The organism is Chitinibacter sp. GC72 (assembly GCF_009760905.1).
In the GTDB taxonomy this organism is placed as follows: Bacteria; Pseudomonadota; Gammaproteobacteria; order Burkholderiales; family Chitinibacteraceae; genus Chitinibacter.
The window spans coordinates 171,482-229,152 of sequence record NZ_VIRW01000001.1; the positions used below are offsets into that span (position 1 = coordinate 171,482).

At 54.5% G+C, this 57,671-nt stretch carries 50 protein-coding genes and 2 tRNA genes (1 of these 52 cut by a window edge); 20 read left to right on the forward strand and 32 right to left on the reverse strand.

Features of this window, described 5'->3' with window-relative positions:
- The 4 genes from FLS37_RS00750 to coaD form a co-directional block, all read right to left on the reverse strand.
- Window positions 1-30, reverse strand: the 5' portion of a protein-coding gene (locus tag FLS37_RS00750; protein ID WP_157314014.1) for an exonuclease domain-containing protein. It extends 1,404 nt beyond the left edge of the window; only the first 30 of its 1,434 coding nucleotides appear in the window; it begins with the start codon at window positions 28-30; its stop codon lies beyond the left edge, outside the window.
- Between the two features lie 18 nt (window positions 31-48).
- Window positions 49-981, reverse strand: coding sequence for a class I SAM-dependent methyltransferase (locus FLS37_RS00755; RefSeq protein WP_157314015.1), 933 nt, complete (start codon window positions 979-981; stop codon window positions 49-51).
- A gap of 99 nt (window positions 982-1,080) precedes the next feature.
- Window positions 1,081-2,283, reverse strand: a complete 1,203-nt coding sequence (gene purT / locus FLS37_RS00760; RefSeq protein WP_198314431.1) for a formate-dependent phosphoribosylglycinamide formyltransferase — start codon at window positions 2,281-2,283, stop codon at window positions 1,081-1,083.
- A 32-nt stretch (window positions 2,284-2,315) separates the two neighbouring features.
- Window positions 2,316-2,816, reverse strand: a complete 501-nt coding sequence (gene coaD / locus FLS37_RS00765) for a pantetheine-phosphate adenylyltransferase (protein WP_157314186.1) — start codon at window positions 2,814-2,816, stop codon at window positions 2,316-2,318.
- A gap of 97 nt (window positions 2,817-2,913) precedes the next feature.
- On the opposite strand from coaD, the gene FLS37_RS00770 reads away from it, so the two are divergent.
- Complete coding sequence (locus FLS37_RS00770) at window positions 2,914-4,071, forward strand: ABC transporter substrate-binding protein (RefSeq protein ID WP_157314016.1); 1,158 nt, start codon at window positions 2,914-2,916, stop codon at window positions 4,069-4,071.
- 261 nt (window positions 4,072-4,332) lie between these two features.
- Here the strand turns inward: FLS37_RS00770 and dnaJ are convergent, their stop codons facing one another.
- The 3 genes from dnaJ to grpE all read right to left on the reverse strand — a co-directional run bounded on the left by dnaJ (window position 4,333) and on the right by grpE (window position 8,151).
- A complete protein-coding gene (gene dnaJ, locus FLS37_RS00775; RefSeq protein ID WP_157314017.1) occupies window positions 4,333-5,460 on the reverse strand; it encodes a molecular chaperone DnaJ in 1,128 nt (375 codons plus the stop codon).
- A 68-nt stretch (window positions 5,461-5,528) separates the two neighbouring features.
- Window positions 5,529-7,445: a molecular chaperone DnaK gene (gene dnaK / locus FLS37_RS00780; protein ID WP_157314018.1), complete on the reverse strand. Its 1,917-nt coding sequence runs from the start codon at window positions 7,443-7,445 to the stop codon at window positions 5,529-5,531.
- A 160-nt stretch (window positions 7,446-7,605) separates the two neighbouring features.
- Window positions 7,606-8,151 carry a nucleotide exchange factor GrpE gene (grpE, locus tag FLS37_RS00785; RefSeq protein ID WP_255446395.1) on the reverse strand — a complete coding sequence of 182 codons (546 nt, stop codon included), beginning with the start codon at window positions 8,149-8,151 and terminating at the stop codon, window positions 7,606-7,608.
- Between the two features lie 220 nt (window positions 8,152-8,371).
- Between grpE and aceA the strand changes: the two genes are divergently transcribed.
- Complete coding sequence (gene aceA, locus FLS37_RS00790; RefSeq protein ID WP_157314020.1) at window positions 8,372-9,652, forward strand: isocitrate lyase; 1,281 nt, start codon at window positions 8,372-8,374, stop codon at window positions 9,650-9,652.
- Window positions 9,653-9,766: 114 nt separating this feature from the next.
- Window positions 9,767-11,353 carry a malate synthase A gene (gene aceB / locus FLS37_RS00795; RefSeq protein ID WP_157314021.1) on the forward strand — a complete coding sequence of 529 codons (1,587 nt, stop codon included), beginning with the start codon at window positions 9,767-9,769 and terminating at the stop codon, window positions 11,351-11,353.
- A gap of 110 nt (window positions 11,354-11,463) precedes the next feature.
- On the opposite strand, the gene FLS37_RS00800 is transcribed toward aceB, so the two are convergent.
- Window positions 11,464-13,998: a family 20 glycosylhydrolase gene (locus tag FLS37_RS00800; protein WP_157314022.1), complete on the reverse strand. Its 2,535-nt coding sequence runs from the start codon at window positions 13,996-13,998 to the stop codon at window positions 11,464-11,466.
- Between the two features lie 220 nt (window positions 13,999-14,218).
- Between FLS37_RS00800 and FLS37_RS00805 the strand changes: the two genes are divergently transcribed.
- Together FLS37_RS00805 and purL are read left to right on the forward strand one after the other, a co-directional pair.
- Complete coding sequence (locus tag FLS37_RS00805) at window positions 14,219-15,088, forward strand: AraC family transcriptional regulator (RefSeq protein ID WP_198314432.1); 870 nt, start codon at window positions 14,219-14,221, stop codon at window positions 15,086-15,088.
- A 235-nt stretch (window positions 15,089-15,323) separates the two neighbouring features.
- Window positions 15,324-19,301 carry a phosphoribosylformylglycinamidine synthase gene (purL, locus tag FLS37_RS00810; protein WP_157314024.1) on the forward strand — a complete coding sequence of 1,326 codons (3,978 nt, stop codon included), beginning with the start codon at window positions 15,324-15,326 and terminating at the stop codon, window positions 19,299-19,301.
- 132 nt (window positions 19,302-19,433) lie between these two features.
- On the opposite strand, the gene FLS37_RS00815 is transcribed toward purL, so the two are convergent.
- Window positions 19,434-19,940 carry a hypothetical protein gene (locus FLS37_RS00815; protein ID WP_157314025.1) on the reverse strand — a complete coding sequence of 169 codons (507 nt, stop codon included), beginning with the start codon at window positions 19,938-19,940 and terminating at the stop codon, window positions 19,434-19,436.
- A gap of 181 nt (window positions 19,941-20,121) precedes the next feature.
- On the opposite strand from FLS37_RS00815, the gene FLS37_RS00820 reads away from it, so the two are divergent.
- Window positions 20,122-20,206: transfer RNA gene (locus tag FLS37_RS00820), tRNA-Leu, on the forward strand.
- A 123-nt stretch (window positions 20,207-20,329) separates the two neighbouring features.
- On the opposite strand, the gene FLS37_RS00825 is transcribed toward FLS37_RS00820, so the two are convergent.
- The 6 genes from FLS37_RS00825 to FLS37_RS00850 form a co-directional block, all read right to left on the reverse strand.
- Window positions 20,330-21,616 carry a DASH family cryptochrome gene (locus FLS37_RS00825; RefSeq protein WP_157314026.1) on the reverse strand — a complete coding sequence of 429 codons (1,287 nt, stop codon included), beginning with the start codon at window positions 21,614-21,616 and terminating at the stop codon, window positions 20,330-20,332.
- A 22-nt stretch (window positions 21,617-21,638) separates the two neighbouring features.
- A complete protein-coding gene (locus FLS37_RS00830; protein WP_198314433.1) occupies window positions 21,639-22,628 on the reverse strand; it encodes an NAD(P)/FAD-dependent oxidoreductase in 990 nt (329 codons plus the stop codon).
- A gap of 23 nt (window positions 22,629-22,651) precedes the next feature.
- On the reverse strand, window positions 22,652-24,187 hold the full coding sequence (locus tag FLS37_RS00835; RefSeq protein WP_157314027.1) for a cryptochrome/photolyase family protein: 1,536 nt from the start codon (window positions 24,185-24,187) through the stop codon (window positions 22,652-22,654).
- Window positions 24,184-24,411 (reverse strand): DUF2256 domain-containing protein, encoded by a 228-nt coding sequence (locus tag FLS37_RS17035; RefSeq protein WP_308418700.1) that lies wholly within the window; start codon window positions 24,409-24,411, stop codon window positions 24,184-24,186. The genes FLS37_RS00835 and FLS37_RS17035 overlap by 4 nt, the downstream gene beginning before the upstream one ends.
- Window positions 24,412-24,780: 369 nt before the next feature.
- Window positions 24,781-26,559, reverse strand: a complete 1,779-nt coding sequence (locus FLS37_RS00845; RefSeq protein WP_157314029.1) for a glycoside hydrolase family 18 protein — start codon at window positions 26,557-26,559, stop codon at window positions 24,781-24,783.
- 117 nt (window positions 26,560-26,676) lie between these two features.
- On the reverse strand, window positions 26,677-27,003 hold the full coding sequence (locus FLS37_RS00850) for a DUF2325 domain-containing protein (RefSeq protein WP_157314030.1): 327 nt from the start codon (window positions 27,001-27,003) through the stop codon (window positions 26,677-26,679).
- A gap of 268 nt (window positions 27,004-27,271) precedes the next feature.
- Here FLS37_RS00850 and FLS37_RS00855 point away from each other — a divergent pair, with 268 nt between their 5' ends.
- The 4 genes from FLS37_RS00855 to FLS37_RS00870 all read left to right on the forward strand — a co-directional run bounded on the left by FLS37_RS00855 (window position 27,272) and on the right by FLS37_RS00870 (window position 30,560).
- Window positions 27,272-28,465: a Re/Si-specific NAD(P)(+) transhydrogenase subunit alpha gene (locus tag FLS37_RS00855; protein WP_157314031.1), complete on the forward strand. Its 1,194-nt coding sequence runs from the start codon at window positions 27,272-27,274 to the stop codon at window positions 28,463-28,465.
- Window positions 28,453-28,824: a proton-translocating transhydrogenase family protein gene (locus tag FLS37_RS00860; RefSeq protein ID WP_255446396.1), complete on the forward strand. Its 372-nt coding sequence runs from the start codon at window positions 28,453-28,455 to the stop codon at window positions 28,822-28,824. The genes FLS37_RS00855 and FLS37_RS00860 overlap by 13 nt, the downstream gene beginning before the upstream one ends.
- On the forward strand, window positions 28,825-30,192 hold the full coding sequence (locus FLS37_RS00865) for an NAD(P)(+) transhydrogenase (Re/Si-specific) subunit beta (RefSeq protein ID WP_157314032.1): 1,368 nt from the start codon (window positions 28,825-28,827) through the stop codon (window positions 30,190-30,192).
- 173 nt (window positions 30,193-30,365) lie between these two features.
- Window positions 30,366-30,560, forward strand: coding sequence for a Lar family restriction alleviation protein (locus FLS37_RS00870; RefSeq protein ID WP_157314033.1), 195 nt, complete (start codon window positions 30,366-30,368; stop codon window positions 30,558-30,560).
- Window positions 30,561-30,631: 71 nt separating this feature from the next.
- Here FLS37_RS00870 and FLS37_RS00875 read toward each other — a convergent pair whose 3' ends face one another.
- The 5 genes from FLS37_RS00875 to panB all read right to left on the reverse strand — a co-directional run bounded on the left by FLS37_RS00875 (window position 30,632) and on the right by panB (window position 34,078).
- Window positions 30,632-31,102 carry a DUF3592 domain-containing protein gene (locus FLS37_RS00875; RefSeq protein ID WP_157314034.1) on the reverse strand — a complete coding sequence of 157 codons (471 nt, stop codon included), beginning with the start codon at window positions 31,100-31,102 and terminating at the stop codon, window positions 30,632-30,634.
- 42 nt (window positions 31,103-31,144) lie between these two features.
- Window positions 31,145-31,651: a DinB family protein gene (locus FLS37_RS00880; RefSeq protein WP_157314035.1), complete on the reverse strand. Its 507-nt coding sequence runs from the start codon at window positions 31,649-31,651 to the stop codon at window positions 31,145-31,147.
- A gap of 167 nt (window positions 31,652-31,818) precedes the next feature.
- Window positions 31,819-32,658: a pantoate--beta-alanine ligase gene (gene panC, locus FLS37_RS00885; protein WP_157314189.1), complete on the reverse strand. Its 840-nt coding sequence runs from the start codon at window positions 32,656-32,658 to the stop codon at window positions 31,819-31,821.
- A gap of 7 nt (window positions 32,659-32,665) precedes the next feature.
- On the reverse strand, window positions 32,666-33,268 hold the full coding sequence (locus tag FLS37_RS00890; RefSeq protein WP_198314434.1) for a transglutaminase family protein: 603 nt from the start codon (window positions 33,266-33,268) through the stop codon (window positions 32,666-32,668).
- Between the two features lie 15 nt (window positions 33,269-33,283).
- A complete protein-coding gene (panB, locus tag FLS37_RS00895) occupies window positions 33,284-34,078 on the reverse strand; it encodes a 3-methyl-2-oxobutanoate hydroxymethyltransferase (protein WP_157314037.1) in 795 nt (264 codons plus the stop codon).
- Here panB and FLS37_RS00900 point away from each other — a divergent pair.
- On the forward strand, window positions 34,077-34,244 hold the full coding sequence (locus tag FLS37_RS00900) for a hypothetical protein (RefSeq protein WP_157314038.1): 168 nt from the start codon (window positions 34,077-34,079) through the stop codon (window positions 34,242-34,244). The genes panB and FLS37_RS00900 overlap by 2 nt on opposite strands.
- Before the next feature lie 119 nt (window positions 34,245-34,363).
- Here the strand turns inward: FLS37_RS00900 and folK are convergent, their stop codons facing one another.
- The 3 genes from folK to FLS37_RS00915 all read right to left on the reverse strand — a co-directional run bounded on the left by folK (window position 34,364) and on the right by FLS37_RS00915 (window position 36,663).
- A complete protein-coding gene (folK, locus tag FLS37_RS00905; RefSeq protein ID WP_157314039.1) occupies window positions 34,364-34,846 on the reverse strand; it encodes a 2-amino-4-hydroxy-6-hydroxymethyldihydropteridine diphosphokinase in 483 nt (160 codons plus the stop codon).
- On the reverse strand, window positions 34,846-36,201 hold the full coding sequence (gene pcnB, locus FLS37_RS00910) for a polynucleotide adenylyltransferase PcnB (RefSeq protein ID WP_157314040.1): 1,356 nt from the start codon (window positions 36,199-36,201) through the stop codon (window positions 34,846-34,848). Before pcnB ends, folK begins: the two co-directional genes overlap by 1 nt.
- 132 nt (window positions 36,202-36,333) lie before the next feature.
- Complete coding sequence (locus tag FLS37_RS00915; RefSeq protein WP_157314041.1) at window positions 36,334-36,663, reverse strand: helix-hairpin-helix domain-containing protein; 330 nt, start codon at window positions 36,661-36,663, stop codon at window positions 36,334-36,336.
- Between the two features lie 213 nt (window positions 36,664-36,876).
- On the opposite strand from FLS37_RS00915, the gene hpnC reads away from it, so the two are divergent.
- Both hpnC and FLS37_RS00925 read left to right on the forward strand, forming a co-directional pair.
- Window positions 36,877-37,743, forward strand: coding sequence for a squalene synthase HpnC (gene hpnC / locus FLS37_RS00920; protein ID WP_157314042.1), 867 nt, complete (start codon window positions 36,877-36,879; stop codon window positions 37,741-37,743).
- Between the two features lies 1 nt (window position 37,744).
- Window positions 37,745-38,335 (forward strand): thermonuclease family protein, encoded by a 591-nt coding sequence (locus FLS37_RS00925; RefSeq protein WP_157314043.1) that lies wholly within the window; start codon window positions 37,745-37,747, stop codon window positions 38,333-38,335.
- A gap of 63 nt (window positions 38,336-38,398) precedes the next feature.
- Here FLS37_RS00925 and FLS37_RS00930 read toward each other — a convergent pair whose 3' ends face one another.
- Window positions 38,399-39,994 (reverse strand): ABC transporter ATP-binding protein, encoded by a 1,596-nt coding sequence (locus FLS37_RS00930; protein WP_157314044.1) that lies wholly within the window; start codon window positions 39,992-39,994, stop codon window positions 38,399-38,401.
- Window positions 39,995-40,024: 30 nt separating this feature from the next.
- Window positions 40,025-41,164 (reverse strand): diguanylate cyclase, encoded by a 1,140-nt coding sequence (locus tag FLS37_RS00935; RefSeq protein WP_157314045.1) that lies wholly within the window; start codon window positions 41,162-41,164, stop codon window positions 40,025-40,027.
- Between the two features lie 295 nt (window positions 41,165-41,459).
- Between FLS37_RS00935 and FLS37_RS00940 the strand changes: the two genes are divergently transcribed.
- On the forward strand, window positions 41,460-42,509 hold the full coding sequence (locus tag FLS37_RS00940; RefSeq protein WP_157314046.1) for a serine/threonine protein kinase: 1,050 nt from the start codon (window positions 41,460-41,462) through the stop codon (window positions 42,507-42,509).
- 315 nt (window positions 42,510-42,824) lie between these two features.
- Here FLS37_RS00940 and FLS37_RS00945 read toward each other — a convergent pair.
- Window positions 42,825-42,910, reverse strand: a tRNA-Tyr gene (locus tag FLS37_RS00945).
- A gap of 81 nt (window positions 42,911-42,991) precedes the next feature.
- The gene (gene phnD, locus FLS37_RS00950; RefSeq protein ID WP_157314047.1) at window positions 42,992-43,969 is read right to left on the reverse strand and encodes a phosphate/phosphite/phosphonate ABC transporter substrate-binding protein; all 978 of its coding nucleotides are present in this window, start codon (window positions 43,967-43,969) and stop codon (window positions 42,992-42,994) included.
- A gap of 86 nt (window positions 43,970-44,055) precedes the next feature.
- Between phnD and FLS37_RS00955 the strand changes: the two genes are divergently transcribed.
- The gene (locus FLS37_RS00955) at window positions 44,056-44,244 is read left to right on the forward strand and encodes a 4-oxalocrotonate tautomerase family protein (RefSeq protein ID WP_157314048.1); all 189 of its coding nucleotides are present in this window, start codon (window positions 44,056-44,058) and stop codon (window positions 44,242-44,244) included.
- Window positions 44,245-44,297: 53 nt separating this feature from the next.
- On the opposite strand, the gene FLS37_RS00960 is transcribed toward FLS37_RS00955, so the two are convergent.
- Complete coding sequence (locus FLS37_RS00960) at window positions 44,298-45,383, reverse strand: imelysin family protein (RefSeq protein ID WP_157314049.1); 1,086 nt, start codon at window positions 45,381-45,383, stop codon at window positions 44,298-44,300.
- Window positions 45,384-45,574: 191 nt separating this feature from the next.
- Between FLS37_RS00960 and FLS37_RS00965 the strand changes: the two genes are divergently transcribed.
- The 3 genes from FLS37_RS00965 to FLS37_RS00975 all read left to right on the forward strand — a co-directional run bounded on the left by FLS37_RS00965 (window position 45,575) and on the right by FLS37_RS00975 (window position 49,029).
- Window positions 45,575-45,955, forward strand: a complete 381-nt coding sequence (locus FLS37_RS00965; protein WP_157314050.1) for a hypothetical protein — start codon at window positions 45,575-45,577, stop codon at window positions 45,953-45,955.
- Window positions 45,956-46,021: 66 nt separating this feature from the next.
- The gene (locus tag FLS37_RS00970) at window positions 46,022-47,737 is read left to right on the forward strand and encodes a proline--tRNA ligase (RefSeq protein WP_157314051.1); all 1,716 of its coding nucleotides are present in this window, start codon (window positions 46,022-46,024) and stop codon (window positions 47,735-47,737) included.
- A gap of 557 nt (window positions 47,738-48,294) precedes the next feature.
- Entirely contained in the window at window positions 48,295-49,029 is a 735-nt protein-coding gene (locus FLS37_RS00975; RefSeq protein WP_157314052.1) for a carbonic anhydrase family protein, read from the forward strand.
- Between the two features lie 803 nt (window positions 49,030-49,832).
- Here FLS37_RS00975 and FLS37_RS00980 read toward each other — a convergent pair.
- The gene (locus FLS37_RS00980) at window positions 49,833-50,090 is read right to left on the reverse strand and encodes a TIGR03643 family protein (RefSeq protein WP_157314053.1); all 258 of its coding nucleotides are present in this window, start codon (window positions 50,088-50,090) and stop codon (window positions 49,833-49,835) included.
- Window positions 50,091-50,723: 633 nt separating this feature from the next.
- On the opposite strand from FLS37_RS00980, the gene FLS37_RS00985 reads away from it, so the two are divergent.
- On the forward strand, window positions 50,724-50,909 hold the full coding sequence (locus FLS37_RS00985; RefSeq protein WP_157314054.1) for a hypothetical protein: 186 nt from the start codon (window positions 50,724-50,726) through the stop codon (window positions 50,907-50,909).
- Between the two features lie 61 nt (window positions 50,910-50,970).
- Here FLS37_RS00985 and FLS37_RS00990 read toward each other — a convergent pair whose 3' ends face one another.
- Both FLS37_RS00990 and argS read right to left on the reverse strand, forming a co-directional pair.
- Window positions 50,971-52,056, reverse strand: coding sequence for a DUF4238 domain-containing protein (locus FLS37_RS00990; protein WP_157314055.1), 1,086 nt, complete (start codon window positions 52,054-52,056; stop codon window positions 50,971-50,973).
- Window positions 52,057-52,131: 75 nt separating this feature from the next.
- Window positions 52,132-54,042, reverse strand: a complete 1,911-nt coding sequence (argS, locus tag FLS37_RS00995; protein ID WP_232522461.1) for an arginine--tRNA ligase — start codon at window positions 54,040-54,042, stop codon at window positions 52,132-52,134.
- Between the two features lie 275 nt (window positions 54,043-54,317).
- On the opposite strand from argS, the gene FLS37_RS01000 reads away from it, so the two are divergent.
- Window positions 54,318-55,544, forward strand: a complete 1,227-nt coding sequence (locus FLS37_RS01000; RefSeq protein ID WP_157314056.1) for a monovalent cation:proton antiporter-2 (CPA2) family protein — start codon at window positions 54,318-54,320, stop codon at window positions 55,542-55,544.
- Between the two features lie 80 nt (window positions 55,545-55,624).
- On the opposite strand, the gene tkt is transcribed toward FLS37_RS01000, so the two are convergent.
- The gene (tkt, locus tag FLS37_RS01005) at window positions 55,625-57,625 is read right to left on the reverse strand and encodes a transketolase (RefSeq protein ID WP_157314057.1); all 2,001 of its coding nucleotides are present in this window, start codon (window positions 57,623-57,625) and stop codon (window positions 55,625-55,627) included.
- Window positions 57,626-57,671: the final 46 nt, after the last annotated feature.

Consider the following 57,671-nt stretch of genomic DNA (forward strand, 5'->3'; position numbering starts at 1 on the left):
CAGCGGTGCGGGGTAAAAAGGGTAATTCATGCGAAAACTCAGTGCTGATTATTTAGTGAAGCGAAAGCACTGATGAATGCGCTTGTTACGGAAATCTTCCGGAATCGATTGTGCGGTCAGGTTTTCGCAACGGCCGACAAACATCGGGTCCAGCTCAAAGCTGCGCAGATTATTCGAGAAATACAATACGCCGCCCGGTGCGAGCATGCTCATGCACGACTCGATCAGGTACGCATGATCGCGCTGCACATCCAGTACGCCGAGCATTTTTTTCGAGTTCGAAAAGCTTGGCGGGTCCATCACGATCAGATCGTATTTGTTCGGGCTGCACGTCGCTTCACGCAAAAACTCGAACACGTCGGCGCGCACACGCTGATGTTTGACTGGATCCATACCGTTCAAGGCAAAATTGCGCCCCGCCCATTCCAGATAAGTATTCGATAAATCAACTGTCAGCGAGCTGCTTGCGCCACCGGCTGCGGCATAAACGCTGAACGCGCCGGTGTAGCTAAATAAATTCAGGAAACGCTTGCCGGCACTTTCCATCATCACGCGTTTACGCGTATTGCGGTGATCAAGAAACAGACCGGTGTCCAGATAAGCGTCGAGGTTGACTTCAAATTTGAGGCCATTTTCTTCAACGGTAAAAAACTCGCCCGATTCTTCGTTCTTCTCATACTGCGTCAGCCCTTTCATCCGCTTGCGGATTTTCAGCGAGACGTGTTCGATGGGCAGACCAAGCACTTCAGCCGTCGCCGCGTGGATTTCGTCGATCCACGCCGAATAGTCTTCATCAGACTCCATCCAGCCGGTATCGTATTCCTGCAAATGCACACGATCACCGTAAACGTCGACAATCATCGGAAATTCAGGCACATCGCGCTCGTAAATGCGATAGCACTGCAAACCCTGACGGCGCGCCCATTTGCCCCAGTGACGGGCGTTTTTGGCGAGGCGATTGCGATAACTGGTGAGATCCATGGAATTCAACTTTTACTGGTGTAGACGTACAAAGACCGCAGTGTATCAAACCCTGCGGTCTTCTCTGTTGGCATTTAGTACAAAATAACGACTGAAGGACTAATCAGACACCACCACCGGCTGTACCAGCCCGGCAGCGAGCTTGGCCCGATCCCGCGCCACATCGGTATCACTGCCTGCGGCCAAAGCGACACCCATCCGGCGGCGTTCAAACGCTTCGGGCTTGCCAAACAGGCGCAAATCGCTGCGCGGGACGGCCAGCGCGGCGGCGACACCGTCAAATGCGATCCCCGCTTCTTCAACGCCACCATAAATCACCGCACTGGCAGCGGGTTCGCGCTGCCCCACATCGACCGGCAGGCCCAGAATTGCCCGCGCATGCAGCTCGAACTCGGAAAAATACTGGCTCATCAAGGTGACCAAGCCAGTGTCATGCGGACGAGGGCTTACTTCCGAGAACCAGACATCGTCGCCCTTCACAAACAGCTCAACACCAAACAGGCCACGGCCGCCCAAAGCGCCGGTGACTTTGCGAGCAATGTCTTGCGCACGTTCCAGTGCTTTAGGGTTCATGCGTTGCGGCTGCCAGCTCTCAACATAATCGCCTTTCACTTGCAAATGGCCGACTGGCGCGCAGAATGAAGTTTTAATATCACCATCTTCGCCCAGCGAGCGCACGGTGAGCAGTGTGATTTCGTATTCAAAATCGACAAAGCCTTCGACTATCACGCGGCCATGATCGACGCGGCTACCGGCGGCGGCGTAATTCCAAGCGGTTTCAACATCGGAGGCTGATTTGAGCAAAGATTGTCCTTTGCCGGAGGACGACATCACCGGTTTTACCAAGCATGGAAAACCGATTTCAGCCGTCGCAGCCTCTAGCTGCGCCAATGAATCAGCAAAATGGTAGCTTGAGGTGGGCAAACCCAGCTCTTCGGCAGCCAGACGGCGGATGCCTTCGCGGTTCATCGTCAATTGTGTCGCGCGTGCGGTCGGAATCACCGTGGCGAGGCCATCGGCTTCGATGCGCACAAGTTCATCAGTCGCAATCGCTTCGATTTCGGGGACAATAAAATGCGGGCGCTCGGCTTCCACCAAGGCGCGCAAAGTTTGGGCATCGCTCATATTGATGACATGGCTGCGGTGGGAGACCTGCATACCGGGCGCATGCGCGTAGCGATCAACACCGATCACTTCAACGCCCAGACGCTGCAAAGCGATAATCACTTCTTTGCCCAGCTCGCCGCAGCCGAGCAGCATCACTTTGACGGCAGATTGACTCAGTGGCGTACCAATTCTCACAACAAAATCCTTTTTGAAAAACGATAGTGTATTTATTTGGCCAGTGTTTTATAGCCATGCAGCAGACGCATAAAGACCGGATCGGGAACATACTGCTTGACCACGCCTTCCCAGCCTTGCGGGCCAACTAGACCCTTGACCATGGTTGAGCTGATTTCGGCAATTTCGCGCGGCGGCATAAGAAAGATAGTATCGATGTGTGGCGCCAGATCGGCATTGACGTAACGCATTTTGCGCTCGAATTCATAATCGGCAGCTTCGCGAATGCCGCGCAGAATAAACTGCGCGCCCTGCTCGCGTGCATAGTCAACCAAGAAGCGGTTTTGAAAAACTTCAACGCGCAGATTAGGCATCTGGCTAGTCGTTTCGCGCAGCATCGCGACGCGTTCCTCCAAGCTGAAGGTGTATTTCTTGTCAGGATTTTCACCGATGGCGACGATCATTTCGTCAAATAACTTCACACCATGCTCGATCATCCACAGATGACCTTTGGTCACTGGATCAAAACTACCTGCGTAAACGCCACGCCGCATCGCAAATTCTCCGCCAAATTCAGCCAGCACTATACCACCAGCCCACATTAATTTAAGATGAGACGCATCAATTCACATGCAAAGGGGAGAGTGCATCGTGTTAAAAAAACTCATCATCGCTGCGAGTCTCGCGCTGGCCTCACAAGCTTACGCGGATATCACCATCGGCCAATCGGTCCCCACTACAGGTATTGCCGCAGAAACCGGCAAAGCCATGGCAATGGGTGCTTCCATTTATTTCAACCAGGTCAATGGTCGTGGCGGCGTCAATGGTGAGCTGATTAATCATCTGGTCCGTGATGACGGCGGCAATCCGCAAACCACCGTTAAAAACGCCAGGGATTTTATCGAGAAAGAAAACGCGACTGCGCTGATCTCGTTTTACGGCACCGACAATATTGCCGCGCTGCTCAAATCCAAAGTGCTCGACACCAATGGCATCGCGCTGGTCGGCGCACACACGGGCGCTGATTCGCTGCGCAATAATGGCAGCCCCTATCTGTTTCACACCCGCGCCAGCTACACGGTTGAAGTTGATCGCCTGGTTAAACTGCTCAATGAAAATCTGGGCGTCACCAAATTTGGCGTCGTTGCCCAGCAGGGCGGCTATGGCGAAGCGGGAGTGGCGGCGCTGAAAGCGGCATTGGCGAAAAAACAGCTCAAGCTGGCAGGTGAAGCCTGGTACGACAATCAGACCGGCGATTCGACCAAGGCCGCCAAAGAGCTGGCGAAAATCAATCCAGAAGCAATCATTCTGGTGGCCACCACCAAACCTGCAGCCACGTTTGTACAGGAATACAAAAATAGAGGCGGCACGTCGCAGCTCTATGCACTCTCTGCGGTGCAGTTTGAAGAAGTTGCCAAGCAGATCGGTAAGAAAACCGCGCACGGTCTGGGCATTAGCCAGGTACTCCCCTACCCTTACAACACGCGCGCGCGCCTAGTACAGGAATTCCAGAACGATGTTTATGCCGAACTCGGCTCAGGGAGCTCTGGTAAAAACGAAGCGCTGGCTGCCATTGCCAAGTATCCAAGCTACGCGATGCTCGAGGGCTATGTGGCCGCGCGCCTGATAGTGGAAGGCATTAAACGCGCAGGCAAGGCCCCCACCCGCGCAGCGGTGTACAACGCACTGGGTACGCTGAGCCGCTATGATCTGGGCGGCTTTGTCATCGACTACAGCCCAAGCAAACGCAATGGCTCGAATTTCAGCGAGCTAACCATGATGTCACCAACCGGTGCGCTCACACGTTAGAGCCTGCTCACAATCTGCTGCGCTGCGGCAATACGGCGTTAAAAAACACCTTCGGAATGCTCATTTACCATGTGTAAACTCCGCTTCCTCTGTCGTTTTTGCCTCGCTCTAGCTCGCTAGCCCGTGAACACGCGCTTAGATCAGCGCCAGCCACAACAAAAAGGCCATTCGCAATGAATGGCCTTTTTATTTCACAATGCAAGCAGGGGTATTGCCCTTCAAGTCAATAGCTAATTGACCCACAGTGCAATACCCACCCAATCAAGTTGCGAAGAATTCCTTCACCTTATCCATAAAGGATTTGGCACGCGGATTGTGTTTATCCGAATCGCCCTGGCTGATCTCCTCAAACTCTTTGAGCAGCTCTTTCTGGCGGCCAGTGAGCTTCACTGGCGTTTCAACCACGACATGACACATCAAGTCGCCGGTAATCGCGCTGCGCACACCCTTGATGCCTTTGCTGCGCAAACGGAATACCTGACCGGTTTGCGTCTCGGGCGGAATGGTAATCCGTGCTTTACCCGACAGCGTTGGAATCTCGATCTCGCCACCCAGCGCGGCAATCGCAAAGCTGATTGGCATTTCGCAATGCAGATCATTGCCTTCGCGCTCGAATACCGCGTGTTTTTTGATGTGCGTGACCACATACAGATCACCCGGTGGCCCGCCATTCACGCCCGGCTCGCCTTCGCCAGACAGACGAATACGATCGCCCTCATCAACCCCGGCCGGGATCTTCACTGCCAGTGTTTTATGCGTTGAAACGCGGCCTGTGCCGGAACACTTGCGGCACGGATCGGGAATATATTTACCCGTACCGTGACACGTTGGACACGTTTGCTGGATGCTGAAAAAACCTTGCGCTACGCGCACCTGGCCATGGCCATTACATGTGTGACAAGTTTTGGCTTCCGTACCCGGTTTCGCGCCGGTTCCGTGACAACTATCGCACTCTTCATGCGATGGAATCTTGATCTGCTTTTCAACGCCGCGCGCGGCTTCTTCCAGCGTGATTTCCATGTTGTAGCGCAAATCTGCACCACGATACACATTGCTGCGCCCACCACGACCGCCACCGCCGCCGCCAAAGATGTCGCCAAAAATATCGGCAAAGTCACCAAAACCACCGCCACCAAAACCGCCACCGCCCATACCGGCCTGCTGATCAACGCCAGCGTGGCCGTATTGGTCGTAGGCCGAGCGCTTCTGGCCATCCGACAGAATCTCGTAGGCTTCTTTGGCTTCCTTGAATTTTTCTTCGGCATCTTTCGCATCCGGATTGCGGTCCGGATGGTATTTCATCGCCAGTTTGCGATACGCTTTTTTGATTTCTTCATCCGAAGCGTCGCGATTGACGCCCAGAATGTCGTAAAAATCTTTTTTTGCCATGATGCTCTTCCAGACAAAAAGGCACAGTCGCCCGCAGTGCAAGCGCTGTGCCTAGTGTTTATGCCAAATTACTTTTCTTTAACTTCGGTAAATTCAGCATCAACTACGTTGCCGTCATCCTTAGCGTCGTTGCCTGCAGCTTGCGCGCCAGCTTCTGGAGCTGCTTGCTCAGCGTACATCTTCTCAGCTACTTTGTGGCTCGCTTTCATTAGGGCTTCAGTTTTGGCTTCGATGGCTTCTTTGTCGTCGCCTTTCACTACGCCTTCAAGTTCAGCGATAGCAGCTTCGATTTCCACTTTCTCATCGGCTGTTACTTTGTCGCCCGCGTCAGTCAACATTTTCTTCACTTGGTGGATCATCGCTTCGCCTGAGTTGCGAGCAGTTACCAATTCGTGCAGTTTTTTGTCTTCTTCCGCGTTCAATTCAGCGTCGCGTACCATGGCTTCGATTTCAGCTTCAGACAAACCTGAAGAAGCTTGGATCGTGATTTTCGCTTCTTTGCCAGAGGCTTTGTCTTTCGCGCCAACGTGCAAGATACCGTTTGCGTCGATGTCGAACGTAACTTCAATTTGCGGCACGCCACGTGGTGCTGGTGGAATATCGCCCAAGTTAAACTGACCCAGCGATTTATTCGCCGACGCTTTTTCACGCTCACCTTGCAATACGTGAATCGTTACCGCGCTTTGGTTGTCATCCGCAGTTGAGAACGTTTGTGACGCTTTCGTTGGGATCGTCGTGTTTTTCTGGATCAGCTTGGTCATCACGCCGCCCAGTGTTTCGATACCCAGTGACAGCGGCGTTACGTCGAGCAGCAAGATGTCTTTACGATCGCCCCCCAATACCGAGCCTTGCAATGCCGCGCCCACGGCAACCGCTTCGTCTGGATTAACGTCACGACGTGGATCTTTACCGAAGAAATCTTTGACCGCGTCCATGACTTTAGGCATACGAGTCTGACCGCCGACCAAGATGACGTCGTCGATGTCGGAAGCTTTCAGGCCAGCATCTTTCAATGCAATTTTGCATGGCTCGATTGAACGGGCAATCAGATCTTCAACCAGTGATTCGAATTTGGCACGGGTAATTTTCAGCACCAAGTGTTTCGGACCCGTTGCGTCCATCGTCACGTAAGGCAGATTAATCTCGGTTTGCGCGCTAGACGACAATTCGATCTTCGCTTTCTCTGCCGCTTCTTTCAGGCGTTGCAGTGCCATTACGTCGTTTTTCAGATCAATACCTTGTTCTTTCTTGAATTCGGCAATGATGTAATCCATCAGACGTTGGTCAAAGTCTTCACCGCCCAAGAACGTATCGCCATTGGTAGCCAATACTTCAAACGCAGTCGAGCCATCAACGTCAGCGATGTCGATAATCGAAATATCGAAAGTACCACCGCCCAAGTCGTAAACGGCGATTTTACGGTCGCCCTTCGCAACTTTGTCCATACCGAACGCCATCGCCGCAGCCGTTGGCTCGTTGATGATACGTTTTACGTCCAGACCGGCGATACGGCCCGCGTCTTTAGTCGCTTGGCGTTGGCTATCGTTAAAGTAAGCCGGAACGGTAATCACCGCTTCGGTCACTTCTTCGCCGAGGTAGTCTTCAGCAGTTTTTTTCATTTTGCGCAGAATCTCGGCAGAGATTTGCGGTGGCGCCATTTTCTTGTCACGCACCGAAACCCATGCGTCGCCGTTGTCGGCAGAAACAATGCTAAATGGCATTGAGTCGATGTCTTTTTTCACTTCTTTATCGACAAACTTGCGGCCGATCAGGCGTTTTACCGCGTACAAGGTGTTTTTCGGGTTAGTTACCGCCTGACGTTTCGCTGGCGCGCCAACCAGAATCTCACCGTCTTCCTGGTAAGCAATAATCGATGGCGTAGTACGCGCGCCTTCAGCATTTTCGATTACTTTAGGTTGGCCATTTTCAATCACAGCCACACAGCTGTTCGTTGTACCCAAGTCAATACCAATAATTTTACCCATTTTGATTTTCCTTCATCTCTAGTGCCTGCCGCATTGATTATTCAGTGCGTTTGATGCGGCAGTATTGTTAAATAACCATGACTGCTAAGTGGGGATACCGTTTTCTTTTTCAAGAGGCTTTTTTGCGCTTTTATCGCTCAAGCCTTTGAATCGGTAGCGCTTATTTGGCTGCAGCCACCACCACCATCGCCGGGCGAATGGTGCGGCCAGACAACTCGTAACCTTTTTGCATCACCTGAACGACGGTATTGGCTTCTTCGTCACTTGGTACGGTTGAAATAGCCTGGTGTTTGTTTGGATCGAGCTTCTCGCCCATCGGGTTGATTTCACGCAATTCGAATTTTTCGAACACAGTCACCAACTGCTTGGCGGTCAAATCAACGCCCATTTTCAGGCCTTCAAAGTTGCCCGATTGATCGAGCAAGGCCATATCCATTGCGTCTTTGACTGAAATGATTTCACGCGCAAATTTTTCAACGGCAAATTTGCGGGCTTTTTCAGTCTCATCTGCTGCACGGCGGCGAGCATTTTCGGCCTCGGCGCGTACATACAGAATATCCTGACGGGCTTTTTCCAGATCAGCCAAAGCTTGAGTCAGCAGCTCATCGGTGCTTGGCGCTTGGGCTTCGCTCTCTTGTTGCTCAACGGGAGCGGCTACTTCTTCGTGCATTTCAGGCTTAACTTCTTGATTCATGATGTCCTCCAACAGCGAATGACGGGTAGATTGGGATAAGCCACATCATTTCAAGGGCTTTTCTGCTGAAAAAGCAGCAGCGCTAAGTAATTGCCCCAATATGTAGTCTTTATTTTTCAACTACAATTTATTGTGCGTTGCAATATTTGTTGCAATGCAAAATATTCCTGCTTCAATTAATACCAGCCTTTCGATTTGACCCGCCGTTTTCAAAGATCACAGGGAGCACGCCATGAGTAACGCCGCTGAACGCATTGCCGCACTTGAACACGATTGGAAAACCAACCCACGCTGGGCTGGTGTCACCCGCCCCTATTCCGCCGCCGATGTCGAACGGCTGCGTGGCAATTTACTGCAGGAATACACCATCGCCCGCCACGGCGCGAACAAGCTCTGGCAGCTAATGCATGAACAATCGTACGTGCATGCACTGGGTGCGCTCACTGGCAATCAGGCCATGCAGCAAGTCAAAGCGGGCTTGAAAGCGATTTATCTGTCTGGCTGGCAAGTGGCGGCCGACGCCAATTTAGCGGGCGAAATGTACCCCGATCAATCGCTCTACCCTGCCAACTCGGTACCACAAGTGGTGCGCCGCATTAACAATACGCTGGCACGGGCGGATCAGATCCATCATGCCGAAGGCGACGATAGCATCGACTGGTTTGCTCCCATCGTTGCTGATGCGGAAGCGGGCTTTGGCGGCGTGCTCAATGCATTCGAGCTGATGAAAGCAATGATTGAAGCAGGTGCGGCTGGCGTGCACTTTGAAGACCAGCTCGCTTCGGTTAAAAAATGCGGCCATATGGGCGGTAAAGTATTGGTGCCAACGCGCGAAGCCGTTGAAAAACTGGTTGCCGCACGACTGGCTGCCGACGTCATGGGCGTACCGACGATTATCGTGGCACGCACCGACGCTGAAGCGGCCGATTTGCTCACCAGCGACGTGGATGACAATGACAAGCCATTCTGCACTGGCGAGCGCACAGTCGAAGGCTTCTACAAGACGTATCCTGGTCTAGAGCAAGCCATCTCTCGCGGTCTGGCCTATGCCCCCTATGCCGACTTGGTGTGGTGTGAAACAGGCAAACCGGATTTGGAATACGCTCGCAAATTTGCGCAAGCCATCCACGCTAAATTCCCGGGCAAAATGTTGGCGTACAACTGCTCACCTTCGTTCAACTGGAAGAAAAATCTCGACGACGCGACGATTGCCAAATTCCAGAAAGAGCTGGGCGCGCTTGGCTATAAATTCCAGTTCATCACTTTGGCGGGTTTCCATGCTTTGAATTACGGCATGTTCAATCTGGCGCACGGCTACGCACGTGAAGGGATGACTGCGTTTGTTGAGCTACAGCAAGCGGAATTTGCAGCGGCCGATCGTGGCTTTACCGCGGTCAAACACCAACGTGAAGTGGGCACTGGTTACTTTGATCAAGTCACGCAGGTAATCCAGCAAGGTCAATCATCAACGACGGCGCTGAAAGGCTCAACCGAAGCCGAGCAATTTCACTGATCAAACTATGCAGGGGCTCAGTCTGCAGTGATGAGCCCTATTGCATTTGGTTTGCGATCCAATCAGCGCAGCCTAGCCAAGCTAGGCTGTAAGTACATACAGGGAGTACACGATATGTCGACAACATTGGCAGGTATCCGCGTCAAAGGCCATATCAGTGCCGAGTTCGGGAAGATACTCTCCCCTGATGCGCTCGCCTTTCTGGCCGAACTACACCGTTTATTCGAACCTCGCCGCCGTGAATTAATGGCAGCGCGTCTTGCCCGGCAAGCGCTGCTCGATCAAGGCGTCAAACCGGATTTTCTAGCCGCAACGGCGCATATTCGCTATGGCGAATGGAAAATCAGCCCGCTACCGGAAGATTTGCAAGATCGCCGCGTGGAAATCACCGGCCCCGTCGAGCGCAAAATGATGATCAATGCGCTCAATTCGGGCGCTAAATCGTTTATGGCCGATTTTGAAGACTCAAACACGCCCACCTGGGAAAACCAGATCGAGGGGCAAATCAATGTTTATGACGCTTATCGGCGCACGATTCGCTACACGAGCCCGGAAGGCAAAGAATACGCGCTAAATCATGAAATCGCGACGCTGCTCACCCGCCCGCGCGGCTGGCATTTGATGGAAAAGCACGTCGAAGTCGACGGCGAAATCATGTCTGGCTCGCTGTTTGATTTCGGTCTGGTCGTGTTTCACAACCTACAATATCGGCTTAGCATCGGCAGCTCATGCTACTTCTATCTGCCCAAAATGGAATCGCACCTCGAAGCGCGGCTCTGGAACGATGTGTTTACCTGGGCCGAGGCCGAATTGAAAGCGCCGCATGGCTGCATCAAGGGCACGGTACTGATCGAGACGATTCTGGCGGCGTTTGAGATGGATGAAATTCTATACGAATTGCGCGAGCATTCTGCCGGATTGAACGCTGGGCGCTGGGATTATATTTTTAGCTGCATCAAAAAATTCCGCAGCAACGACGATTTCTGTCTGGCCGATCGCGGCAAAATCACGATGACCGTGCCGTTTATGCGCGCGTATTCATTATTGCTGCTCAAAACCTGCCATCAGCGCGGCGCACCGGCGATGGGCGGCATGTCGGCGTATATTCCGGTCAAAACCGACCTTGAAGCTAATGAACGGGCGATGGCGCAAGTACGCGCCGACAAAGAGCGCGATGCAGGCGATGGCTATGATGGCGGCTGGGTCGCACACCCAGGGCTGGTACCTGTTGCTAAGGCAGCCTGGGATTCGGTTCTGGGGCAATACCCCAATCAAATCCATAAGCAACGGCTGGACGTGCAAGTTGCGGCCAGTGATTTATTAAATTTCCAGCCGGAGGCGCCCATCACCGAAGCGGGTGTACGCGGCAATATTTCGGTCGGGGTGCAATATCTGGCTTCGTGGCTGGCAGGCATGGGTTGTGTGCCGATTCATAATCTGATGGAAGACGCCGCAACCGCCGAAATCAGCCGCTCGCAAATCTGGCAGTGGATACGCTCGCACAAAGGCGTGCTTGATGATGGCCGCAAGGTGACAAGCGCGCTGTTTAGCCAATTGCTGGAAGAAGAAGTGGCTAAAATCGAACAGCAAGGCCGCTATAGCGCCACGCTCAAAGAAGCCGCCCGCTTGTTTGAGCAAATCACCACCAGTGATGAATTTGTCGAGTTTTTAACTTTGCCAGGCTATACGCGGCTAGCTTGATACCCATAATGGTATACCTCTGTAGCAATTGCTTTATTTGATCTACAGAGCAATACCCGATAAAAAAGCCTCGCAGATGCGAGGCTTTTTTGATTTCAACAAGGGTCTGATTACACCGCAACCACCCGGCTACGGCGATTATTGCTGCTAAAGGCTGCCACTTTCATCGTTGCCGTGGCTGCCACAGGGCCGGTATAGAGCGCTGAAGCTGGCGTTGGGTCAGAGCCATCGGTGGTGTAGCGAATCGCCAAGCCTGGTGCCGAAGTATTGGCGTACAGCTGGCCCGCTTCCACTTTCACGCCCGGCAACGGGATGCGGTAGCCGTAGCCGCCGAAGTCTTCCGAACGTGGGAAGCCATCGAGACGTGGCAATTCGCGTTGACCCAAGCGATTGGCGAATTCGTTCCAATCCGCGTCGATTTTGCTCTGGCGAGCGGCGGCATCAGCGATTGAAGTCCACGCTGGATCTTTCGCCCAGGCGCGTTCGGCCAGAGCGATCGTGCGTGGCATCGCCAAGTATTCGAGGCGGCCGCGGTTGCGGATGTTTTCCGCCCACAATTGGCCTTGAATCCCGATGATGTTTTTAGTGCCTTCTGGCGTCAGGCGTACTTTGCTGGCGATATTGTCTTTATCCAACGCATGGCCAAACAAATTAACCGTCGCCGTCGTGAAAATATCGAGTGGTACAAACTCAAACGCACCACGCGTTTCGATAAAGCCGCCCCAGTAGTAACCCGGCTCCAGTGGGTCTTTCGCGTAGGCCAAGTCAAAATACAGATTCGTCACGTTCGACAAGACCGTTTTATAGCCGGCGTTAGCCAACTGGTAAGCAAAGTCTTCCTGACCCCAGCCCCATACGTTATTCCACACGTACGGGCGGAAGTTGGCGTTGACGAATTCTGGATTCGGGCCGTGGGTATGTACACCGTTGACTTCTTTTTTCACCAGTGCAATTTCTTCCCAGCCGCCAAACACCAAGCCGTATTTTTTCAGCAGATCGCGGTAGCGGGCGAGGAAGTAGTTTTGCAGCTCGACGATTTGCGTCATGCCCTGCTCTTTCATAAAGGCTTGGCAAACCGGCGATTGTTCCCACGCACCGTGCGGTACTTCATCGCCGCCGGTATGCATCGTCGTAAACGGCGCGCCCGCTTCTTCAAACATGGCTTTCACATCGTGTAGCACGGTTTCGATAAAGGTGTAGCAGGATTCCTGACCAATACAGATTACATTGTCGTGCCAGAGCTGCACGGACTCATACACCGATGCGTCGTTAAAGTCGCACAACAGGTATTGCTTGGCTTCAGCCTCGCGGCCTTCGGCCATCAAACGCGTGTAGCGCACATTCATCGCCTTGATCGCGGCACGCGCATGGCCTGGCACGTCGATTTCTGGCACGACTTCGATATGGCGCGCGGTGGCGTATTTCAAGATTTCGATGAAATCAGCTTTGCTGTAATAACCACTACCCGCCTTACCCGCCACGTCGCCGCCCGAGCCAAAGCATGGCACCAGATTGTCGGTTTCGTCCGCCGTGTAACCGCGCAAGCTACCGATTTCGGTTAGTTCAGGCAGGCTAGGAATTTCCAAGCGCCAGCCTTCGTCGTCGGTGAGGTGGAAGTGGAACTGGTTCAGCTTGTATAGCGACATGCATTCAAGCAGGCGCAGAATCGTTTCTTTGCTGGTGAAGTTACGGCCCACATCGAGGTGCATGCCGCGGTAGGCAAAACGTGGCGCATCCACAACTTTACACGCGCCAACGGCGAGTTCTGCTTGCGGGTTCAGGAAGGCCGCCACTGGCAATAATTGACGTAAACTTTGAATGCCGTTGCACACGCCCGCAGCGCTCGCGCCGGTAATTACGATGCCTTGTGGCGTTACGTCGAGCTGGTAAGCCTCGTTAGGCGCCAAAGTATCGCTAACGTTCACCGCGCTAATTTGCAGTTTGATCGTTGCCGCGCCCGCTGGCGTAATCGCCGCGCGTTGCAATGTTTTGCCGCTCACATCATGCAGGCTGGCTTGCAGCAAAGCCGCTTCATTGGCCAGATCAGCCGAATGCACGATATAGGTATTTTTATTGATTACAAACTCGCCCGCTGCGGCAGTGTAGCTCAGCGGGGTTGGCGTGATTTTGCTCAGGCTATCGGCTGGCAACAGAGTCAGAGCGGCATTATCGGCATAGGTTTGTGCAGCATTGCTCAGCGCGACCTGATCGGCAGCATTGCGATTGCGCTGCGCTGGCGTGGCAAACTCGGCAATTTCCGGGTCGCCAATCACTTCCATCTGCGCATTCGGCGTGCCCACGTCGTAAACAATATAGAAACCCAGCGGCGCGTCGGTTTCGCTAATCACCCAGAACAGGCCTTCGTAATCGAAAGTGCGGGTTTCACCCGGCTGCAATGCGCCGAATTCAGCTTTGGGCTCAAGGCTCCAGAAGTCGCCATTGACGTGCGTGACCAGCACATTGCCCGATACGGTTTCAGGCTTGATTTTGCGACAGGTATTGAAATAGATGGCCCAGCCTGATGCTGGCAGGGGCTGATCGGATAGATTGGTCAGCGTCAAAGCAGCGAGAAAGTTATCGCCGTTATGAGCGTTGGTTTTATTGGCCCATGTTAATTTTAAATGCGCACCTGCTGGCTTGTTCATTCTTGCTTTCTCCCTTCGGTTAATCAATCGGGGCCGTCTTCCCCATCCAGCACAGTGTAGAAGTGCCAAAGCCGTAATGCCAAGCACTGCTTACGGGCTGTCGCCAGGATGGTCGCCCCTCGCCGCTGATTGCCATTTATACCGCCAAGCCACCACAAAACATCCATCATTAGCCCAAAAAAGAATAGAATTAGCCCAAATCATTAAACAGGGCATCAAGATGCTGATACGGGAATGGATCGGTAACTCGCAAGGCCACGCCTGGCGGCTTAATCATCATCTGGCCGAATCGCTGCCGTTCAATTTTCATTTCCATCCCGAGTACGAGCTGACACTTACACTGGGCGGCACAGGCCAGCGGCATATCGGCAGCGATCTGGAAGGCTTTGCTCAATGCGATCTGGCGCTGGTTGCGCCCAATCAGCCGCACAGCTGGCAAGCACCTGCGCGCGCCGATGGCGGGCAGATCGAGCTGCAGGTGGTGCTGTTCCGGCTCGATTGGCTGGTTTCGCTGGCGGAAAATGGCATGCCTGAGCTACGGCATTTGTGCCAATGGCTGGCGCAAATCCGGCAGGGCGTGGTGTTTAGCCCCGACTGCACCCGCATTATTGCGCCCCGATTGGCGCAGCTGCATGAATTCTCCGGGCTGAAACGGCTAACGGCCTTGCTCGATATTCTGGCCGAGCTGGAAAACGATCAGGCTGCGCGTTTTATCAATGGCGAGCTAACGCAGCTAGACCCGGATCGCCGCTTGATCAGGGCCATGACACATTTACAAAACCACTATTTGCAGGCCGTCACGCTGGACGAGCTGGCCCAGGTTGCCGCCTGCAGTGTGACCACCCTGAAAAGACTGTTTGCCCAGCAAATGAAATCGAGCTTTAGTCAGGAGCTTTCGCGCTTGCGTATCGCCCATGCCAGCAATCTGCTCCTGACCACGGATCGCGGCATAGACTGGATCGCCAGCCAAAGCGGCTACCCCTGTTTAAGTCATTTTTATCAGCAGTTTAGCGAGCGGCTGGGCCAAACGCCCAGCGCCTTCCGGCGACAGGCCAAAGCGCACTCGACGCAAGGACAATACAGGGTATAGCCCGTAACAGTATATGCAAAAATGCCTGCAGCCATATACCCCAAGCACGTCAGTAATACTGCATAGCACAAGCCATTCTGGCTGTTTTCAGGGCAAGGAACAAGAAGCCGCGCGACAGATGACAGGGTCTGCAAGAGAGTGATTTTGCAGTGGAAATCACGCTTTCTTTCTCCTAGAAGTAGCCATTTTTCGGTATGATTACGTACTTTTTGCCAAATTTCTGGGTTCTATAGACATGGCCAACGTGCTCCAACTACGCGGCGGTACCGCGCTTTCACCGTTCCGGATTGAAAAATTAGCAACTGCGCTCGCCGCGCAAGGTCTGACTGTCAACCTTTATGCCGAATACTGGCATTTCATCGAATTGAACGCCGATTTGTCCGCAGACGATCAGGCCGTCCTTGAGCGCATTTTGAGCTATGGCGAGCCAGCCAATCCGGCACAAGCCGCTGGCACACCGATTCTGGTCTTGCCCCGTTTGGGCACCATTTCACCGTGGTCTTCCAAAGCGACCGACATCGCGCTGCACTGTGGTCTAGACGGCAAAGTCGCGCGTATCGAGCGCGGCATGGCCATTTACGCGAGCAAAGCCGCCGGCTCAGCGCTCTCTACCGCAGAAAAAAATACGCTGTTGCCGCTGATTCACGATCGCATGACCGAGCAAGTCTTCGAAGGCTTGGCGGCGGGCAATGAGCTGTTCCGTCATTTTGAGCCAACTGAACTGAAAACCGTTGACATCTTGGGCGGCGGTCAAGCGGCGCTGGAACAAGCGAATACCGAATACGGTCTGGCGCTCTCCAGCGATGAAATTGAATACTTGGTAGAAAATTTCAACAAATTGGGCCGTAACCCAAGCGACGTTGAATTGACAATGTTCGCTCAGGCGAATTCCGAGCATTGCCGCCATAAAATCTTTAACGCCAACTTCATCATCGACGGCCAAGCGCAAGACTACAGCTTGTTTGGCATGATTCGCGAAACGCATAAAGCGTCACCAGAAGGCACTGTGGTTGCTTACTCGGATAATTCTTCGGTGATCGAAGGCGCAGAAATCGAGCGTTTCTTCCCAGCCAGCAACGGCGCGGAATACACATTCGAAAAACAAAAAACCCACATTCTGATGAAAGTGGAAACGCACAATCACCCAACCGCTATTTCTCCATTCCCCGGCGCAGCCACGGGCTCGGGCGGCGAGATTCGTGACGAAGGCGCAACGGGTCGCGGCTCGAAACCGAAAGCCGGTTTGTGTGGTTTCACCGTATCCAATCTGAATTTGCCAGGCTACGTACAAGACTGGGAAAGCCCGGAATACGGCAAGCCAGACCGCATTGCTTCGGCGCTCGACATCATGATCGAAGGCCCAATTGGCGCGGCGGCATTCAATAATGAATTTGGTCGTCCTAATCTGGCTGGCTATTTCCGTACGTTCGAGCTGGATGTGAACGGCGAGCGCCGTGGCTACCACAAGCCGATCATGATTGCCGGTGGTTTGGGCAATATCAGTGCTGATCATGTCACTAAAAACGGCTTGCCTGATGGCTCATTGTTGATTCAACTCGGCGGCCCGGGCATGTTGATCGGCATGGGCGGCGGCGCAGCGTCATCGATGGACACTGGCGCGAATGCGGCTGATCTGGATTTTGATTCGGTACAACGCGGCAATCCGGAAATGGAACGCCGTTGTCAGGAAGTGATCGACCGCTGCTGGCAGCTGGGCGACAAAAACCCAATTCAATCGATTCACGACGTCGGCGCAGGCGGTATTTCGAATGCCTTCCCAGAGCTGGTGAACGACGCAGGCATGGGTGCGGTGTTTAACTTGCGTAAAGTAAACATCGAAGAGCGCGGCATGGCGCCAAAAGAAATCTGGTCAAATGAATCGCAAGAGCGCTACGTGCTCGGCATTCATCCGAATGACTTGCTGACTTTTGAAGCGATTTGCGAGCGCGAGCGTTGCCCATTTGCGGTTATCGGCCACACGACCGACGAGCGCCATCTGACGGTAGAAGATCCTCACTTTGGCAATAAGCCAGTGGATATGCCGATGGACGTGCTGCTGGGCAAACCGCCAAAAATGACGCGCGACGTCACTCGCATCAAACCAGAACTCAAAGTATTCGATTCATCGGCACTCGATTTGAAAGAATCGCTGTATAAAGTACTGCAATTGCCATCGGTGGCCGATAAATCATTCCTGATCAATATTGGCGATCGTACCGTTGGCGGCTACACCGCTCGCGATCAGATGGTTGGCCCATGGCAGATTCCGGTGGCCGACGTTGCAGTTACCACCATGGGGTATAACACCGTATGCGGCGAAGCAATGGCGATGGGTGAACGTACCCCCCTTGCCTTGATCAACGCAGCAGCATCGGGCCGGATGGCCGTCGGTGAAGCGCTGACTAACTTGGCTGCCGCACCGATTGCCAAACTGGGCGACGTTAAACTGTCGGCCAACTGGATGGCGCCAGCCGGCCACCCGGGCGAAGACGCTAATCTGTACGACACGGTCAAAGCTGTCGGCCTCGAATTGTGCCGCGAACTGGGTGTATCGATTCCGGTCGGCAAGGACTCGCTGTCGATGAAAACAGTCTGGGACGACGCAGGCGAGAAGAAAGCCGTTGTTGCCCCTCTGTCACTGATTATTTCCGGCTTTGCACCAGTGAGCGACGTACGCAAAACGCTGACCCCTCAATTGGTGACGGGTGTTGAGACCGACTTGCTGCTGATCGACTTGGGCACCGGCAAATGCCGTCTGGGGGGCTCGGCGCTGGCGCAAGTCAATGCCGAAATCGGCAACTGGGCACCGGATGTAGTCAGCGTTGATCACCTCAAAGCCTTCTTTGCGACTGTACAAAAACTGAATCTTGAAGGCAAATTGCTGGCTTATCACGACCGCTCGGATGGCGGCCTGATTGCCACCGTCACCGAGATGATGTTCGCCAGCCATTGCGGTGTAACCTTGGAAATTGACGAGCTGTGTATTGATCGTCGTGTACGCCAGCGCCAGCAACATGAAATCACGCCAGAAGACGTAGCACGCGCCGAAAATGGCCGCGTGATGGGCGTATTGTTCAATGAAGAGCTGGGCGCGGTACTGCAAGTCCGCCGCAGCGACACCGCTGCCGTAATCGCTGCATTTATGCATGCGCAATTGGCTGGTGAATTGCACGTCATCGGCACGACCAATATTGATGACAAGCTGAAAATCAAAAAACGCAACCGCATGTTGCTGGATGAGCCACGTGTTAGCCTGCAACAAGCGTGGAGCAAAACCAGCTGGCAAATCCAGCGCCTGCGCGACAATCCAGAATGTGCCGATGCTGAATACGCGCGCATTGCCGACAAGAATGACAAGGGCTTGTTTGCCAAATTGACATTCAATCCATCGGATGACATCGCTGCGCCGTTCATCGCCAAAGGCGTGAAGCCTCGCGTTGCCGTATTGCGCGAGCAAGGTGTGAACGGCCATATCGAGATGGGCGCTGCGTTCAACCGCGCTGGTTTTGCCGCAGTTGACGTCCACATGAGCGACGTGATCGCTGGCCGCATCAACCTGGCTGACTTTATGGGTCTGGCCGCTTGCGGTGGTTTCTCGTACGGCGACGTATTGGGCGCGGGTGAAGGCTGGGCGAAATCGATCCTGTTCAACGCGGCTGCACGCGCGCAGTTTGAAGCCTTCTTCAACCGCGCCGATACCTTCGGCCTGGGCGTGTGTAACGGTTGCCAGATGATGGCGAACTTGTCAGGCATCATCCCTGGTGCCGAGCACTGGCCAAAATTCACCCGCAATCAGAGCGAGCAGTTTGAAGCACGCTTTGTGACGGTGGAAGTACCACAATCACCATCGCTGTTCTTCAACGGTATGGCGGGCAGTCAGATGCCAGTGGTCGTGAGCCACGGTGAAGGTTTTGCCAACTTCAGCCGTCCAGGCGATGTGAGCCAGTCCCAGCAAGGTGATATCAACAAAGTGCTGGTTGCCCTGCGCTACGTCGATAGCCACGGCAAGCCAACGCAGCAATATCCGCTGAACCCGAACGGCAGCCCACAAGCCATTGCCGGCGTAACCACGCCAGACGGTCGCTTTAGCATCATGATGCCGCACCCAGAGCGCGTATTCCGCACGGTACAGAACAGCTGGCACCCAAGTGATTGGGAAGAAGATGGCGCATGGATGCGTATGTTCCGTAATGCCAGAGTCTTCCTTGGCTAGAGAGCAATACCCCCTAGTAAATCAAAAAGCCCCATCCGATGATGGGGCTTTTTTATCGCCGCTGACAAATTTGCTGGCGAAGCAATTTGTCAGCGGCAGCTCAACTTTACCTGCTGCGGGCAGCAGGTAGATTTAGACCTGCTCTTCGGCAATATGCAGCTCGATTTCAACGTTTTCAGCCGAATACTGAATCTGTGCCAGCAATACCGCATCAACGCGGTTGGCAAAACGGCGCAGCGGGATAGAACGCTCTAGCGCAGGACCCATTTCCGAGCGGAATTCTTTCACATACTGCAGCGCGCCAACGTGATCGCTTTCCAGCTCATCTTCGTGATCGCTCACAATGCTTTTCACCTTTTTGCGGATTTCTTTGAGCTCTTTAAACAGCTCGCTCGATACTTCGCACAAATCGGCAAACTGCAAAGACACATCCACCACGCTACCGGGCACCAGAAAACTCGCCAGGGTTTTTGAGCTATTTTTCAGCAATTCAAGCTGCTGATCATCAAAAACCAACTGCAAAGGGAAATACTCTTCCGAAGCTTTTAAAGCCTGACGAATACCATCATTGCTGCGCAAAGCTTCCGGCAATTTACTGCTCGCACGGGCGTTCACCACATAACGGGTTTTGGTGCTCATTACATTCTCCAAATAAAGTTGGGATAAAGTTTATAGCGAGAGTGTGACGCCGCTTTTAATATGCATCAAGTCCGATCAGATGATTCCGATTATTTTCAAACAGGGCTAGACAAGGTGGGGCGGATTCGTTAATATTCGCCTCCTCTGAATTGCATACCTCATTAGCAATTCATCGTGATGTGCGCGATTGGTGGAATTGGTAGACACGCAGCGTTGAGGTCGCTGTGCCGCAAGGCGTGCGAGTTCGAGTCTCGTGTTGCGCACCACAAAAAACATAAACCCCGAAAGTTGAAAAGCTTTGCGGGGTTTTTTGTTTTTCGATTTTTTTCGGCTTGGGTACTATCGAGAAATTCTGTGTGGGCCGCCTAAGGAAGTCCAAATCAGCGATATTACAAATCGAGCCACAGCTTGATATAGGCTTGATCCGGGTCATACATTGTCGCTTGTTTTTCGATATTGAAGCGACGGTTTGGTCTGGGGTCGGTGCCTAGTCCGGCCAGATACAGCCAGTTGCCCTGATTGCTATATACATCGTAATCAAGCAGCTGCGCTTCGAACCAGGCCGCACCTGCGCGCCAATCGCATTGCAAATCATGAATCAGATAGCTAGCAACATTTTGCCGCATGCGGTTGGATAAATAAGCGGTGGCAGACAGCTCGCGCATGGCGGCGTCGATGAATGGCTGGCCGGTTTCGGCCTGACACCAGCGCACGAATCGCTCAGGGTGATGCGGCTGCGGCAAGCGCCCTTTCAGGCCGCCAGCGCGATAAAGCTGAGCACCAAAGCGCCAATGCAGCAGGCGGAAATAATCGCGCCACAGTAATTCAAACCAGATCCAGTAGGTGCCGTCATTGGCACCTACTCGCGCTTCGTGCGCTCGCAAGGCCTGCGCAATTTGCCGGGCCGAGATCGCCCCCGTAGCCAGCCACGGCGAAAACTTGCACGAATAATCAGTGCCGATCAAGCCATTGCGCGTTTGCTTGTACTGATCGGCCAAACCGCAGGCAAAGTAGCGCTGCAGATGCGCTAGCCCACTGCTTGCCCCGCCGCGCCAGGCTGCGCTGGCATACGGAAAAGCACTGCGAAAATCGGCAAAGGGCTCGCCATACAGCGTCGGCCAATCGATTGCGGGATAATCATAAATTTGCGCTGGTGCGGGCGGCAATGCGCTAGGCGCGACCAAGGGCGCGGGTAGCGCCATCCCTGCCGCCTCCACTTGCTGGCGAAAGGCGGTAAAAATCAGCGGCAATTGTTCGGGCGCGAATGGCAAGCTGGCAGGATCCAGCATGCTCGATTGCCACACGGTATGCAGTGGGCAATTTTGCACGCGCAATGCCTGACATTGCGCGATTTCTTCAGGTGCCAAAATTGCTTCGCAATAAATCGCTTGGGCGGCCAAAGACTGCATGAGCGCGGGCAATACCTGCTCGGGCTTGCCGTGGAGAATCAGCAGCTGTTGCCCCAGCTGCTGGCATTGCGCGGCCAGATCTTGCAGGGTATCGGCCAAAAATGCTTTTCTGTGCTGGCCTACGCGAGCAAACCCCCACACCGTATCTTCTTCGACTGGCCAGCAATACACCAAAGCCAGCTGATCCGCTTGCGCACAGGCTTGCTGCAGCGCCGGATTATCAGCCAGCCGCAGATCATTCCGAAACCAGTAAATGGCAGTCCGCATCTTTTTACCCCGTTGGATCGATTCACTGCGCGGCGCTGGCCAGCAATGCTTCGGCCGCAGCCAGCCCGGATAAATACGCGCCCTCAACGCGCCCCCCTTCCAGCCAGTCGCCCGCCAGCATCAGGCCGGATGTCGCCTGCTGCGGCGCTGGCTGCTCGCAGCTTCCGCGTGCATAGCGCCAGCGATGCGCAGCGACGTAGGTGAATTCGGCTGTGGGCAGCTCCCAGCATTGCAGCAAACGGCTGAACTCTGCACTGAGCAATTGGCTGACAGCTTCAGCTGATTGCTCTAGCTGCGCCTGCGACCACTCGGGGGTAGCATGGAGTACCCAGTGCTCCCCAGCGCGGCCCGCTTTACTGCTATCGTGCGCAATCCAGCCCAGCGGCCCGCTATTGATAAACGCCCCAGCAAAAGGCAGTTGAATCGCTTGCGCGCAACTCACCATCACCGCCCAGCAAGGCTGCATCTGTGCCTGCGCAGCCAGCGGGCGGGCAGGATGAGCCGTTGGAATCAGCTTGGCGGCTTGCGGTGCGGGGATCGCCAGCACCACTTGCGTAGCCAGCCAACATTGATCAGCCGCCCTCACCTGCCAGCCCTGCGCGTGCGCCTGCAGTGCATCGACTTCGATATTGGGCAAGACCTGCAGTTGCGCGGCCATCTGCCGCAAAGGCGAGTTCATCGCAGGCATACCGACAAAACGCTGCTGCGGCGAGCTTTCACGCAGCGTTTGCCCATCCCAGGCATACACCGGTGTAGTCCAGGCGCTGACCACCCTGGCTCGTAGCCAATGTGCCACTTGGCGACGAAAAGCGGCTGAGCGCGCAGTGAAATATTGTGCACCATGATCCCACTGCGCCACATCAGTGCGCCGGGTGGCCATCCGCCCGCCAATTCCGCGTGATTTATCCAGCACCAGCACTCGCCTGCCCGCGGCCTGTAGCCGCTGCGCCGCACTGAGGCCAGCCATCCCCGCGCCGATCACAATCACATCCCATTTTGCATCTGCCTGCACGCGTAACCCTTTTTTACTAATGCTCACAATTGATCAATTTGCTGTAAATACTGCTCGGCCTGCTGCAAAGTGGCTTGCTGCTCCTCGGGCGGCATCTTGCGCCAGGTTTGGTAAGTCATTCCCGAGCGAGGATTATTTTGCAAGCGCGGCGCATGGCGCTGATGAAAATGCCAGTACAGGCTATTGAATGGGCATGCGCCCTCGCCATGGCGTAGCTTGGGCTGATAGTGGCAGCCCTTGCAATAATCACTCATTTTGCTGATATAGCTGGCCGATCCGGCATACGGTTTACTACCGAGCAAGCCGCCATCGGCATACTGGCTCATCCCGCGGGTATTGGGCATTTCAACCCACTCAAAAGCATCAACATAAATCCCCAGATACCAGGCATCGACCTGATCAGGATCTATCCCGGCCAGCAGCGCAAAATTGCCCGTGACCATCAGCCGCTGAATATGGTGGGCATAGCCCAAAGCCAAAGACTGATCAATTGCGTGTTTAAGGCAATTCATCCGCGTCTGACCATCCCAATACCAGCGTGGCAAGTTGCGCTGATGCTCCAGCACATTGAGCTGCGCATAGCCGGGCATGCGCGCCCAATACACCCCGCGGACAAATTCACGCCAGCCCAAGATCTGCCGCACAAACCCTTCCACCGTCGAGAGCGAAACGCGCCCGGCGGCAAATTCATCCAGTGCGGCATGGATCACCTCTAAGGGGTGCAGCAATTTCAGATTGAGCGCAAACGAAATACCGGCATGAAACAGCGTGGGCGAGGCGGTACTCATCGCATCCTGATACGCGCCAAAATGCGGCAAGGCCTGCGCCACAAACGCCGCCAGCGTTGCTTTGGCCTCGCTACGGCTGATTGGCCAGCCAAAGTTCGCCGCCTGTGGCTCGCCGATGGTTTTAACCCCGGCCGCCTCGATGTCCTGCCACACGGCACTTAAATCTTTGGGATGCGCCAGCCAGGCCGGTGCAGGCGGCTGGCCAGACCAGCGTTTGCGGTTATCCTGATCAAAATTCCACTGCCCACCCAGCGGCTGGCCGTGCTCATCGAGCAAAATTTGATACTGCTTGCGCAGCGCACGGTAAAAAAACTCCATGCGTGGGATCTTGGTCGCAAATTGCTGGCTGATCGCGGCGCGATCAACTAGAAAATGCTCGCTATCGACGACCTTAACCGCAATGCCCAGCTTATCCTGCGCCGCTTGAAGCATCGCCTCCACGCGAAACTCATCGGCCTGCTGCCGCTCCAGCTGCGTGATCTGCTCACTGGCAACCAGCTGGCGCAAGTTCTGCATGAAATCCTGCTGATTATCGGCGTCACCAATTTTGAAATACCGCACCCGACAGCCCGCTTGCCGCAAAGCCTGCGCAAAACCGCGCATCGCCGCAAAAATGCCTAGCACTTTTTGCGCATGATGCCAGGCGTAATCAGTTTCGCTGCGCAGCTCCATCAGCACATACAGCACATCGCTACGGCCGCGCTCAGCAGGCGAAAACCAGCTATGCCGGATATTGAGCTGATCGCCCAATAGCAATCTGAGCGTACTCATTCCACACTCCTGCGCTTGGCGCACCGAACGCTGCAGTACTTCACCGCCTCCCAGTTCTTTTCCCACTTCTTGCGCCAGGCAAAAGCACGCAAACATACCGGGCAGATCTTTTGCGGCAAATTGAGTTTATGATGCGCCATAGCGTTTTTAATCCACAGGGGTATATAACCAGAACCCAATATTTCAAATAGTCTTGAGGCAATACATGGGTATGTATCTGTCATCTATTTCGAGAATCGAGCTGTGATGAAGCGCATCGAAACGCCCAAGTACAACACCGTATCAACGCTGCTGCACGTCATCAAAGCACAAAGATACCACTTGGTAGGAAAAAACACCAATCGGTAAATTTAATACAATACTTCCAATACTTTATTTATTTGGGGATTTGAATCAGATTGATCTGGGCGTTCTATAGGAAAACCCGATGATAAAACTCGATAAATCTTGCGCCGGACTGGTGGGGGATGTCTGAACGATCCGTTTCTGCATACAAAAAACTCGGGCAGCGCGATGGCTGCCCGAGTTTTTATGGAAAGTGCCGATCAATGCACGTCACCCGAATAATTCCCGGGCAGCATGGCATGTGTGGCTTACTTTTTGATCATGCCTTTATAAATCGTATCGACCAATTCGGCATCAGGGGTGTCTTGCGATAATTCCCAAGCCATAATACCGCCCAGCTTTTTCTTTTTGGCAAATTCGATTTTTTCTTTCAGCAATTGCATGTCATCATAGACCCAGACGTCTTTGTCATTGACTTTCCAAACTGCTCGCGTTTTTTCATCGCGGTGAATTGTGCCTGGCAGAGTTTTCAGATAAGAATAAGGTGCAACACCGGTTTCCAGCGGCCCTTTGGCTTTGGCGATCACAGGTTGGTAAAGACCGTTATTTTGCATGCTACTCACTGTCCAACCATAGCCATAGAATGGCACGCCCAAGACGATTTTGTTGGCAGGCACACCGCGACCCAGATAATCATCAACCGTGCTATCCACCGCCACACGATCTTTTGCGCCACCGATCAATGTTGCATGATGTCCTGTAGTAGACGACCAAGGCCCGGTGAAATCGTAGGTCATCAGATTGATCCAGTTCAACGATGTCACAATCTTTTCCAGCTCGATTTTTTCTGATTTGCTCGTTGCAGCAGGGGCAGCAATCGTGAGCAACAGACCGGGCTTGACTGCATCAATCTGCTTGCGAAATTCAGCCAGTAGTGCCGTGAAATTCTGTGTGTCTTCTGGCCGGACGATGTTGCCATCGTTGCCTGCCGAAGCCGGGTATTCCCAGTCAATATCAAAGCCATCAAATACGCCAGCGGCTAGGCCCGGAACGATTTTTCCAGTTTGGTCAGGTACATCCCCCTTGAGGTAGGCATCAACGCAAGATTTAACGAACGCAGCGCGATTTGCAGGCAGAGCCGCATCGGAGAAATGCTTAGACCAATTCCAGCCACCAAGACTGATCACTACTTTTAGCTTGGGGTATTTTTTCTTAAGCTGTTTGAGTTGATTCCAGTGGCCAAACAGCCCCTTGTCACCTTTATCTTCCTGACCATCGAGTGTGTAGGCGGCATCAATCGGATTCCAGTAATCATCCCCCGCTGCACCTACGCCCTCCTGATCCACCCCGACTACACATCGATTATCTTTGACGTTGCCAAAGGCGTACTCAAGCACGGTGATCTTGTCAGCAGCGCCGCTTGTATCGAGATTTTTTACATAAAACTGAGTTGAATGCTTGGCCCAAGCGGGGAAATACATCACCGACTGAGGCGATGCAGGCCCTGGTGCACCACCCAGAATGGGCGTAACGGCAGGCGTTTTGGCTTCTTCAGGTTTGCCCGCTTCCAGACTAATCAGTTTCAGGTTATCAATGTAGGCGTCTTTACCCTGACCTGCTGCTGAGTCCCACTGCTCCCATTTGATATGAAAATCAAAGCGGGCACGAAAATCGAGTTCGTAATGCTCCCACTTGTTTGTGTCTTTCAAGCGATCAGGAAAACCACTGGCCGTGCTGGCGATCCAGTATTCCTTGCGGCCCGGGGTGGCCTCGTCAATGCCCAATGTACCGCCACAATTTCTTTTGCAGGTGCCTAGATAATCAAAAACAATTTTGTACTTGCCAGCCGGGAATTTTTGCTTGGTAAAAATATCACCAATATTCACTGGCTTATTAAAGCGCGCGGCTTTATTTTCCGGGTTGAGTGGGTCTTGTTCGATTGATGTGAACATCGGGGAATCAGCTTCGCCGCCCAGCCCAACCCATTGGCTCAAATCTTTATCAAAGTTGTCTTCAAATACCACGGTTTGCGCCTGTGCAAAAGCAGAAGCCAGCAACATGGGCATTAGTAGTTTTTTCATCATCATTTCCCCTCCAAGGTAACTTTTACGCTGCTCAAAGGTTAATGGATGACCGAAAATTAGACGAGTTTTAATCTCGAAGTGTCAGATTTGTAGCACCCTTTTTCCTGACTACACAGAGGCTTATTTGCACTTCTTGCGCTTTGGGCATTCGGTGCAGTCGCGGACTTCATTGAGCTTTTCCAGACTTTGGCTCAAGGCACAGACCGAGCGGCGGCAGGCGACGAAGCGCACGTTCTCTTCATTGGCCAGATCGCGATACGCCTTCATCACGTTGTGGCTCAGAAAATCGGTGAACAGAATCAGCAAATCTGCGCCATTCAAGCTGGGTGGTTTGCGCTGATGAGCCACATTGCGCCCGCTGACGTGTTTTTGCACGGCAATGCCGTGCTGCGCCAGCACTTGCGGAATATTGCCCAGCACATCGGCTCCGACTAGGTATGCGTTCATTCTGATCACCTTGTAAGTTTTAAATAAGATGAGAATGATTATCATGCAAATGCGAATTATTATCAATAGCATTGTATGAAGATTTGATGTCGAACAAATTTATGCACCAAAAGCAGCGCCAATCCCTCAGGTATTTCCCTGACTTGTTTTGCATCAAACAGCCCCGCGCCCGCTTCGGGCTAAATAAAGCCCGCTGTACAGGGCATTTGTCCACATGCCTACCAGCTCCTACCCGCTTATTTCGCCAGCCTAAAAGGATAAGAAAACGATGCAGATCGTGGTGCCAAAAGAAACGCTGCCGGGGGAAACCCGCGTGGCCGCTTCGCCCGATACGGTAAAAAAACTGGTGCAACAAGGCCATCAGGTGCTGGTTGAACACCATGCGGGCCTTGCCGCCACATGGTCTGACGAGCATTACCTAGCGGCAGGCGCCGAGATTGCAGCAGATACTACCCAGCTGTATCGCCATGTAGCGCTTATCCTGAAAGTCAACCAGCCCAATACCCATGAAATCGCACTATTCCCATCGCGTTCGGTATTGGTGGCGCACATGCATATCCATCGCTTTGAGTCGCTGGCGCAATTAGCACAAAAGCACATTGATACTTATGCACTTGAACTCATTCCGCGCATTACCCGCGGCCAAAGCATGGATATTTTATCCAGCCAAGCCAATATCGCGGGCTACCGCGCGGTGCTGCTCGCCACACACTATTTCCCGCGCTTTATGCCGATGTTCATGACCGCCGCCGGCTCGGTGAAACCCGCGCGCGTGCTGATACTGGGCGCTGGCGTTGCGGGCTTGCAGGCGATTGCCACCGCGAAACGCCTTGGCGCGATTGTGGAGGTATTCGACGTGCGCCCCGCCACGCGCGAGCAAGTGGAATCGCTGGGTGCGAAATTTATTGAAGTTGAGCTCAATGCCGAAGAGCGCGCTGCGTTTGAGCACACCGGCGGCTACGCCAAAGAAATGTCGGACGACTATAAAGCGCGGCAAAGCGCCTTGATCGCGCAGCAAGCAGCCAGCGCCGACATCATCATCACCACCGCGCTGATTCCGGGCAAAGCAGCGCCTGTCTTGATCACACCTGAAACCGTCGCGGCGATGAAACCCGGCTCGGTGATTATCGACTTGGCAGTCGCTGCGGGTGGCAATTGCCCGCTGTCGCGTAGCGACGAAGTCGTGAAATCCGACAATGGCGTCATCATCGTTGGCCACGCCAATTTGCCCGCGCTGGTCGCCACCGATGCCTCGGCGATGTTCGCGCGCAATGTGCTGACCTTCTTGGGCTTGCTGCTCAATAAAGACGGCCAATACACGCCGCAACTCGACGATGAAATTATCAAAGCGACGCTTGTTACGCATGCTGGCAGTGTGTATTTCTCTGCAGATCAGGTAAATAAAGCCGCAACAGCACATACCCCCACCCAAAACCTTGAGGAATCTCCATGTCAAGCCTAGCACTGGCAGCCTCTAACGCAGCGCATCTTCCGCTCAGTGCGGTGCACGACGCTGCGGCCACCGATCCCTTTATCGCCAGCCTGACGATTTTCGTGCTGGCGATTTTTGTCGGTTACCACGTCGTTTGGAACGTCACGCCCGCACTGCACACGCCGTTAATGGCGGTGACGAATGCGATTTCCGGCATTATCGTCGTCGGCGCGATGCTGCAAGTGGTCGATATCAACGCGCAGCAAATTACGCTGACCAGCGTACTCGGTGCAATCGCGATTTTCCTTGCCAGCATCAATATTTTTGGTGGTTTTTTGGTCACGCAGCGCATGCTCGATATGTTTAAAAACAAAAAAGGGGCGAAGTAAATGGCTAATCTCACTGCCCTACTCTATTTAGTCGCTGCGGTGCTGTTTATCCTGTCGCTGCGCGGCCTGTCGTCGCCAAAAACCGCCCTGCGCGGCAATCTGTACGGCATGGTCGGCATGGCGATTGCGGTGTTGACGACGTTTTTTGTCGCCAACAAACCCGTCGTTTGGCTGATCGTCGCGTCGATGGCGGCTGGTGCTGTGGTTGGCGCGTATAAAGCGCGCACGGTGGCGATGACGGCGATGCCGGAATTGGTTGCCGCAATGCACTCGCTGGTTGGTTTGTCGGCGGTATTGATTGCCGTCGCGGCGGTTTTCCACACCGGCGTCACGCACACGGGCGCGCAGCAAATCGAGCTGTTTATCGGCGCGTTTATCGGCGCGATTACCTTTACCGCCTCGGTCGTCGCCTACGGCAAGCTGTCGGGCAAGTTTGGCGCACGCGCGATTAACTTTAACGGCCAGCATCTGCTGAATTTAATTTTGGCGATTGCCATGGTCGGCTTGGGCTTTGCCTTTTACGCCACCGGCAGCGAAGCGGCGTTTTTAATGATGCTGGCGATTGCCTTGGCGCTGGGCGTGCTGCTGATTATTCCAATTGGCGGCGCGGATATGCCCGTGGTGGTGTCGATGCTGAACTCGTATTCGGGTTGGGCGGCGGCGGGCATTGGCTTTACGCTGAATAACCCAGTGCTGATTATCGCGGGCGCTTGCGTCGGCGCGTCGGGCGCAATTTTGTCGTACATCATGTGTAAAGCGATGAACCGCTCGATTGTATCCGTCTTGCTCGGCGGCTTTGGCGCCGAAGTTGCGGCGGGCGGCGCGGCAGGTAGCGGCAAGAAAAACTACCGATCAGGCTCGGCGGACGACGCGGCCTTCCTGATGGAAAACGCTGAAAAAGTCATCATCATCCCGGGTTATGGTCTGGCCGTATCGCGCGCACAGCATGCGTTGCAAGAGCTGACCGATTTACTGACCGAGCGCGGCGTGGATGTGCGTTACGCCATTCACCCGGTGGCGGGCCGCATGCCGGGGCATATGAATGTGCTGCTCGCCGAAGCCGAAGTGCCGTACGAACGCGTCGTTGAGATGGAAGAAATTAATAGCGAGTTTTCTAGCGCGGATGTTGTTTTAGTAATCGGCGCGAACGACGTGGTTAACCCCGCCGCGAAGAACGACCCGAATAGCTCGATCTATGGCATGCCGATTTTGGACGCGTACAAAGCCCGCACCGTGATGGTGGTCAAACGCTCAATGAGCGCGGGCTACGCGGGTCTGGATAATGATCTGTTCTACATGGACAAAACCATGATGGTGTTTGGCGACGCGAAAAAAGTCGTCGAGGAAATGCTGCAAGCCGTGCATTAAATAATAAGAAAAGTTCGCTCAGGGAACTTTGGCCGCTGATTGCCTGGCAGTAGATTTGCTGAGCACATCAGCGGTTTTTATTGCTCACGGATAAATCAGGTGAATTAAGCGCTGAAATTTCAGCGCCAACGCGCTATCCTTAGCAGCCTGATTGTGTAGCGAAAGGCCAAAGAATGAGCGACCAAGCACCCGTAGTAAGCCCCCAACTCTGCCCCAAATGTGGCGCACCGGCTGAACAGCATAAAGCCGGTTCAAACCGTTTTTGGGTGCAATGCAGCAAACTAGGTAAAAATGGCAATTGCAGCGCCATTAGCCAGCAAGGCAGCAATAAAAAAGAAGCCATCGCCAACTGGAATAAACTCAAATAAACCCAGGGAGGTATTGCTCTGCAGCCATAATACAGCAAGCTCTGCATGGCAATACCCTGCCCGATATTTGCTTAACGCACCCGGTGCAAGCAGCCCCTTAACCCCACCAGCAGTAGCAAAGCCCCCAGCAGGCCAGCGGGTGCCCAAGGCATCCAGTCCAGTAGATTGCCGCGCCGGATCATGGCTTGTTGCGGCTGGTATGGATCGTAGAGCACCGCCACATCACTGGGTACACCGCCGGCGTATTCGCGGCTATTCCAGTCGGTAAATTCAATCAGCTGCGTATCCAGCCGAAACTGCACCACCGCTTTAAACCAAGGCGCATTGCTGGAGCGAACGGGCGCCACAGCCTCATAACGCACAATCTGCCCGCTGATCGATTGCCCGCCCAGCAGCAAAGTAGCGCGCTCGAAGCCGGTGTGATACGCCAGCAGCAGCAATAACACGCCCAGCCCCAGCTGCAGATACACCCCTACACGGGTATATGCCCGGCCAAAACGCAGAATCTGATCGCTGCTGTTATCCCTGCGGTGCTCTGCCATATTGCCTCCAGCTGGTATCCAGTGACTGGGGTTTTCAATCGCTCAGGTGGCGTTGAGCATCGGCAACATCGGGATATCGGTCACCCCGACATCCAGCCCGAACTGCTTGAGCAAGGTACCCACCTGCCCACGGTGATGCGTCTGATGGTTAAACAGATGCTGCACCTGCACCCAGCGCGGGATGGTCTGGGTAAAACCATACATTTTGCTGGTCCAGGTCACCGGCTCGTTGAGCCAATCTGCGCTTAAAGTTGCAGCCCACTCAATTAGTCGCGCATCCAGCGCGATGCGTGCCGCGTGCAGATCGGCAAAGTGCCCATACAGCAGCTCTCCCGCCGGGCTGGCAGGCAAAGCCTCGCCCGTAAAGCGCGACAGCCAGACCAGATCTCCCCACAGAATATGATCCAGCGTTGCCTGCACCGAGCCAAAAAAAGCCCCGCGATCAGCCATCAACTGTGCAGTACTCAATTGCCCGGCAGCGGCATACACCTGCTGGTTTTGCCACTGGTTATACGCCGCCATCAGTTGCGGCATGGAGCCTTGAAACATCGCGTGTCCTTATAATTCGGGAACGATTATCCAATCAGTGCAGCAGCAATCAAGCTGGCTAGTGAAGCTAGCCAAGCAGTGCAACCCATTTCACACGCCAGCGATTCAAAGAAGGTATATGGCTAAAGAGCAGTCAATAATTAGTCTACAGCCATATACCCCATCAATCACAAAATCACTTCGATATTGTCAATCAAGCGTGTGGTGCCAATGCGGGCGGCGATCAGGATCACCAGATGCTTGTCGGTGCTAGCGGCGGGTTTGAGTGTGAGTGCGTTACGGGTTTCGACGTAATCAACTTCCAGCCAGCCGCGCACGCGCAAATCGGTGACGGTTTCAATCGCCAGTCTGGAATAATCACGCTCGCCGTTTTCGATGGCTGTTTTCATCCGGCTCAAATGATAAAACAGGCGCGGCGCCTCGGCGCGCTGCGATTCATTTAAAAAGCCATTGCGCGATGACAGCGCCAGGCCATCGCTCGCACGGCCGGTGTCCACCGGCACGATGCGAATCGGGATATTTAGATCGGCGACCATGCCTTGAATCACCGCCAGCTGCTGGTAGTCTTTTTTACCAAAACAGGCCACATCGGCTTCAACGATATTGAATAATTTGGTGACCACCGTGGCCACACCACGGAAATGCCCGGGGCGGAAGGCGCCGCAGAGTTCTTCAGCGATCGCTGGCGGATTAACCTGATATTGCTGAATCACATTCGGATACAGCTCTTTTTCATCAGGCGCGAAAATCACATCCACCCCGCCGTGCGCGGCAATGATGTCGGCATCGCTTTGCAAGGTGCGCGGATAGCGATCAAAGTCTTCGCCTTGACCAAATTGCAGGCGATTGACAAAGATACTGACCACGGTATGTGCCGCTTGCTGTTTTGCCGCCTCAATCAGCGACATATGCCCCGCGTGCAGATTGCCCATGGTCGGCACAAACGCCACGGTGCCCACGGTTTTGCGCCATTCGCGCAACTCGGAGATGGTATGGATAATTTTCATCATCAGCTCAGCGTAAAGAGGTTAAATCAGGAGGCAAAAGATCAATTGGCGCCGCCCGCCAGTGGCTGACGCTGCGGCAATCGCTTAGCGCGGATAAGAGCGCTGGCCAGGGCTCGGCATAGATGCCCGCATACAGGCATTCGCCCGGATATTGCACGGGGTAGGCCAAAGTGGGTTGCGGCGGCTGAAATTGGGCATGGATGCCGGGTTTCGAATTGCCGCGCGCATCACAGAGATACCAGCCAAACTCCGGCAGATACACGGCATTCAGCCCGTGCAGGCAATAAATCGGCGCTGGGCCGTCCACCGTGAGCCGCTGGTAAACAAAACCGCAGGGAATGGCATTGGCGCGCAAGAGTGCGGCCAGCAAGTGGCTTTTGGCAAAGCAAAAGCCGGTTCCTGCCGCCAGCGTTTGCGAAGCACTGACAGGAACTTCTTCGCGGGCAAAATCAATGCAATGCTCGATGTGATCACGCACCCAGTTAAAACACTGCGCTGCAATGGCCTGAGCATCCGCAGAGCCCGCCTGTTCACGCAGGCGTCTGGCCAGATCCGCAATGGCCGGATTGGCAAAATCAATGGCATCGCTGGCGCGCAGGTACGCGTCCATCGGGGATATCTGCATTTAAAACGAATGTTCTTCGGTCGGGAAAGTCAGCGCTTTCACCGATTTGACGTAGGCCTCAACCGCAGCCTGAATGCTGCTCACGCCGCCACTCATGAAGTTTTTGACAAAGCGGGCTTTTTTGCCCGGATACACGCCCAGCATATCGTGCAGCACCAGCACCTGACCATCGACTTGCACGCCAGCACCGATACCGATGGTGGGCACATGCAAGGATTCGGTGACTTCAGCGGCGACACTGGCGGGCACCATTTCCATCAACACCATCGCCGCACCGGCGGCTTGCAGCGCCAGCGCATCGCGCTTGAGGATTTCGGCTTCGGTCTCGGTTTTACCCTGCACCTTGTAGCCGCCGTACACATGCACCGATTGCGGCTGCAAGCCGATGTGCGCGCACACCGGAATACCGCGCTGCACCAGAAAATCAACGGTATCGACCATCACCGCGCCGCCTTCGATTTTGACCATTTCCGCACCCGCCGCCATCAGCCGTGCCGCATTTTCATAGGCCTGAACATGCGAAGCCTGATAGCTGGCAAATGGCAGATCAGCCAGCACCAGCGCTTTTTGCGTGCCGCGCACCACCGCTTTGGTGTGGTAGACCATATCGTCCACAGTCACTGGCAGCGTCGTGCCGTGGCCCTGAATCACATTGCCGAGCGAATCGCCAACCAGCAGGATATCCACACCGGCTTCGTCCAACAGCGTGGCAAAACTGGCGTCATAACAGGTCAGCATGGCGATTTTGGCGCCATCCTGTTTCATTTTTCTCAGAGTCGAAAGTGTCGTTTTCATGATGGGTAATCAAGCCGTCGTTAAAATGCGCACTCGTGGTGCAATGCAAAAATCAAACCTTGGTGTGATGCTAAAGCACTGGATCGTTAAAATCGACTGTTTTAATCATAAAATGGCAATATTGCGCGATTTGTCAGCTGCGGCAAACCAAGCTCCTGCTCGGTAGGTGGACAAAAGGGCTCAGGCAAGGCGCTAAGCTCAAGGCAGTACCCAGATACGGCATAAGTAGTACGACTAGGCGAAATAACGCTGCATGAGCACTTTTGGTTTAGCACTAAGCGCTAATCATCCCTCAAGGCGATAGAGTTCCTGATCGATCACATCGGCAATAAACTGCGTTGCCGCGCCATGACCCGGAATATGAATGTCGGGGGCTATCTCCAGCAAAGGCAATAACACAAAGGCGCGCTGATGCATACGTGGATGGGGTATTTGCAACTGGGGCAGATTGATCAGCTCATCGCCGTAGAGCACCACGTCCAGATCCAGCGTGCGTGGCGCATTTTTAAAGCTGCGCTCACGCCCTTGCTGCAATTCCAGCGCGAGCAAAGCGGCCAGTAGATCGGGCGCAGACAGCTCGGTTTTCACCGCGCAGACGGCATTTACAAAGTCCGGCTGATCGGCGTAACCGACTGGCGCGCTGGCATAAAAAGCCGAGCTGGCCAGCAGCTGGGTGTGCGGCAATGCCGCAATCAGGCGCAGCGCGTCGCGCAGCTGCGCGCTTGGGTCGCCCAGATTGGCACCCAAGGCGATATAGGCAATGGTCATTATTCGCTTTTCGCTGCTGCGGGCTTGGCGGTGGCCGGTTTGCGGGTGCGCGAGCGTTTGCGGCGTTTGGCTTTTTCCACCTCGCCGCCCTTGCCTGCGGCAATGGCTTCGCTGATCAGCACTTCGCGCGTGCTGTCATCGCTGGCCTGGAACTGGGTCCACCAATCGGCCAGCTCTTTTTCCACCAGGCCACATTCGGCACGCAAAAGCAGAAAATCATACGCCGCGCGAAAACGCGGCTGCTCGATCAGGCGGAAGGGTTTTTGCCCTGCGCGCAGCTCAAAGCGCGGCTGCAGCAGCCAGATTTCCTTCATCGCCGCACTGTAACGATTGGGAATCGCCAGCCGTTTGGTGACTTTGGCTTCTACTTCGTTCATCGCCTCAACCAGCGCAGGCACTTTGTGCTCGCCTGCGGCGATTTTCTTCTGCCATACCGCTTCTACTTCATGCCACAACAAGGCCGCAAACAGGAAACCGGCCGAAACGGGCTTATCGTCGGCCAAGCGCTGATCGGTATTGAGCAGCGCCTGCTTCAGAAACGTCGTGGTTTCTTTCTGGCTCATCAATTTATCAAGCAGCGGAAATAGCGGGCGATGCAGGCCGTAAACGCGCAAGGCTTGCAGGCAATCCCAGGCCTTGCCCGAGAGCAAGAGCTTCATCATTTCATCAAACAGCCGCGCCGACGGGATGTTTTCCAGCAAAGCGGCGTGTTCCTTGATCGGCTTGGCGGTATCGGCGGCAATCTGCAAACCCAGCTTGGCCGACAGGCGCGTGGCGCGCAGCATGCGCACCGGGTCTTCGTGGTAGCGCTTGACCGGGTCACCAATCATCACCAGTTGCAGCTTTTCCAGATCTTCAGCGCCATGATGAAAATCGATAATTTCATCACTATTGGGGTCGTAATACAGCGCATTAACGGTGAAGTCGCGGCGCGATGCGTCTTCTTCCAGCGTGCCATACACATTATCGCGGATGATGCGCCCGCTGGCGTCAGTGGGGGAATCAGCGCTGCCACGGAAAGTGGTCACCTCGATGATTTCTTCCCCACCCCGATCATAAAACGGCACATGCACAATGCGAAAGCGCCGGCCAATAATGCGCGAGCGGTGGAACACATGGCGCACCTGCTCGGGCGTGGCGCTGGTGGCCACATCAAAATCCTTGGGTGATTTGCCTAGCAGCAAATCGCGCACCGCACCGCCCACGATATAGGCTTCATAGCCTGCGTCCTGCAGCCGGTCACACACTTTGAGCGCACCCGAATGCAGTTGATCACGACGAATGCCATAGTGTTTGGCGTGCAAAATACGCTTGCCGGGGCGACGCAATACTTTGCCTATCAGTTTACGAATCATGGGTATTTATCGGTATAAACGATGCGAAACCGTGCATTATACAAGCGCAATGTGGCGGCGTATCGTTTTCGCGGCAGAAAGCACGCAGAAAAAAACCCCGGGCACGCCGGGGTGGACTGAAGTCGGGCTGGATTATTTTTTGGCGGCAACGCTGGCTGCAGGTTTACTCGCTTTCGGTGCTTTGGCAGCGGCAGGCGCAGCCACTTTGCCGCCCACACTGATCTCGCTCTTGATTTTGGCAAAAGTACCTTCCTTGATGCCGGGCACTTTCATAATGTCTTCGGCAGTTTTAAACGCACCGTTTTTGCTGCGATAGTCGATAATATCCTTGGCTTTTTCCGGGCCAATGCCTTTGAGCGACTCCAGCTGCTGCTGGTTGGCAGTGTTAATATCCACCACAGCCCAGGCGGACGCCATCAAGGCAAAGCTGGCTAGTACGGTAATGAGCAGTTTTTTCAACATCGTTTTCCCCTTGATTGATTTGGTAAGTGACTGAACAAAAATTTTCGCACCCAGCGGTGAAGCCGAAGATAGTACAAGTCGTACAACAGGGCGAGCCAACGAAGGGCAGGAATTTTTGCCTAATTACTTCAGTACGTAATGATTTACGTCTGCCCACTATAGCAGCCAAGTATGAATTCACCAGACTTAGTCAGTTTAAATTAAGGTATTGTCATGATCACACCAGGACAAACGGTCCAGCATTATGAAAACTTTCCGGTCGGCTCCTTCCTGCTGCCCCGCGTGTTTCGCCAGCCGATTGCCGTGGTGTATCACATCGCCCGCTACGCCGATGATCTGGCCGATGAGGGTGATGCCAGCGCCGCCGAGCGCATCGCTGCCCTGAATGAATGCAGCGCCGAGCTCGCGCGCATCGCCGCGGGCCAGACCCCGCTGACGCCGCGTTTTCAAGCGCTGGTGCCGGTGGCCGCCCGCTATCAGACTCCGCTCTCGCTGTTTGAAGATCTGTTTTCGGCTTTCCGGCAGGATGTGGTGAAAACCCGTTATCAGGATTTTGGCGAAGTCATCGACTACTGCCGCCGCTCGGCCAATCCGGTGGGGCGGATTTTGCTGCATATTTTTGGCTTTTCCGACGCCAGAATGCTGGCGCAGTCCGATGGCATCTGCACTGCCTTGCAATTGGTCAACTTCTGGCAGGATGTGGCGATTGATCTGGACAAAGACCGCATTTATCTGCCGCAGGACGAGCTAAACAAATTCGGCGTCAGTGAAGAGATGCTATTTGCCCGGCAACACAACACCGCTTTTACCCGCCTGATGGCATATCAGTGCGAGCGAGCGCGCAAAATGCTGCGCGCCGGCTCACCATTGGGGCGCGCGCTGCCGGGACGGATCGGGCTGGAGATTCGCTGCATTGTCCTGGCAGCCGACCGGGTACTGAGCAAATTGAAAGCGGTTAATTACGACGTGTATACTGCGCGCCCCAGCCTACAGACACTCGATTGGCCCGTAATTCTGTATCAGGCCATCAAGGCAGGCTGGTTTACGGCGCCAGCCCAGACCACAGGATGTTCGCACTAAAATGAAAATCTCCCAGACCCAGCAACGCGCATTAATCCGTCTTTTTACCGCCAGCAACTGGAAGCAGCGCCTTGGCGCACTGCTGATTGTGCTGATCGGCGCCTGGGCCTGCGTACAGCAGGAAGCCGTCACGCCGGGCAAGCTCAGCGCCGGTAGTGTGATAGAAGGCAAAGTGGTGGGCGTGGCCGATGGCGACACGGTCACGGTACTTGATCAGGACAATCGTCAATACAAGCTGCGTCTGGCCTATATCGACTCGCCGGAAAAAGCCATGCCCTTCGGTCAGGCGGCCAAAAAATCTCTGTCCGATCTGGTTTACGGCAGCCAGATCAGCGCCGCGATCGACGATGTAGACCGCTATGGCCGTGGCGTAGCCCGCATCAGCAAAAATGAGCAGGACATCAATTTGCAGCAGGTCAAAGCCGGTATGGCCTGGCACTACACGCATTACACCAAAACCCAAAGCCGCAGCGACTACGCCCAATATCAGGCCGCACAAGAAGCCGCCCGCAGCGGGCAAATTGGCCTGTGGCAAGACCAAAACCCCACCCCGCCCTGGGATTGGCGCAAAGCCAACCGCAACAATAAATAGGGGTATATGGCTATAGCTTAATATTCAAGATAGCTGCAGCCATATACTAAGACACGTATAAAGTTAATACATCGCACTGAGCAATTGCCGGGTGTAGTCGCTGCGTGGCTGGGTGAAGAGCGGCTCGACGTCGGCTTCTTCCTGCACGATCCCGGCCTTGAGCACCAGCACGCGGTGCGCCAGCGCGCGAACTACCGCCATATCATGGCTGACCAGTACATAGCTCAGACCATGCTGGCGTTGCAAATCGGCCAGCAATTGCAGCACCTGCAATTGCACGGTGGCATCCAGCGCCGAGGTGGGTTCGTCCAGAATCAGAATGCGCGGTTTTAAAATCAGCGCGCGGGCAATGGCGATGCGCTGGCGCTGGCCGCCGGAAAATTCGTGCGGATAACGCGACATCAATGCCGGATCAAGGCCAACTTCCTGCAAGACCTGCGCCACCCGCTCGGCGCGCTCGGCCGCTGTAGCGGCGGGCTCGTGAACCAGCAGCGCTTCGGCCACAATCTCGCCCACATTCATGCGTGGCGACAGGGCGGCGAACGGGTCCTGAAACACCATCTGGATATCGCGCCGCGCCAATCTCAGGGCTGCGCCGCGCAAGGCGCTAAAATCACGCCCGGCCACGGTCAGCGTGCCGCCACCCCGCCCCGCTTGCAATAAACGCAGCAAAGACAGCGCCAAAGTGGTTTTACCGCTGCCCGATTCGCCGACAATCGCCAGCGTTTCGCCGGCCTGCAAGGTCAAATCCAGCGGCGCCAGAATGGTTTGCCAGTGTTGCCGCCAAAACTGCCAGACTGGGGCATCCTGCCGATAGGCGTGACTCAATTGACGCGCGCTCAGGCAGGGCTCGGCCTGGGATGGAGGAGCTGGCGGAACTGGCATGGCAATCCGCTGCGGACGTGCCGCGAGCAATTGCTGCGTATACGGGTGGCTAGGCGCGGCAAATAGCTCGGCCACTGGCGCGGTTTCCACCACTCGCCCGTGCTGCATCACCGCCACCCGGTCGGCAAAGCGGCGCACCAGATTCAGATCGTGCGAAATCAGCAATACCGCCATGCCGCGTTCGCGCTGAATATCGGCTAGCAGCGTCAGAATCTGCGCCTGTACGGTGACATCCAGCGCGGTTGTGGGCTCGTCGGCGATCAGCAATTCGGGCTCGCCCGCCAGCGCCATCGCAATCATCACCCGCTGGCGTTGCCCGCCCGATAGCTGATGCGGATAGCGCCGCAATTTCTGCTCGGCATCACTAATACCCGTACGGTGTAATAGCTCCAATACCCGCTGGCGCTGCTCTTTGGGGCTATACCCCCCATGCAGGTGCAATACTTCGGCAATTTGCTGGCCAATGGTTTGCAGCGGATTAAGCGCCGTCATCGGCTCCTGAAAAATCATGGCGATCCGCCGCCCGCGAATGGTGCGCAATTGCGCCGGGCTCGCATCCAGCAGCGAAACACCGTCAAAAACCACGCGCCCGCTGGCGCAGACATCGCTATCGAGGCGCAGGATGGCGCGCGCCAGCACGCTTTTGCCTGAGCCCGATTCGCCCACCAGCGCCAGCTTTTCGCCCGCGTTCAGGCTTAATGCCAGCTCGCTCACCACCGCGCTGGCCTGAGCGCCAAAGCGTAAACTCAGTTGTTCGATCTGCAATAAGCTCATTGATTTTCCCGGGGCAAATTATTACGGCGTTTATTGCGCAAAGTCGGCGATTACATAGCGGTTGCGCCCGCCACTTTTGGCCTGATACATCGCATCATCAGCGGCCTGTAGCCAGCTGGCTGGCGAGCGCAATTCGGGCAGCCACGGCGCAATGCCTACGCTGCCGCCCAAAGGCAAGCGCTGCTCCTGATACCACACCGGCTCGGCGAGGCGCGCCAGTATTTTGTCGGCCACCACGCGGATTTGCTCGGGGCCAGTCAGGCCACGCACCAGAATCACAAATTCGTCGCCACCAAGCCGGCAGACCAGATCACCACGGCGCACCAGCGCCTTAAAGCGCTGGGCGATTTCGATCAGCAGCGCATCGCCTGCCGCGTGGCCGTATTCGTCGTTGACCGTTTTGAAAAAATCCAGATCAATCAGAAACACCACGCTGTGAATGGCTTCGGTATGCGGATTTTTCAGCAATCGGCGCAGCTGGTTGATCAGGCACAAGCGATTAGCCAGCCCGGTGAGCGGATCTTCCAGCGCCAGCTTGCGCATTTTCTGGTTGCGCTCCGCCATTTTCTCGGTGTTTTCAACGACGCGCTGGCGCATGGCGCGCAAGCGCCGCTGGCTGCGCAGCGCACGCAGCAGCTTGTAAACGCCCAAAGTACTGATCAATAGCAGCACCAGCAAAGCGCCCACACTGGCCAGCACATCGGCAGTGACAACCAGCAGCGAAGCGAGCGCAAAATTATACAAAATGGCCAGCACATACGCGCGCAGCGGCAGGCACGCCAGCAATAGCAGCACCGGCTGCAGCAAAAATGGCAACACAAGCACAGAAGGGACAGACGAGAAGTTCAGCGCCCACACCCCCACCAGCGCAGGCGGTAGCAGCGTTGCACAGTAATTGAACAGCACCGCCAGCGGCTGGCTACCGTGAGGCAAGCGATGAGCAAAAAACACAAACAATACTGCCAGCGGCAAGGGCAAGCCAAAGCTCAGCCAGGCCGGAGCAGCGACCAGTGCCAATAGCGCGCAGGCCAGCAGCGACAATGCGCCCAGCACCAACGCCAGATGGCTTTGCTGCCTACGGCGATCCTGCAGCTCAGAATGACGCTGCAGGCCCAGCTCGGGCAGCGGCGAGACCGATAATTCCGTAGCGGGTTCAGACGATTGCATCATGGAAATACCCTTCTGGCTCAGGACAAAGACGGGTCAAGCGATCAGTAGCGATCCAGCAGTTTTAACGCAAGACCTGCGCCGCAGAGCAGCAAGGCGCGGCCATCGAGCGTGAGCAATTTTACCTTTAGCTCATCCAGATTATCGGCCATCCCGCCCCCGTGGCGCAAAGCCTTGCACCGAATTGGGGCTTTTTTACCCGCGCGTGGGCGAACACGATGATTTTTCTGCCGAATTAGCAATGGTCAAAGCGGCGGCTTTGCCGTATGGTCTGGCGATTACCTGACCGACCACGACCATGACCAGCCCAGCAACTACCCCGCCCTACGCCGAACTCAATCCCGACCTGATTCTAAACGCCATTGAAGGGCTGGGCCTGCGTACATCCGGCCACCTGCTGGCGCTCAATAGCTATGAAAACCGCGTCTACCAGATCGGCCTAGAAGAAGACAATCCGTGGGGTCGCTATATCGTTGCCAAATTCTATCGCCCTGAGCGCTGGAGCAATGCGCAGATTCTGGAAGAACACGCATTCAGCGCCGAGCTAGCTGGGTATGAGATTCCAGTCGTTGCGCCTCTTGAGCTACAGGGCAATACCCTGCATATTGCTCACCATAAAGAACAAGATATGCAGCAAGGCTTTCGCTTTGCCATTTTTCCGCGCCGGGGCGGCCGCTCGCCCGAGCTGGATCAGCGCGAAACGCGCGAGTGGATAGGCCGTTTTCTGGGGCGCATCCATGCGGTCGGCCAGAAACAGCCATTTACCAAGCGCCCTGCCCTGCAGCCGGATAGTTTTGGCCGTGAATCGGTGGCGTATCTGCTCGCCAGCGACTTTATCCCGCCCGATTTGCGCGCAGCGTATCAGAGCGTGACGGCTCAGGCGCTCGATGCGATTGACGCCTGCTACCAGCGAGCCGGTCGCGTAGCGACGCTGCGCCTGCACGGCGACTGCCACGCCAGCAATATTCTCTGGACCGACGCCGGACCGCATTTTGTTGACTTTGACGATGCGCGCAATGGCCCAGCAATTCAGGATTTGTGGATGTTGCTGTCGGGCGAGCGGCACGAACAGCAGGCGCAGCTTAATGATATTTTGTTTGGCTACGAAGACTTTGCCGATTTCGACCCCACCGAGCTGCATCTGCTCGAAGCTCTGCGTACGCTGCGGCTACTGCACTACAGCGCCTGGCTGGCGCGCCGCTGGCACGACCCCGCCTTCCCCGCCGCATTCCCGTGGTTTGACTCGCCGATTTACTGGCAAAACCGCATTCTGGAATTACGCGAACAAATCGCCCTGATGTCCGAAGCCCCGCTGCGCGGCAGCTCGGATAATTTTGGCAATTGCTAGGCCAGTCATGGAGGTCGGATGAACACCTTGCAAGGTGCATCATCCCACTGGCCGCGTGTTATTTCGTCGGATAAGGCTGCGCCGTACCGAGGTGTCTTGCAGGAAAGCCCCCACAACTGACACTAGGACAATCGAGCGCAGCGAGGCTCCCTCTAAAGGAGAGGGCGGGGGGTGTGGGTATAGAACATCAGCGTCGAGAATAACCAACTCAAGCCCTAGGGCTCAGCTCCGCCGAGACCTGCAATCGTCAAACAAACATAAACCCGACGCAAACGAAAAAGCCCCAGTCTTTCGACTGGGGCTTTTTCTTCATACTGGTGGGGGGAGAAGGATTCGAACCTTCGAAGGCTGAGCCGCCGGATTTACAGTCCGGACCCGTTGACCGCTGGGGTAATCCCCCCTCAAGGCTGCGCATGTTACGGGATGCGCTTTTGTGCGTCAAGCCCCCGTCGCATTTTTTTATAAAAAATTTTCGCACTCCTTTATTTGGCGCCGCCCAGCAAGGCAATCAGGGCATCAAAGCGCTGATAGTAGGATTTCTCCTGCGCCACTTTGGCCTCGGCAGTGAGCTTGGTATTAAAGGTGAGCCGGAACAGATCGTGAAATAGCTGCAAATCGGTCACCTGCCGCAGGCTGCGATTATCGGCTTTCACAAATCCCGCCAGCTGATCGGCATAGTAAAGCCTTTGTTTGGCCAGCGCTGTATTGCTGCCGGTACGACCATAATTGGTAAAAAACTGACTGACGGCGGCTTTTTGCGCAGCGGGTAAATCGCTACGCATCACCAGCGGGTCAAAGGCAAAACGGGGCGACTCCCACACCACGCGCATTTGTGAAAAATCGCGCGGGAATTTTTCTTTCAGCTGCTCAAGATCAAAGGTATTGCTCACCGCCACATCCACCTGCCCTTGCGCCAGCGCGACAAACGCACCTTCGGTACCCAGCTGCAGATTCTGTTTGAAATACTGCTCAGGCAGCACATTGCGCTTGAAAAACAGATGGTAATGCGGAATCAGATATTCGGCCGTCGTTCCCGGCTTACCACCCGCGTAGCGCAATTGCTTGGGGCGATTGAGCAAATCATCGGCGTTTTTGATCGGGCTGTTTTTCTTGACCAGCATCACGCTGCGATAATCGTTGATATTGCCCGTTTGCGACAGGCGAGCAAACACTTCGCCTTTGGCGTTTTCCACCAGATCCAGCGCCAGTTTGTTGTCCACCCGCGCGATCTGGATTTGCCCTTTTTGCATACGGCGCAGCAGCTCATCGCGATCACTGAGCACCTGGCCACGCACTTTCTGCCCGGTGGCCAGCGCCAGATCATCCAGAATCGGCTGCCAGTCCTCCAGCGTCTGATCGGCATTGCGTGACACCAGCAAACCGACATTCAGATCAGCAAAAGCCGGATTTACGAGCAGTACCAGCAGCACAAAAAACAGGGGTGAAAATCGGTGTAACATCGGCAATATCCAGTCAGGCTAAATCTAAGCCTGCATCATAGTTTGCTGATGTGACCGTTTTGTTAAAACTTTGTAAGGAAAAGCAGATGCCGTATATCCATGTCCGCCTCGCAGGCGAGCTGACCCGCGAGCAAAAAAAGCAGATCGTTGAAGAAATGACCTGCACGATGGAGCGCATCGCGGGCAAGCCGCGTGAGTATGTGATTGTGAATTTTGACGAAACGCGCGAGGAAAACTGGGGCTGGGGCGGGCAATTGCTCGATGAGCTGGAATAAGGCGCCTGACCTGCGACGATCACAACATCACAAGCCAGGCGGGCAAGGTCAGACTAGCGCTTCACCTTGCCAATTTTGATGCTCATCGCGGGCGCGAGGTCTTTTTCCAGCACGTCGGCCAGCCGGTTGGCGGCAACAACGATTTGCCGCGCCTGCGCATTGCTCAGCGCCTTATCGTTTGCTGGCAAGGCAGCTTCCAGCGCCTTGAGCGCGTTATCGATCAGCGTCCAGCGCGGCTGATCTTCGCGGCTCAGCATAAAATCATCAAGCCCGATGGCGCGTGGCTCGCCGGTGAGCAAAGCGCGCAAACCTGCCACATTGGCCTTGAGCGCTGGCACCGTCGCGCCTGCGCGCTGATCAAGCCATTGCGGCTGGTGCAAGCCGACTTTATGCTCCAGATCGCGCGCGCCTTCGATCATGCGGTTGAATAATTGTGTCTGGTAGGTGCGCGGATAGCTCATATCGTAGGCGACGCCACGGCTGAGCCCCTGCCAAGCCCGGCGCAAGGTTTCGGCCTGATAGGCCACCACCTGAGTTTGCCAGACCAGATAGCTGCACGCCGCAGCCGGGCGCAAGCGCTCAATACTCTGGGTAGGTTTATCGGTGTAGAGCAGGGACTCTATGGCTTTAAAGCCAATACCCCATGCGGGCAGCTTGGTCGCTTCAAATGCAGCCTGCCCATCGACCATGTCCTTGCTGGTTTGCAATGGGATTAAGGTCAGAATCTGCGCGGGCGACTGCGCCTGGCCTTCCATCACGCGGCCGACTTCGGGCTCGGCGCTCGGGCCCAGCGGAGCAATTTCAATCGTGCGCCACGCCAGCAGCGTATTGACGTACTGCGCCTGCATCGCCGCAAAAGTACCAGTGGCGGGCGCCGCACAGAAAGCCCGGCTGGCGGTAGACAAGGCCGCGCTGGCCTGCGCCAGCTGCTGATGCGCGGGCAATAAAATATCGTTCAGCTGCGAGCGGGTAAAATCCATCGCGGAAATCCGCTTCACGGCCTCAACAGCTGAAGCGTCGGACGCGTCCGCGCCGCCATCGGCCTGTGCCGTCATTGCTACTCCAGCCGCCAGCAAGGCCACAGAAAGCGGCCCCACGGTCAATGGCTTACACACCCACTTATTCATCCACTTGCTCATTGCTATCGTCTCCATTTTTATGCGGTATTGATAACACGATGGCCGCAAAACAGGAAGCCACTTGTACGCCGCCCGTCCCGCTCTGCGACAAAAACACCGGAGAAAAGCGCGCCAGCGCCGCTTACCGGCTTGCTTTATATGCACTTTCCCGTAACATTGCCCGCCATTGAAACTGCATTTGGAATACTGCAATGGCTTTTTACTTCCGTCCGGATGATGTCCCAGAACTAGCGGGTTTAAGCAGTTGGGAACAGCGCGTACTGATGCGCGGCACTTTCCTGCGCGAGCGGGCCATTTCCACCGTGGTGTTGCTGCTGGCCGTGCTGGGCAGCGTGCAATTTGTGATCAACCCGCTGATTGAAAAGTTCCTGCCCACCGTGCGCACCGACAATATGGTTTACGCCGCCATTCTAGTGGTCTGGCTGCTGCTACTGATGAAAGCGCGCGACATTATTCTGATGAATCAGCTGCGCCCGAAATTTGCCGCCAAACGCGCCGAACAAAAAGCCGCTGAAATCGCCAAGCTTGAAGCTGAGCGCGCGGCGCAAGCTGAAAAACCGGCTGCTGAATAATCAGCGTAAATCGGCTAAAATAGCCGGCTTCATTTGAGCTAGCTCTACTTCACTGGATCACGCACTATGCGCACATCGCAATTATTCATTTCGACTTTAAAAGAAGCGCCTTCCGAGGCCGAATTACTATCGCACAAGCTGATGCTGCGCGCGGGCTTGATCAAACGTTTGGGCTCAGGTCTGTATACGTGGATGCCGCTGGGCTTGCGTATTTTGCGCAAAGTCGAAGCGGTCGTGCGCGAAGAAATGAATCGCGCGGGTGCGCAAGAATTGCTGATGCCAGCGGTGCAACCGGCTGAACTGTGGCAAGAAACCGGCCGTTGGGACGTGTTTGGCCCACAAATGCTGAAAATCACCGACCGCCACGAACGCAGCTTCTGCTTTGGCCCCACGCACGAAGAAGTCATTACCGACATCGCGCGCTCGGAAATCAAAAGCTACAAACAATTGCCGGTGAATTTCTACCAAGTACAAACCAAATTCCGCGACGAAATCCGCCCACGTTTTGGCGTAATGCGCGCGCGCGAATTTATGATGAAAGACGCGTACTCATTCCACGCGGATCTGGATTCACTGAAAGCCACTTACGACGTAATGTACGGCGCATACTCCAAGGTGTTTAGCCGTCTAGGCCTTAAATTCCGTGCTGTTGCAGCCGATACTGGCGCAATTGGCGGCGATGGCTCGCACGAATTCCACGTTCTAGCCGACGCCGGTGAAGACTTGCTCGCCTACTGCCCAACTAGCGACTACGCGGCGAACGTTGAATTAGCGGAAGCCTTCGCACCCGCCGCACCACGCGCAGCTGCGGCGCAAGCAATGACCGAAGTGGATACGCCAAAACAAACCGCGTGCGAAGACGTTGCCGCCTTGCTCGGCATCGGCATTGACAGCACAGTAAAAGCGATTGCTTTGGTCACGACGGCGGGCGAATTCGTCTTGGCGCTGCTACGTGGCGACCATAATCTGAACGAAGTGAAAATCAGCAAAGTCGCAGGCATGATGGACTTCCGCTTCGCCACTGAAGAAGAAATTCGCAGCAATCTAAACTGCCCACCCGGCTTTATCGGCCCCGTTGGTATCAATACGAATATTCGTGTGATTGCCGACCGTACCGTAGCCGCGATGAGCGACTTTGTGTGCGGCGCGAATAAACCGAAATTGCACTTGTCAGGCGTGAACTTCGGTCGCGACCTGCCAGAACCGCATGTGGTGGCCGACATCCGTAATGTCGTGAACGGCGACGTGTGCCCAGACGGCAAAGGCGGCGTGTTGGAATTGTGCCGCGGTATCGAAGTCGGCCATATTTTCCAATTGCGCACCAAGTATTCCGAAGCAATGAATTGCACGTTCCTGAACGAGCAAAACACGCTGACGCCAATGGAAATGGGCTGCTACGGCATCGGCGTATCGCGCATTGTGGGCGCCGCGATCGAGCAAAACCACGACGCGCGCGGCATTATCTGGCCAGCAGCAATGGCACCGTTTGCGGTGGCCATCGTCGCAGTGGGTTACCACAAATCGGAAGCCGTTAAAGCGGCGGCGGATCAAATGTACGCGGACTTTACCGCTGCAGGCATCGACGTCTTGCTCGATGATCGCAACGAGCGTCCAGGCTCGATGTTTGCCGACATGGAATTGATCGGCATTCCACATCGCGTGACAATTGGCGACAAAGCCTTGGCCAATGGTGAAGTTGAATACGTGGCACGCCGCGCAGGTGAAATGCAGAAAGTCGCATTTGGCGAAGCATTGGGCTTTATCAAGTCGCAGCTGGTATAAGTCGTCAATTAGACTTAGATAGGGTATTCCCCCGTAGAGCATCTTTTATGAGGCCTGCGGAGGAATACCCATTTTTTATTATTACAAGGGTGCACTAAGCGCAACGAATTGCACCATATTTTGCGCTTGCCTGCTGCCGCAGGCGATAAACCGGCATTCGAACACTGATTCACATTGCAGCTATCCCATTGCAGCTATCCAACGGAGTGGGCTGCTATGCGCCGCAGCACTGACTTCTATTGCTGTGCCAAAAGAAGATAAGCAAGAGAAGCTGCCCCCGTATCTGTGCGGATTATCCCGCGTAAAAGCCAAATCAAACGTGTGAAAACCCACAGTGTTTGCGCACCAAAATGCATGAACACCAGCAGGAGCCGTGCCAAGTGTGAGTTCGACCACACTCAGCGACCTAGCTGCTCATGTAGCGGGATTTTTGCTGTAGAAGATGTGAACTTTGTAAGCCTCAGTTTTACAAAGTGCAGGCTGCCCAGCGCTATTGAGCGTGCGGATGGCGCCAACAATACTAAAGTAATAACTTTCTGCTTAAGATGGAATTAAATATGAAACACACCCAGATTTTTAAGGCGATTGCCCTGTCGACCGTACTCGCGATCGGCAGCGTTCATGCTGCAGATGATAAAGCAGCGCCTGTTAAACCCGAGCCGTATGCACTAGGCAAAACATTGACTAAATCAGTGCAAGCCAGCATTACGCCAGCTCAGGCAATCGAAATTCTGCAAGCCGGCAATGTACGCTTTGCGAGCGGTCAGTCTTACCAGTACGATCTCAAAAAACAAATTAAACAAACCGGCCTGGGCCAGTATCCACTGGCCAGCGTCGTTGCGTGTATTGATTCACGCTCGGCACCAGAGCAGGTGTTTAACACTGGTGTCGGCGAGGTTTTCGCGGCTAGAGTCGCAGGCAATACGGTGAATGAAGATATTCTGGGCAGCTTGGAGTTTGCATCCAAAGTGGCTGGCGCACGGGCTATCGTCGTACTGGGGCATACCTCATGTGGTGCAATCAAAGGTGCGTGTGATGGCGTGAAGCTGGGCAACTTAACGGGCTTGCTGGAAAAATTTATGCCCGCTGTGAAAGCGACTAAAACCGATGGCGAGCGTAATTCGAAGAACCATGCTTTTGTTCACGATGTGACTGAAACCAATGTGGCGCAAACGATAGAAAAAATTCGCATGATGAGCCCCGTTTTGAAAGAAATGGAAGACAAAGGCGAGATCAAAATCGTGGGTGCGATGCTCGATGTATCAACCGGCAAGGTCGAGTGGTTAAAATAAATTACAGCAGCAGATGATCAAAACCCCGCGTGCGGGTAACCCCGCTCCCCCCTTCCGCGCGGGGAAGGCGTCATGAAAACTTTCCGCCAACGACGCATAAAACCCTACTTGGCTACGTGATTTATGCGGCTTCGCCGCGATGTTTGATGCGCGTTCCACCGCGCGGGCAGGTAGGGGGCTTTGGCTGCACCCCAAGCATAGCCTGCTGGCGCAGGCGGTAAACCTCGCCATGACTTTTCCAAGGGGCGCGTCTCCACCGGCAATCCCTTCTAACTTACTACGGGGTATATCAAGCAAAGCGAGAAGGAAATTGACCTACAGAGCAACACATGGGTATGTATATGCGATAGTCGTTGGTCTGACCAACTCCCCTTGCAGCAGCGCCGAGCGAGGCATGCCGTAGCTTGGCGGTTTACCGCCTTAGCGCAGGCTATGCCCTTGGGGTAAACAAGCGGCCAGGGGGATCGGCGGGCTCTGTTTTGTTAAAGCCCGCCGCCTTGCCGATTGTCCGCAGCGAGGGCATCGGCGAAGCCGACGTAGATGCCGGGGCTGCTTTGGGGTGCAGGGGTATTTGCAGAAGCAAATACCCCTTCCCGTCCGCGCGGCGGAACGCGCATTGACAACATCGCGCCAGCGGCGCACAAAACCAAATCAACGTAGGGTGTGAAAATCCCACAGGATTTGCGCACCAAAATGCAAGAACACCGAAAAAAGAGCTGTCCGCGTGCGCAAATCAAGATTTGTACACCCTACTCGGCCCCATCTGGGCTGGAGTGCCAAGCGCGCCGACACCCCAATATTGGCTAGCGGGGCTTGTACTGTCCCGGCGCATAGGCGCGGCAGATCTCGGGTGAGCGCAGCGCCAGATGTTTAGTCGCCCGCCCACTCGTGCGCGCCCGCCACAGCCGAAAACTACCGCTCTTTAATTCGGCGCGCATCAGCCGGATGAGCTGCGGTTGATTGAGGCCATACAAACGCTCAATCGCCTCAAACGGCGTACGGTCTTCCCACGCCATCTCAATAATTCGTGACACATCGCTAGGGCTGAAAGTATGCGCCATCGCAGCACCTCCACATCAAAGATGCGGCAATTTTAGCCCATGCGGCGTGGAAAACGTCAACCCGTGGCGGCAAGGCCCCAATTGCATTTTTACGATTGCATGGCCTGCTGCGCAGGCGGCAAACCGGCGGCTTCCCCGGCAATACGACGCGGAAACCCGTTGCGCGGCGCATAAATCAGGTTTTATGCAGCTGCGCCGTACAGGTAAGACTTTGCTTACATTTTTCATGATTGCATAGCCTGCTGCGCAGGCGATAAACCGGCGGTTTCGCCCGCCGGACGAGTTAGGGGTGGGTCTTGCCCCACCCCTAACAACCCCTGCGCGCCCGATCGCCGCGAAACCCCGCTTGAAAAAGCCACGGCGAGGCGCCGCTACAACTCGCGTTGCGCTAACGTCGCAACGCTCAAACACGACGCGGCTTAAAACCTCGCCATGACTTTTTCAAACGGCGCTGCTCCACGGGCAATCCGTTCTAATTAAAAGCAAGGGTATATCAACCAAAAGCAATCTGGCATTTAACTTCAGAGCAATACAAAGGCAGGTATATGTCGCGATGACTGGTCTAGGGCTTGAACTCCCCTGCATCAGCGCCGAGCGAGGAACAAGCGGCAAGGGGTTTCGGCGGGCTCTGTTTTGTTAAAGCCCGCCGCCTTGCCGATTGTCCGCAGCGAGGGCATCGGCGAAGCCGACGCGGATGCCGGGGGCTGCTTTGGGGTGCAGGGGTATTTGCAGAAGCAAATACCCCTGCCCGTCAGCGCGGCGGAACGCGCATTGAAAACATCGCGCCAACGGCGCATAAAACAAAACCGCCAGAATTAATCCAGCGGTTTATTTGTCGCGGTAAACGTTGGGCTACGCAAGCTTGGCTCAACCTACGGTGCTACTGCTTTAAAATTTGTAATGCTTGGGCAGTATCCGAATTACGCACCTCAAAATGTGACGCTAGTTTTTTGGATTTTTTTATTATTTTAAAAAAACTGGGGAGAGTTTGTAATTTAAGCTGCTTCGTATAAACCATGTGAGTTGTCTTTACATCCCCATTTTTCATATTCTCTCGGCCAAGATGGCTACTTAATCTAGTGTAAATTTTCCCTTCGCCACATTTCTGACAAAGATCAATTATCGTTGATTTCATTTTATTCGCACTGAATGCAACAAATGATCTTGCGGATAGAATTTGCAATTTATTCAACCATTCAACATCATTTATAGAAATTAAACTTGAAGAGTCGGAATTCTTAAGGCCATACTTATAAACCTTGGGATCATAAGCGCAAAGATATAGACTACTTGACAACGGGACAAACAACTGAACTCCTCTAGCTAAGATGCTAGAAACTCTAGGGTCCTCAAGATTACGGTAAAGCCAGTTATAACGAACAACAGGATGATCTGAAATTATGAACTCTTGCTCAGTTTCATTACAAAGTATATGAAATCTTAAATCTTTCATTGCAACTGAATCGATAATCCCATTTAAAGTTCGTGCTACAACAAAGGATCTCATTGAATCTTTATCTGATGGAGTCACTCTCCACTCATTAATATCCCCTAAGTCCAAATCATTAAAATGCGAAAAATCGGCAAGAATTTGACCAAAACTAGCATTTATATAATTCAATCCATCATCTCTAGCTTCCGCAGTTCTTGCTTCTTGGCACATAACAAAGCCCATTACCGTAGAAAAGCTACTACCATTGATTTTTGAAAAGTCACCTTTTCTAACAGAATCAATAACACCAGCAGCAGGACCTTCAACTTCACGAGAAAGAAAGCTCTCTATTTCATTGTCTGTATCATAAAAATAATTCTGAGAAAAAACTTCAGCTATCGACTGATCAAACCTAACTTCCTTTTTAAAAAAATCAAAGATGCTTATTTTCTCAAAATTTGACCTATCATCACTAAAGCCTCGCAACAAAAACTGAGGGACATAATGCTGATTTTTTGTAATATTTGATGGCATATGTGATTTACTACAGATGAATAATTTTTTTTAAATAAAAAAGCGACCCTTCGGTCGCTTTTTTATTTCACTCAATTACATCTCTTCCAACACCGCAATACCCAACAAACTCAAGCCCGCCTTCATCGTCCGCGCGGTCAATGCCGCAATCGCCAAACGACTATCACGCACAGCGCCCTCGGCTGACAAAATCGGGCAGGCTTCGTAGAAGCGCGAGAATTGCTGCGCCAGTGCAAACAAGTAGCTGCACAATTGGTGCGGCTGGCAGGTATCCGACACAAAAGCGATCACTTCGTCGAATTGCGCCAATTGCAGCGCGAGTTGCTTCTCAGCTGGCTCGGCAATCACAATCGCTGCGCTCGAATCAAACTCACCCACCTTGCGGAATACCGATGCGACGCGCGTGTAGCTGTATTGCAGGTAGGGTGCAGTATTGCCCTCAAATGAAAGCATCGCCTTCCAGTTGAAGATGTAATCGCTGGTGCGGTTTTTCGACAGATCGGCGTATTTGACTGCGCCAATGCCGACTGCTTGCGCAATACGACTACGGGTCTCGTCTGGCAAGCTAGGGTTCTTCTCGTTGACCAACTCGTATGCGCGCCGAATCGCTTCGTCGAGCAATTCAATCAGTTTTACCGTGTCGCCAGAACGAGTCTTAAATGGCTTGCCGTCTTCGCCCATCATCGTGCCGAACGCGACGTGTTCGAGCGCCATATCGGCGGGCGCGAAACCGGCTTTGCGGCTCAGGGTAAACAATTGCTGGAAATGCAGGCTTTGACGCGCGTCGACCACGTACACGACGCGTTTCAAATCCAGCGTACGGTGACGGTAGCGCACGGCGGCCAGGTCCGTCGTTGCGTACAGGTAGCCGCCGTCTTTTTTCTGGATAATCATCGCCTGCGCTTCGCCCTCCGGATTTTTGAATTCCGGCAGGAACACCACTTGCGCGCCTTGGCTTTCTTCGAGCAGGCCTGCAGCGCGCAAATCGGACACAACAACTGGTAGATCATCGTTGTATGCGGACTCACCACGAATATCTTTGCGATTCAAAGAAACATTCAGCTTTTTATATACGGCATCGCAATGTGCAAGAGATAGATTGACGAACATACGCCAAAGAACCTTTACCTCAGGATCCCCGCTTTGAAGTTTCACCACATAATCTCTAGCACGATTTGCAAATGCCTCGTCTTCGTCAAATCGCTGTTTTGATTTTCTATAGAAGCCTTCTAAATCATGAAGCTCAAGCCCGTGAAGATTATCTGACTCACTTGCTTCGAGTTTCTCAATTTCAGCTTTTAGCTCTTCAAAGCGAGTTAGCGCGTCACCCAATAGCGCCACTTGACCACGCTCATCGTGTTCGCGGCGAGAGGATAGCTTATCAATTTCTCGGTTTATTTCGGCTATTCTTTCTTCGGTTCGAACATCTTGCTGAAGGGATGACAAATCACCATTCAGTTCAGCCTCTACCAAGTAAGCGACGAGCATACCAAACTGCGTGCCCCAATCGCCGACGTGGTTGCAGCGCTGCACGTCGTGACCGGCGAATGCCAATACGCGCGCAATCGCGTCGCCGATGATGGTTGAGCGCAAATGACCGACGTGCATTTCTTTGGCCAGATTGGGCGATGAATATTCGACCATGACCTTTTGCGGCGCGGGTTTGATAATGCCGAGCGTCTCGTCGTTACGAGCCACTTCAAGGCGCTGCGCGAGGAAGGCTGGCGCGAGATGAATATTGATAAAGCCAGGACCAGCGATTTCAACTTTGTCGGCGATGCCAGCCAAATCCAAGGCGGCAACGACTTTGGTCGCCAGTTCGCGCGGATTGGTTTTCGCCGCTTTGGCTGCACCCATCACGCCATTGGCTTGAAAATCGCCAAACTCGGGTTTTCCGGAAGGCTGGATCACGGCAGGCGCGCCAGCGGCACCCGCAGCAGAGAGCGCGGCTTCGACGCGTTGCGCCAGAAGTTGAGAAATGGTCAGGTTTGCGAGGGTTGGGGTTGCAGTCGTTTGGGTCATTGAAAGCGCCTAGAGCTGAATCGGTGCGGGCCAATGCGGGCAAGCGCATCAAGCCAAAGCCGCCATTGTACCCGCTTGCGCGCCAAGCTCAAAAAACTGAGCCGCCAGCCTGTAAAGTAAATATGCCAACATCAAGCGGCGGCCTTTTATCGCGCCAAATCCGGGGTGAACGAATACAATGGGCTTGAGTCGTTCTGACGCGCGGCTTGCCCCCTTTTCAATCTTCACAAGGAGCGACGATGCATCATGACACCCCACTACTCACCACCCTGGTGCTGGGCTTGGGATTGGCCTATTTATTCGGGATGCTGGCACAGCGCTGCCGCATGCCGCCGCTGATTGGTTATCTGTTTGCCGGGATTGTGATTGGACCGTTTACACCGGGGCCGCTGGCCAATCAGGCTTTGGCTACCGAGCTGGCCGAAGTGGGCGTGATTTTGCTGATGTTTGGTGTGGGGCTGCATTTTTCGCTCAAAGACCTGATGAGCGTGAAGCGCATCGCCATTCCCGGGGCGGTGATACAGATTACGATCGCCACGCTGCTGGGCATGGCACTGGCCTGGGTGATGGGCTGGCCGTGGGGCAACGGGCTGGTATTTGGCTTGTCGCTGTCGGTAGCCAGCACGGTGGTGCTGCTCAAGGCTTTACAGAAATACGATCTGGAACAAACCGATGAGGGCCGCATTGCGATTGGCTGGCTGATTGTGGAAGATCTGGCCATGGTGCTGATTCTGGTGTTGCTGCCCGCGCTGGCGGGCTTGCTCGGCGGGCATAATCCAAATGACACTGGCGAGCAAAGTTTACTGACCTTGCTGGGTGTCACCTTGGCTAAAGTGGCTGCGTTTGTGGCCTTTATGCTGATTATTGGCCGCCGCGTGATTCCGTGGGTGCTGGAAAAAACCGTCTGGACCGGCAGCCGCGAGCTATTTCGCCTTGGCGTGTTGGCGATTGCGCTGGGCGTGGCGTATGGCGCATCGCATTTATTTGGCGTCTCGTTCGCGCTGGGGGCGTTTTTTGCGGGCATGGTGCTGGCTGAGTCGGAGTTTAGCCATCGTGCAGCTGAGGAGTCATTGCCGCTGCGTGATGCCTTTGCCGTGCTGTTTTTTGTTTCGGTCGGCATGCTGTTTGACCCGCGCATTATTCTGCAGCAGCCGCTGGCGCTACTCGGCACGGTGCTGGTCATTGTGATCGGCAAATCGCTGGCGGCGTGGGCGATTGTGCGCGCTTACGGCTACAGCCACCGCGTGGCGGGGACGATTTCAGCCAGCCTGGCGCAAATTGGCGAGTTCTCATTTATTCTGGCCACCGTGGGCATGTCGCTGGGGCTGCTCAATAGCGACGCCAACGCGCTCATTATTGCTGGCGCGCTGATCTCTATCCTGCTCAACCCGCCGCTCTTCTCCATCCTGACCCGGGCAATACCTACACCAGGTAATGCCACAGATGGCAGCACAGAAAAGAGCTAGATGGATATACCCACTATCAACATAAAAAAAACGCCGCAGATTCAATCTGCGGCGTTTTTTATTGCTAGCGGCGACCCGGCTTATTTCAGCAAGGCTTTGGCGCGGGCAACGACGTTGTCCACGGTGAAGCCGAAGTGGGCAAACAGCTGGCCTGCTGGCGCTGATTCGCCAAAGGTATCCATACCGATCACATCACCTTCAAGGCCAACGTATTTGCGCCAGAAGTCGCTGGTTGCGGCTTCAACGGCCAGACGTGGCACGCCCGCTGGCAGCACGGATGCCTTGTAGGCTGCGTCCTGTTTGTCGAACACATTGGTGCTTGGCATTGACACTACGCGAACGGCGACGCCTTCTTCTTTGAGTGCAGCGGCGGCTTTCACGGCCAGATCCACTTCGGAGCCCGTCGCCAGAATCACCAGTTGCGGATTGGCGGCATCAACCAATACATAGCCACCTTTGGCAATGTCGGCCAACTGCTGCTCGCTACGCGCCTGAAATTGCAGGTTTTGACGAGTGAAAACGAGCGATGACGGCGTGGTGCGCTCGCCAATTGCCGCAGCCCAAGCCACTACTGATTCCACTGTATCTGCTGGACGCCAGGTGTTCATATTCGGGATGCAACGCAGCGTTTGCAATTGCTCAACCGGCTGGTGTGTTGGGCCATCTTCACCCAGACCAATCGAATCGTGCGTGTAAACGAAGATATTGTTGGTCTTCATCAACGCCGCCATACGCAGCGCATTGAGCGCGTATTCGCAGAACATCAGGAATGTGCCGCCGAATGGGCGGAAACCGCCATGCAAAACGATGCCGTTCTGGATGGCACTCATACCGAATTCGCGCACGCCGTAGCTGATGTGGTTACCTGAAATCTGGCCGCCCTCTACTTTCAGGCTACTTGAGCCTTTCCAGTTGGTCAGGTTAGAGCCGGTCAAGTCAGCCGAACCGCCGAGCATTTCCGGCAGTTGTGGGCACAGCGCCGACAAGGCATTCTGGCTGGCTTTACGGGTAGCGATGGTTTCGGCTTTGCTATTGGCTTCTGCTACTGCGGCTTTAACGATGTCGTTCCAGTTCGCAGGCAGATCGCCTTTCATGCGGCGGCTAAATTCGGCGGCCTCGCCTGGATATTGCGCAGCGTATTTGGCAAACAGCGCATTCCACTCGGCTTCCGCCGCAGCACCAGCGGCTTTTTTATCCCAGCCAGCGTATACGTCAGCAGGGATTTCGAATGGCGCATGTGGCCAGCCGATGGCTTCGCGAGTCAGTGCGATTTCAGCATCACCCAGTGGTGCGCCGTGGCAATCGTGGCTGGCGGCTTTGTTTGGCGAGCCTTTACCGATGATGGTTTTGCAGCAGATCAGCGTTGGTTTGCCAGTTTCGGCTTTGGCCGCGGAAATCGCAGCGTTCAAAGCGTCAACGTCGTGACCGTCAACACCGGCAATGACATGCCAGCCGTAAGATTCGAAACGTTTTGGCGTGTCGTCGGTAAACCAGCCTTCAACGTGGCCGTCGATCGAAATGCCGTTATCGTCCCAGAACGCCACCAGTTTGCCCAAGCCCCAAGTGCCAGCCAGTGCGCAAGCTTCGTGCGAGATGCCTTCCATCAGGCAACCGTCGCCCATGAAGACATAAGTGTAATGGTCAACGATATCCAGACCTGGCTTGTTAAATTGCGCTGCCAGCAGTTTTTCCGCCAACGCAAAGCCCACCGCATTGGTAATACCCTGACCCAACGGGCCAGTGGTGGTCTCTACGCCCGGCGTGTAATGAACTTCAGGGTGACCTGGGGTTTTAGAGTGGAATTGACGGAAGTTTTTAATGTCGTCGATTGAAACGTCGTAACCTGTGAGGTGCAATAGCGCGTATTGCAGCATTGAGCCGTGGCCGTTGGACAATACAAAGCGGTCGCGGTTGGCCCAGGCCGGGTTTTGCGGATTAAAGCGCATATTGTCGCCCCACAAAGCCAGACCAATTTCCGCCATCCCCATCGGTGCGCCCGGGTGGCCGGAATTGGCTTTTTGCACAGCGTCCATCGCCAGTGCGCGGATTGCATTTGCTAAATCAGTACGCGTTGCTGCCATCACTGTATTCCTTATTGTGTGAAAACGAATCCCTTGCTTTCTTGCC

Coding starts and splice junctions, on each gene's coding strand:
- FLS37_RS00900 (WP_157314038.1), top strand. CDS start 34,077: ATGATGGGTAATCAAGCCGTCGTTAAAATGCGCACTCGTGGTGCAATG.
- coaD (WP_157314186.1), bottom strand. CDS start 2,816: ATGCGGCGTGGCGTTTACGCAGGTAGTTTTGATCCAGTGACCAAAGGT.
- panB (WP_157314037.1), bottom strand. CDS start 34,078: ATGAAAACGACACTTTCGACTCTGAGAAAAATGAAACAGGATGGCGCC.
- FLS37_RS00845 (WP_157314029.1), bottom strand. CDS start 26,559: ATGATGATGAAAAAACTACTAATGCCCATGTTGCTGGCTTCTGCTTTT.
- FLS37_RS00975 (WP_157314052.1), top strand. CDS start 48,295: ATGAAACACACCCAGATTTTTAAGGCGATTGCCCTGTCGACCGTACTC.
- FLS37_RS00855 (WP_157314031.1), top strand. CDS start 27,272: ATGCAGATCGTGGTGCCAAAAGAAACGCTGCCGGGGGAAACCCGCGTG.
- FLS37_RS00850 (WP_157314030.1), bottom strand. CDS start 27,003: ATGAACGCATACCTAGTCGGAGCCGATGTGCTGGGCAATATTCCGCAA.
- FLS37_RS00800 (WP_157314022.1), bottom strand. CDS start 13,998: ATGAACAAGCCAGCAGGTGCGCATTTAAAATTAACATGGGCCAATAAA.
- FLS37_RS00815 (WP_157314025.1), bottom strand. CDS start 19,940: ATGAGCACCAAAACCCGTTATGTGGTGAACGCCCGTGCGAGCAGTAAA.
- panC (WP_157314189.1), bottom strand. CDS start 32,658: ATGAAAATTATCCATACCATCTCCGAGTTGCGCGAATGGCGCAAAACC.
- aceA (WP_157314020.1), top strand. CDS start 8,372: ATGAGTAACGCCGCTGAACGCATTGCCGCACTTGAACACGATTGGAAA.
- FLS37_RS00980 (WP_157314053.1), bottom strand. CDS start 50,090: ATGGCGCATACTTTCAGCCCTAGCGATGTGTCACGAATTATTGAGATG.
- FLS37_RS00880 (WP_157314035.1), bottom strand. CDS start 31,651: ATGTTTCAAGGCTCCATGCCGCAACTGATGGCGGCGTATAACCAGTGG.
- FLS37_RS00875 (WP_157314034.1), bottom strand. CDS start 31,102: ATGGCAGAGCACCGCAGGGATAACAGCAGCGATCAGATTCTGCGTTTT.
- FLS37_RS00755 (WP_157314015.1), bottom strand. CDS start 981: ATGGATCTCACCAGTTATCGCAATCGCCTCGCCAAAAACGCCCGTCAC.
- FLS37_RS00835 (WP_157314027.1), bottom strand. CDS start 24,187: ATGAGTACGCTCAGATTGCTATTGGGCGATCAGCTCAATATCCGGCAT.
- FLS37_RS00925 (WP_157314043.1), top strand. CDS start 37,745: ATGAAAATCTCCCAGACCCAGCAACGCGCATTAATCCGTCTTTTTACC.
- tkt (WP_157314057.1), bottom strand. CDS start 57,625: ATGGCAGCAACGCGTACTGATTTAGCAAATGCAATCCGCGCACTGGCG.
- FLS37_RS00805 (WP_198314432.1), top strand. CDS start 14,219: ATGCTGATACGGGAATGGATCGGTAACTCGCAAGGCCACGCCTGGCGG.
- FLS37_RS00970 (WP_157314051.1), top strand. CDS start 46,022: ATGCGCACATCGCAATTATTCATTTCGACTTTAAAAGAAGCGCCTTCC.
- FLS37_RS00940 (WP_157314046.1), top strand. CDS start 41,460: ATGACCAGCCCAGCAACTACCCCGCCCTACGCCGAACTCAATCCCGAC.
- FLS37_RS00890 (WP_198314434.1), bottom strand. CDS start 33,268: ATGGACGCGTACCTGCGCGCCAGCGATGCCATTGATTTTGCCAATCCG.
- FLS37_RS00930 (WP_157314044.1), bottom strand. CDS start 39,994: ATGAGCTTATTGCAGATCGAACAACTGAGTTTACGCTTTGGCGCTCAG.
- aceB (WP_157314021.1), top strand. CDS start 9,767: ATGTCGACAACATTGGCAGGTATCCGCGTCAAAGGCCATATCAGTGCC.
- FLS37_RS00870 (WP_157314033.1), top strand. CDS start 30,366: ATGAGCGACCAAGCACCCGTAGTAAGCCCCCAACTCTGCCCCAAATGT.
- FLS37_RS00825 (WP_157314026.1), bottom strand. CDS start 21,616: ATGCGGACTGCCATTTACTGGTTTCGGAATGATCTGCGGCTGGCTGAT.
- FLS37_RS00865 (WP_157314032.1), top strand. CDS start 28,825: ATGGCTAATCTCACTGCCCTACTCTATTTAGTCGCTGCGGTGCTGTTT.
- FLS37_RS00960 (WP_157314049.1), bottom strand. CDS start 45,383: ATGAGCAAGTGGATGAATAAGTGGGTGTGTAAGCCATTGACCGTGGGG.
- folK (WP_157314039.1), bottom strand. CDS start 34,846: ATGACCATTGCCTATATCGCCTTGGGTGCCAATCTGGGCGACCCAAGC.
- hpnC (WP_157314042.1), top strand. CDS start 36,877: ATGATCACACCAGGACAAACGGTCCAGCATTATGAAAACTTTCCGGTC.
- dnaK (WP_157314018.1), bottom strand. CDS start 7,445: ATGGGTAAAATTATTGGTATTGACTTGGGTACAACGAACAGCTGTGTG.
- FLS37_RS00965 (WP_157314050.1), top strand. CDS start 45,575: ATGGCTTTTTACTTCCGTCCGGATGATGTCCCAGAACTAGCGGGTTTA.
- purL (WP_157314024.1), top strand. CDS start 15,324: ATGGCCAACGTGCTCCAACTACGCGGCGGTACCGCGCTTTCACCGTTC.
- FLS37_RS00915 (WP_157314041.1), bottom strand. CDS start 36,663: ATGTTGAAAAAACTGCTCATTACCGTACTAGCCAGCTTTGCCTTGATG.
- FLS37_RS00955 (WP_157314048.1), top strand. CDS start 44,056: ATGCCGTATATCCATGTCCGCCTCGCAGGCGAGCTGACCCGCGAGCAA.
- pcnB (WP_157314040.1), bottom strand. CDS start 36,201: ATGATTCGTAAACTGATAGGCAAAGTATTGCGTCGCCCCGGCAAGCGT.
- FLS37_RS17035 (WP_308418700.1), bottom strand. CDS start 24,411: ATGACAGATACATACCCATGTATTGCCTCAAGACTATTTGAAATATTG.
- FLS37_RS01000 (WP_157314056.1), top strand. CDS start 54,318: ATGCATCATGACACCCCACTACTCACCACCCTGGTGCTGGGCTTGGGA.
- dnaJ (WP_157314017.1), bottom strand. CDS start 5,460: ATGGCAAAAAAAGATTTTTACGACATTCTGGGCGTCAATCGCGACGCT.
- FLS37_RS00990 (WP_157314055.1), bottom strand. CDS start 52,056: ATGCCATCAAATATTACAAAAAATCAGCATTATGTCCCTCAGTTTTTG.
- FLS37_RS00860 (WP_255446396.1), top strand. CDS start 28,453: ATGTCAAGCCTAGCACTGGCAGCCTCTAACGCAGCGCATCTTCCGCTC.
- phnD (WP_157314047.1), bottom strand. CDS start 43,969: ATGTTACACCGATTTTCACCCCTGTTTTTTGTGCTGCTGGTACTGCTC.
- FLS37_RS00935 (WP_157314045.1), bottom strand. CDS start 41,164: ATGATGCAATCGTCTGAACCCGCTACGGAATTATCGGTCTCGCCGCTG.